Here is a 48,727-nt window from a genome sequence, read left to right as displayed (position 1 = left end):
CTCACCAACCAATTAGTAATGAGGCTGGCAGATTTTTCCGGTTTTAATGAAGCGGGACTCAATTCATACTGTCAATCAGCAACGCCCAATTTTGGGTATGGCGATAGCTAGCCCCTTAGGGGGCCTGCGCTAACGCTGCTGCGCTGCTTTGCAGATCGCCTGACAAAGTGATTGATTACTCTTCTTGCGCACTAAACAAGATTTTTGTCAAGATATTGACCCGACGATTGTGCCAATCGCTGCTGGAGGATGAATTCTGCAAGTGCCAAATCTACAGGCGTCGTGACTTTCAAATTCGTTTCTTCTCCTTCCACAATCTGCACAGGTAAATGGCATTGTTCAAATAAAGCAGCATCGTCTGTCACTTCCCAACCTTGACGACGTCCTTCAGCGTGACACTGCTGTAGTTGCTTAACTTCAAATCCTTGAGGGGTTTGAGCTGCCCAAAGTTGACGTCTATCTGGTGTACTCGTAATCAGATGTGTCTGTTGATTCACAACTTTAATCGTGTCTTTGACGGGAATCGCAGCAATTAAACCTTGACAATGGAGAATTGCTTGAGCACATCTGTCAAACAAATTTGGTGTTGCCAAACATCTAGCTCCATCATGAATCAACACATGTTTGGCGATGGCAGGTAAGGACTGCAAGCCATTGTATACCGAATCTTGACGCGTTGCTCCTCCTTGAATGAAATGCACTGACTTACTCAGCGATAAGTTCGATACGATTTCTTGTAAATCACCCTGATCTTGTGGTTGAATAATTATGCCTATCCAATCAATAGACTCAGAAGCTTCAGCTGCTAAAAGTGTCCAAGCAATTAAAGGTTTATTTAACAGGGTAAGCAGTAGTTTATTTCTACTACTCCCCATTCGGCGACCCGTTCCTGCAGCTGGAATTAGTAAGTACACAGTTATCTAGTATAAATACAAATTTTAATTAATAAAACACTACCATTCGCTAGGTCTTTTTGCAAAGTTGGAATGCTCAATATTGGCAAAGCGATAGCTAGCCCCTTAGGGGGCCTGCGCTAACGCTGCTGCGCTCTCCACAGAACGCTCTTTTTGTAAATAGGTACATCAAGCTGGATTTCTGTTAGTCGTAAGAAAAAGAAGGTAAAGGATCAAAATTATTTGACCTTTTACCTTTGTAGACTTATCTGTGCAAGACGTTTTTGATTCTTATTAAGATTTTTAAAAACAGTATGACTGAGTGATCGTGCCTTGGAAACCTCAAAGATTTTTATCTAGTATTTGCATGATTGTTAGTAGAACTAAGCTATGACAGTACCTTGGAGGGTACCTTTTTAGATACAAAACAAAAATCCCGATTTCTGAAAGAAAGCGAGATTTTTTTTACCCTTCCATTGTGACAGACTACTGAACTGAAGTTTTTGGTTTTTTTGTAAGAATTCAGGAGCCAGAATTCTGAGGTTTTTTTTGAGGTGCTTGCTGACTTTCTGTTGGTATAAGCTGCTGCCACAAAGTTGTTGGCGTTGCTTGACGGAAAGCTCCACAATAGTGCATTGTCATTACTGCTTTGAAAGCCCAGTGGTTAGGTGAAACATCGCTCTTAGGCACAGACAAGGTTTCTGACTGGTTCTGAATACAGGCATTGGGAACTTGATTTGGTTGAACTGGGCTATTATTATAAGTATTCTGCGCTTTTGAAGGAGTTGCAAAGCCAGCAACTAATAGTACTACAGCAGTCGCTAGGATTTTGAGGTTGATGCTGCATTTATCCGTTCTAGGCACCAGAAAACACTGTTATTATAACCAACAGCATAACTAATCCAGCAATCCACAACATTAAAGCTCCCCAACCCACTGAATCTTGTTGTAATTTGTGCCACAAATTTGTGACAGAATTATTACGCACTGCCATTTTATCCCCTCCGATTTTTGGTAAGCTGATACCAGACACCACTCATAGAACTTGAACTCAGTTATGTTAAATTTCTTATTAGAAAATAAGAGAATGAATTTCTTACTTCCAAAGATTAAATCACTGAGATTTCAGTCTAAAAATGGGGCACATGCGAATTTACACCTGTATGTGCATTCTTTTGCTTAAAAAAATCACAAAAATATATTTTTCACCTATAAATCGTATTCTCCCACACATGAGCATTTCTATTCTCAAATTTTGTAAGTTTGAGAAAAATCTTAATATTTGCTCTTATTTCAGCTTGAAATTTAGAACCTCTCATTTAACTGTTAATCATGCAAATATTCAAGACGCTATTACGAGTTCGGCACTATGAAATGGACGCTTTGGGACACGTTAACAATGCAGTCTACCAAAACTATCTAGAACAGGCGGCTATTGAACACTCTGAACATCTGGGCTTAACTTTCGATGTCTACCGAGAACTGGGTGGTGTATTTGTCATGAGACGCGTAGAAATTGAGTACTTGCACCCAGCTGTCGCAAGCGACACCTTAGAAATCATGACTTGGTTAAGAGAAATGCGTGGTACTCGTGCTTATCGACAGTACGAAATTCGTAAACAAAACCAAGAAGATTTATTAGTTACTGCTGAAGCTCTATGGGTATGGGTAGATCCTAAAACGATGCGTCCTCGAGGTATTCCTAAGATGTTGCTAGAGAAATTCTTGCAAATATAACCATCAATGGTTGTGAGATAGTTGACTATTAGATGCAATAGCAATTGCTTGTGACGTTTGCAAAGTCGGATGATTTCTTATTCATATTTTTTCTGTCTTTGCGCTTCGTACAACATCAAAGCAGCGGTAATTGCGACGTTTAAAGATTCTACCCCTGGACTTAAGGGAATTTTGACTTGTAAATCTGCTATCCCTGTCAATTCTGGTGACAAACCACCACCTTCATTCCCCAATAAAATTAAACTGGGTTTGCGCCAGTCTACATCCCAATAAGTCAAAGTCGCATTAGGTAAAGTTGCAACAACTTGCATGTGTGCTTGTTGACTTTGCTGAATTGTTGCTTTTAAATCGGGACTCACCGCCATTGCTAAGTGAAACCACTGTCCAGCCGAAGCACGTAACACTTTTGGGTTGTCTAAATCCACACTATCTTCACTCAGCCACAACCCAGAAGCCCCAGCAGCTGCAGCAGTCCGAATTATTGTACCCAAGTTACCTGGATCTTGTACAGTTTCTAACGCGAGCACGATACCACTAAAGAGGACTTCCCCGAGGCGATCGCAAGGCAGCGCAGCAGCGAAGCGATCGCCTCTTTTTGCTGTCGCAACTACGCCATCTGGTTGCACTGTGGTGGCGATCGCCTTTAAAACGTCCTCACTAACAATTTCTGCTCGTTGACAAAGATGACAAACTTTTTCCCATAGTAAAGGATGGGTGTCTTGCCATTCTGGAGTGCTACACACTGTTTCCAGTGGGTAACTCGCCGCACAAGCTTCTTCTAAAAGGTGTGTCCCTTCCAGTAAAAACAACTGCTGCTTATGCCTTTCTTTTGAGGAGTGCAGTTTGCGAATTTGCTTGACGAGGGGATTTTGTAAACTTGTTAGCATTGAAGTTCTGAGTTCTAAGTCATGAATGGTTACTGAATATACTGAATATTCACAAATTAAGTGTTTAGTCTTGCAAGAAACAAGGTAGCTGCTGAGGGGAGAAAGCACAAGCAAAGAGAATTTGTCTTGTTTCTTGCATTCATAGTTGCTGGCTGCAGCTGCTTGTAGGGCGTTTTCAATAAACACACGGGGATCACGGAAAAAAGGTGTTTCTTTGATTCATAACGGGTGGTGCGCTGCCAGTCGGACGCTACTAATAAACATTTTTTCACTCGTTACTCATTACTTGCTACTTCTATGCGGAACCCGGGACTTGAACCCGGAAGCCTTTCGGCACTAGAACCTGAATCTAGCGCGTCTGCCAATTCCGCCAGTTCCGCAAATTTTTATTTTTTATTGACCGTCTATTAATTTGCCTTAATTCTTTGGATTTGTCAAGTCTTGATTTGTGATATGAGTGATCTCCTGTTAGGGAAAACATAAATTAAATTTATCTATTTAAGATTTAGTACAAATAATAATGTAGACAATGAAAAACTATCGTGTAGAATCGAAACCAACCTCAAACGTGTAGAAAACAGTTTTTTTGGAGGGTAGGCTTATTATTCCTTCTAGCGGCTTACCAGATGCTAAATCTTCCCCCATAGCAGACTCCTCAGTCTTGCAAATATGGGGTGGGCATCGCTTGCAAGGTCATGTAAAAATTAGCGGGGCAAAAAATTCAGCATTGGTTATCATGGCTGGAGCCTTGCTCTGTTCAGGCGAATGTCGCATCCGTAACGTGCCGTTATTGGCAGACGTCACACGGTTGGGCCAGATATTATCTGCTTTAGGCGTTCGCTTGACGCAAACAGGAGAGATATTGGATATTGATGCCAGAGAAATCAAAACATCAAAGGCTCCTTACGAATTGGTGACACAGTTGAGAGCAAGTTTCTTTGCTATTGGTCCGATGCTGGCGCGATTGGGAGTCGCACAGATGCCTTTACCGGGAGGCTGTGCCATTGGCGCAAGACCAGTCGATTTGCATGTCCGAGGACTGCAAGCAATGGGAGCCGAAGTGCAAATTGAGCATGGCATTTGTAATGCTTATGTTCCTGGTAACAATCGTCGATTAAAAGGAGCAAAGATATATTTGGATACTCCCAGCGTGGGAGCAACAGAAACTTTGATGATGGCGGCAACTCTTGCGGATGGCGAAACTATTATTGAAAATGCTGCACGCGAGCCGGAAGTCGTTGATTTGGCAAACTTCTGTATTGCAATGGGAGCGAAGATAGAGGGGGCAGGAACTAGTACAATTACGATTGTTGGTGTTCCACAGTTACACTCTACTGAGTATAGCATTATTCCTGATCGCATAGAAGCAGGGACATTTTTAATAGCAGCAGCAATTACTCGTTCAGAACTGACCCTTTCGCCTGTAGTACCAGAGCATTTGACACCAATCATTGCCAAACTGCAAGAAATTGGAGTAGATATTATTGAGGAAGCTCCTAACTGCTTACGTACTCTGAGCGCAGAAACGCTTAGAGCAGCTGATATTGAAACTTTGCCCCATCCAGGCTTTCCTACAGATATGCAAGCGCCATTTATGGCTTTGCTGACACTAGCTGAAGGGGATAGTCTCATTAATGAATCTGTATTTGAGAATCGTTTGCGCCACGCCTCAGAGTTAAATCGCCTGGGGGCAGATATTCGTGTTAAAGGTAACGTTGCCTTTATTCGGGGAGTGCCTATATTATCAGGCGCACCCGTACTAGGTACGGATTTGCGAGCATCAGCAGCATTAGTTTTGGCAGGACTTGCGGCAGATGGAACAACCATAATTCAGGGATTGCAACACTTAGATCGAGGCTACGATAGACTTGATTCAAAGTTGCAGCAATTAGGAGCTAGAATCCAGCGGGTGTCAGTCGCAAAGACAAATACAGAAGTTGCTCCCCAAAACGCTGATTCTCAAGCCTCAATCTCTATGTAGTCAGATATACCAAAGACCACCAGAGCAATAGGACAAGGAAGAATTTCTTTCTTGTTCTTTATGCTACGGCTATCAGGCTGCACGTGAGAGGGTGAGAACCCCTACCATGCGCGGGAGGGGCGGGGGTCTTACACGAAAAAAATTGGCAGCCCACTTCGCTGCGCTCGAAGTCAAAAGTATCAAGCCAAAAATCAAAAGTAAAGAACTATTCCTAATTTTGACTTCTTACCTTATGGTTTTGATTTCCCCGATAGCGGAGCGTGGCTAACGCCATAGGGGTGGGCTGCCAATTTTTTAGGGGACGCCAGATAAGAGCGGCGGGAAACCCGTCCGCAGTACTGGCCAGGGCAATGCGTCGGATGAAACCCGATTCAAAGGGATTTATCCCTTTGTTTCTGTTGTTGGAACTTTTGTATGAATAATCGTGTCATAATAGATATAGCGCGTTAAAACGCGAAACCATTGTAGGAGTGCCTTCCGCTTGCATGACCACCAGAACCGATAACGACACTGGCTTCTGGGGAAAAGGCAAAATAAACTGATTTTTTAGATCCATCCGAGGGGGGACGCCTCTTAGATGTAAAATTAAAATGCTTGCGGAGACGGTGAGACCAGCGCTGCGGGAGGGGAGCCACTGCTCGACTAGGGTTTCCCGGCAGTCCCGCATGTGCCACTTCTGTGCGGGGGTTCCCCCCGTTGAAGAATGTGGCGTCAGGCGACTGGCGTTAGCCCTCCGGGCGTGCGCTTTGCGCATACTCGGAGGGTCTGGCGGGGAGTAAGTCATAAGTCGGCTGCTCTAGTTAAGAGTCTAAGAAACAGGAACAAAGGTCTAACAGCACGGCTTGAGCCTGCTGTGGAACAACTTTTAAGAATCCCTTGGCTAAAGCCGAAGGGAGTACGTTAAACTGTTTGTGTGGGGCTATTCATAAAGATCAGCCCTAAATTTAAAAATTTTTTATTTCCCCAGCTTGCTTTCGCCATGTTACCGCAAAACACTCAACTTATTGGTCTCAAAGCAGATTCATTTCGTCATCCACTAGATTTAGAAGCAACCAAAGCACTTAAGCAGATACCTGGTTTGGATATGATGGTGCGGAATCTTTTGGGACCATTGGCGGAGCAGGTTTTTTATGTAGAAAATATCGCTTCTAGTGTTCTTGTCGGTGAAAAACAACTACCCCATCTCCATCAGTCGTTGTTAGAAGCTTGCAAAATACTGGATATGGAACCCCCACAGCTTTATGTAAGGCAGCATCCAGCTCCCAATGCCTACACTTTTGCGATGCGGGGAAAACAGCCTTTTGTTGTACTGCATACTTCCTTGATTGATATGCTCCAACAAGAAGAAATTCAGGCTGTGATTGCTCATGAATTGGGACACCTCAAGTGTGACCACAGTGTTTACTTAACTCCAGTAAATATATTGATATTAGCTGCAGCAGTCGTGCCTACTGTTGGAGCATTTCTTGCCCAAGCAATCCAGGCGCAACTTTTGGAATGGGTACGCTGTGCTGAATTTACATGCGATCGCGCAGCATTGTTAGCAACCCAAAACCCCAAAGTCGTAATGTCAGTCTTGATGAAACTTGCCGGTGGTTCACCCACCATAGCACCGCAACTGAATCTTGATGCTTTTATCGCCCAAGCTCGTGCTTATGATGATATTAGCAAGACTGAACTAGGTGAAATGGTCAAAGTTGCTCGCACAGCTGGGTTAACTCACCCAGTACCAGTTCTACGTGCAAGAGAAATTGATCGTTGGGCAACTAGCCAAGAATATCAAAAGTTGTTGCAAAATCATAAAATAGAGTATAATAGTGAAGTTGCACCCAAGGGCGGGTGGCGAAACTGGTAGACGCACCACACTCAAAATGTGGCGACCTTGCGGTCATAGGAGTTCGATTCTCCTCCTGCCCACTCAAAACAATTTTAGTCGTGAGTACTCGATACCGAGTGAAAATGGTTCATCACTCAGGGTTGAGCACTCAAAGATCTTCAGATAAAATTCTTAACTTCAAGATTGGAGCAGCTTTCGGTAAAATCAGACAGCACGAAATTGCAAAGGGAGAGGAAAAGCTGTGAGTGCAACCTACACCGGCGGCTGTCAATGCGGACAAATCCGTTATGAAATCCGTGCTGAACCATTGACTTTTTATCTGTGTCATTGTAAGGAATGTCAGAAACAGTCTTCCAGCGCTTTTGGAATGTCCCTTACCGTACCACGAGATGCTGTTGTCATTATCCAAGGACAAACGAAGGCTTGGACGCGTAAAGCCGAGAGTGGGCGTGAAGTCAGTTGCTTATTTTGTGGTGAGTGCGGAACACGATTGTTTCATGAACGGGCTTATCATCGAGAAACCATCAATGTCAAAGCTGGAACGCTAGATGACACAAGTTGGTTACGCCCTGTGGGTAACCTTTGGACAAGTAGCGCTCAACCGTGGGTGATGATTTCAGAGCAGATGCTCAATTACGAAGCACAACCACCAGATGTGAGTCTTTTGTGGGAGAAATGGGCAGAACAACATTCACGATAATCTCGGATCTAAAGCATCTCTTAAACCATCACCTATATAGTTGATACTGAGCACTGTGAGAAATATCGCCGTACCAGGGAAAAGAACCATATAAGGAGAAAATTCTAGAAAATTTTGTCCATCATAAAGCATTCTACCCCAAGTTGGTACGTCTGGTGGAAAACCAAGACCAAAAAAACTGAGGGTGGATTCGGTAATAATCGCATTACTGATTGATAGAGTAGCAGCAACTAACACGGGACTGATAACATTTGGCAGAATGTGAAGCCAAATCAGTCGCTGGGAACTCGCACCAAGCGCACGCGCAGCTGTGACAAATTCCATTTCTCGTACTGTCAAAAAACCAGAGCGGACTAATCTCGCTACACTCATCCAATTGAGTCCACCAATGATGAGGACAACTAACACAAATATACCTAATTCTTGACCTGCGATCGCCTTAATCGCATCACGAAATAAAAATATCACTAGTAGCAACAGTGGTAATTGCGGTAAAGCTAAACACAAGTCGGTTAAACGCATCAATATCATATCGAGGAAACCGCCATAAAAACCAGAAATTGCGCCAATCAACGTACCCAGGAAGATAGCAACCAGCATCGAAAAAATTCCCACTGCCATTGATATCCGTCCGCCGTACAAGACTCTGGCTAATATATCTTGACCTAAATCGTTGGTACCAAACGGATGTTCCAAACTAGGCGGATGGGAAGATAGGGCAAAGTCAATTTTGTTGATAGGAGTAGTGTATATTAATGGACCAAACAGAACACTTAAGACTATTATCAGTAGTACCACACTACCAAACACTGCCTGACGGTTGCGACGAAACTTGCGCCATGTTTCTTGTGCAAGCGTTCTTTGCCCAAAAGTCATATTTTCGGCTGCAGGAGAAACCGAAAATTTCGGTTCTTCTGGAGTTTGGTTTGGCGATCGCCTTAACATAACTTATTCATTTTCCTACTATTTCGTGTATTTGACTCGAGGATCTAATAAAGCATAGAGAATATCAGCAACGAGATTAAAAATAACAATCAAAATTGCATAGATAAAGGTAATTGACATCACGACTGGTGTATCATTGCGATAGATAGACTCAATTAATAAAGCCCCAATACCAGGAACGCGAAAAACTTGTTCTGTCACCAAAGCTCCTGTGAAAATATTAGGGATATCTAACGCTACTAATGTAACCACCGGAATTAATGCATTCCGCAAAACGTGACGATTGATCACGACAAATGTAGGCAATCCTTTAGCATAAGCAGTACGCACATAGTCTTGATGGAGTTTTTCTAAAACTTCTGAACGGACAAAGCGCATGAGTAAAGCTGTCTGCCAGAGTGTAAGTACACAAACAGGCATAATAGACTGTTTAATTTGCCCTATAAAACTTTCCCAATCAGTAACTTGCAGAGTGCTATTATAAATAAAAGGTAGCCATTTTAACTGTACGCTAAAGATAATAATAAAGAGTAACCCAGTAAAGAATGTCGGTAAAGAGAATCCCAAAAATACTATAGTTGTTAATATTGTGTCCAGAATTGAATTGCGTTTGAGAGCGGAAATCACTCCTAGAGGAACAGCTAGCAGCGCACCGAGAACATAAGCAGAACCAACAACCCATAAAGTTGTTGGTAGACGTTGAAGAATTAACGCATTCACCGGGCTGCGACTTGTAAAAGAATAGCCCATGTCTCCCTTGATAAAGGACATAAACCACTTGATGTAGCGGATGTGTATTGGTTGATCTAAACCAAATGACCTTTTGATATTCTCTCGAACTTCTGCTGTAATAGAGGGATTGAGGGCAAACTCACCCATCGGATCACCTGGTGCTAACGCTAGGATAGTGAACACAACAATACTGATAGCAATGAGTGTGGGAATAAAGGACAGTAAACGATGGATGAAGTATTTGGTCATACTACCGCAGTTTATTTTATAAAATTCTCTCTTATCTGAGTGCGGTTTGATTTTGTCTCCATCTTTTCTACAAAGAAACTTTTCGACAGGAAGCATCTTTAACTTCTAGCAAAGGTGCAAGAGCAGTACGTTGTCTCATATCTTGCACCTCTGAGGACAATCCACTAATACACGAATAAGTGGTGTAAGAAAGTGACAGCAGAAGCGAAAGTTTCTTTAGACTCTTTATAGTAATTAATAAAACACTATTTTTTAGGCTATTACGTAATTATAAACGGTACAGGTGCTTTTAATTTTTTGCTCTCAGGATAACTCTGACTAAAAATTGCAGGCAAGTTGTCATGTTCAGGTCTTTAGAGGTATTAACCTGCATAGCAATGGCAACTTTGTATTTAGGAAAATACTTAAGTATGGTTTGGTAGCCGGGAGTCCAGCCGGAGTGCCCATAAGCTTTCCCAAACTCAGTCTCACTGATAGTGACACCAAGTCCATAATCAACCTTCTCGGCTGCGTTGCGCGGGATTGCGGTCAACAGGTTGTCAAGATAAGCTCCCGCCATCGCTTTGCCCTCATAGAGCAATTTTGCCCACTGAACGATGTCCTTTGGGTTAGTGACCAGACCACCATCAGTCCATTCATTGGCAGGGTGAAAGACTAATACACCATTTCTCATGTTTTTCTCTGGTAAACCTAGAAGGTTATCTGGACTGAGATAGCCCGGTGATAGGTTAGGAAGATCACGGTGATTAGCGGGTTCTGTAAGGTTGAGAGACAGTGGATTGAGGAAACGTTTTTGTAGTTCCTCGTAATACGTCTTGTTGCTTACCTGCTCAATCAGCATACCAACGAGAATATAACCAGTATTGCTGTAAGCAAAGCCTTGACCGACAGGGAATAAAGGTTCCTGATCTAACACGAACTCTAATAACTGTCGGGGTGAGAAGTAAAAGTCAGGATTGGGAGGATCTGCGCTTAATGCTGCTCGCAGTGTGGTGTTGAAGCGCTTGTTGTGATTATGGTTAGGTAAACCACTGCTATGGTTGAGGAGCATACGGAGTGAGATATTATCCCCATTGGGAAGACGGCTGAACCAATCCTCTTGTGCCAACCATCTCGCAATCGGGATGTCCAAGCTTAGCTTGCCCTCTTGTACCAAACCAAGTGCGACAGCAGATGTGAATGTCTTACCCACACTGCCTGAGAGCATTCGTATATCGGATGTCATTGCAATTTGATTTTCTTGGTCAGCATAGCCAGTCGCAAATTCGATGCATTGTCCGTCAGCAAGTATAAAGGCGGCTGTAGCGCCGGGGAAGTTTGTCTGTTGCTGAAGGATATCCAATGACGTTTGGAAGCGTTCAATATCATCAAAAGCATCTCTCATTGCTTTAACTATCCTTAAGTTTTGACAATCAAAAGTGAGGAATTATCGTACGAGTCAACTATAAAAGTACTTAAATTTGCAGGGGTAGCGCAAAACATGAGAGAAAGGGCGTGAAATTTATTGTATATCGTCAAAAAAAAGAACAATGCTTGCTCACGCCCAGGAACTAGTACGTTACGTGTGTCTCTTGAGGAATTGACGAGCAAGAATTTTGAGTTAAATTTTGTTAAGATTGGACTCAATACAATTACTTCTGCCTTCTCATTCCATTCCCTACCTTGGAGACACCTCATGCTGCGACTTGAACATATCAGTAAAATTTATCCCACAGGCGAAGTTCTCAAGGATGTCAACTGGGAAGTCAAAGCTGGCGATCGCATTGGTTTAGTCGGTGTGAATGGTGCCGGAAAATCTACCCAGCTTAAAATTATAGCAGGAGAAACTGAACCCACATCTGGTGAAATCATTCGTCCTGCCAGCTTACACATAGCTTACCTGAATCAAGAATTTGAAGTCGAACCAACTCGTACTGTCAGAGAAGAATTTTGGACAGTTTTTAAGGAAGCTAACGCTGTGCAGTTATCTCTAGCACAGGTACAGCGAGAAATGGAAAGCGCAACTCCAGAAAAACTGGACAAACTGATTGATAAGTTGGATCGCTTACAACGGCAGTTTGAAGCTTTAGATGGCTATATCTTAGACACACGTATTGGAAAAATTCTACCAGAAATGGGGTTTGGGCTAGAAGATGGCGATCGCCTTGTCAGTGCTTTTAGTGGCGGTTGGCAAATGCGAATGGGTTTGGGCAAAATTCTTTTGCAAGAACCTGACTTATTACTATTAGACGAGCCAACAAACCACTTAGACTTAGAAACAATTGAGTGGTTGGAAAATTATCTCAAGGGACTCAATACTCCAATGGTGATAGTCTCTCATGACCGGGAGTTCCTTGATCGTCTCTGCACGCAAATTGTGGAAACAGAACGCGGTGTCTCCAGCACCTACCTTGGCAATTACTCAGCCTACTTGCAACAAAAGGCTGAAAATCAATCAGCCCAAGTTGCGGCTTACGAACGCCAGCAAAAAGAATTAGATAAACAACAAGCTTTTGTTGATAGGTTCCGCGCTAGCGCAACTCGCAGTACCCAAGCAAAAAGCCGGGAAAAACAACTAGACAAAATTGAACGCATCGAAGCACCTGTAGATGGTTTAAGAACACTACAATTCCGTTTTCCCACTGCACCCCGTAGCGGACGTGAAGTAGTACAAATTAAAGAATTAACTCACGTTTATGATGATAAGATATTGTTCCTGGGTGCGAATCTTTTGATTGAAAGAGGCGATCGCATTGCCTTTATTGCTCCTAATGGTGCAGGCAAATCCACTTTGTTACGCCTCATTATGGGCGCTGAGAAACCCACAGAAGGTTCAGTAGAATTGGGCGAACACAATGTCATACCAGGATATTTTGAGCAAAACCAAGCTGAAGCTTTGGATTTGAAAAAAACTGTTATGGACACTATCCATGACGAAGTTCCTGATTGGAAAAATGAAGAGGTTCGCACTCTTTTAGGAAGGTTTTTATTCAGTGGTGATACTGTATTTAAACAAGTTGGAGCATTGAGCGGAGGTGAAAAAGCACGTCTTGCCTTAGCAAAAATGCTCTTGCAACCAGTGAATTTATTAATACTGGATGAGCCGACTAATCATTTAGACATTCCGGCAAAAGAAATGTTAGAAGGAGCCATCCAAAATTATGATGGCACCGTACTTGTTGTTTCTCATGATCGTTATTTCATTTCTAAGGTAGCAAACAAAATTGTGGAAATCCGTGAAGGAGAATTCCGCGTTTATTTGGGTGATTACAACTATTACTTGGATAAAATAGCAGAGGAAAAAGAACAAGCAAGATTAGCAGAGATTGCTGCCGAAAAAGCAGCAAAAAAAGCAGCAAAAGTCGCCAAATCTGCCGCGAAAAAGAAATAATAGGCGGATGTAGATAGTGGTGGTCGGTATTCTGAAAAGAAGTCCCAAAAAATAAATAAAGTTTAAGAAATGTCTAAAAACTAACAGTTATGCAAAAAAAGTAGGCGATCAGCAAAAATTCACTTGCGACTGCAATTAGCAATGCTATGATTCGGGTATTACAAAAAGTAAAAGGCAGTTTTACTATGACCAAAGCACCTGTTGCTCCCGTGGTGCTAGTCATTTTAGACGGATGGGGCTACTGCGAGGAGAGTCATGGAAATGCTATTGCTATTGCTAACACTCCGGTGATGGATAGCTTATGGGCGGCTTATCCCCACACCCTTATCCGAACATCAGGGAAAGCGGTGGGGTTACCAGAAGGTCAAATGGGCAACTCGGAAGTTGGTCATTTGAACCTAGGCGCTGGTAGAGTTGTACCCCAAGAATTGGTACGCATCTCAGACGCAGTAGAAGATGGTTCCATTCTTAGAAATCCAGCACTGGTTAAAGTTTGCCAACAAGTGTTTAATCGAAATGGCAAGCTGCATTTAGTCGGGCTAACCTCTGAGGGCGGAGTGCATTCGCACATCAGTCATCTATTCGGACTACTTGACTTAGCGAAGATTCAGGGAATATCCCAAGTTTGCATACACGCCATCACTGATGGGCGTGATACCACTCCAACTGAAGGTGTCAAAGCATTAGGACTTCTTCAGGACTATATTGATCGTATAGGAGTGGGGCGCATAGTCACAATTAGTGGTCGCTACTACGCGATGGATCGCGATCGCCGTTGGGATCGGGTCAAACGCGCTTACGATGTCATGACGCAGGATGGGGCTGGAAATGGTCGAAAAGCTGTGGAAGTCCTGCAAGCATCGTATGCAGAAGGTGTGACGGACGAATTCGTTATCCCCGTGAGAATTGCACCTGGAGCGGTAGAATCAGGAGATGGAGTCATATTTTTTAACTTCCGCCCCGACAGAGCAAGACAACTGACTCAAGCTTTTGTCAAGCCAGAATTTAACGGTTTTGAAAGACAGCAAGTCACGCCGCTTGAGTTTGTAACCTTTACACAGTACGAACCAGAATTATCAGTTGGGGTTGCTTTTGAACCTCAAAATTTGAGCAATATTCTTGGGGAAGTTATTTCCAAGCATGGTTTAAAGCAGTTTCGCACTGCAGAAACAGAAAAATACGCTCACGTCACCTACTTTTTCAATGGCGGTTTGGAAGAACCTTTTGCAGGGGAAGACCGAGAACTGATTAATTCTCCAATGGTGGCGACTTATGATAGCGCTCCAGCAATGTCAGCACAAGCTGTCACAGACGTGGCGATCGCAGCCATTGAAAAGCGCGTATACTCCCTTGTTGTCATTAACTATGCTAACCCAGACATGGTAGGACACACAGGTAACATCGAAGCAACTGTCAAAGCCGTTGAAACAGTTGACCAGTGTTTGGGTCGCCTACTCTCCAGTATTGGTAAAGTTGGCGGTACAGCAATGATAACAGCTGACCACGGTAACGCTGAGTATATGCTCGATAGTAATGGGAACCCCTGGACAGCACATACAACCAACTTAGTTCCCCTGATTTTAGTTGAAGGCGAAAAAGCCAAGATTCCAGGACATGGAACAGATGTCAGCATGCGAAGTGATGGTAAGCTATCCGATATCGCACCCACGATTTTGGATATTTTACAAGTACCTCAGCCATCGGAAATGACAGGGCGATCGCTCTTGCAAAACGCTGAGTATGAAGTGCAACCTTCTCGCACTCCTGTAAAACTGGGTTTGTGAAAAAGTTAAGAATGATGAATCTTACAAAGAAGGACAACTGACAATTCATCATTCTTAATTTACTATTAAGAATATATAATTTATAATTTGAGATTGTTCTGTCTTCAAACTCGTCATCAACTATAATTAGCGACTATGACCATTACTAACGTTGTAGAACTCATTTGGGTAATTTCCGCAGTTGGTCTGATTATCTTAGTTTTGCTGCATAGTCCCAAAGGTGATGGCATAGGAGCCATTGGTGGACAAGCCCAATTGTTCAGTAGCACAAAGAGTGCAGAAAACACGTTAAATCGAGTGACTTGGGCGCTGACAGCCATTTTTTTGGGTTTAACTGTCGTTTTAAGTGCTGGTTGGCTCCCTAAATGAGATGGGGAGATGGGGAGACCCTCTCCGGGGGAATTCAAAGTATGCCTACGGCACGCTGCGCTAACAAAATTCGCTCGTTCAAAAAAAGAATTCTTAATTTTGAATTTTGAGATTGCTTCGCTTCACTCGCAACGCTACGCGATGCGTGAATTCTCGCGAAGCGAGTATTGGGGAGATAAAATAAGTGGCAAGTTTACACATAGCACCCGTCATTGCATTTTTAGGACAACTACCATAAGAACTCTAGTTTTACAGCGCTTCATAGTATCGTTAGCATTAGCTATTGGTACAGGGCTGCTTATTATTTTGACCAGTTTCCAATCCAGCGCTATCTTTGTGACTTCTTCCTCATCTCCCCTCAAACCTCATCCCTTACCACCAACACTCACCAAATGGCAAGATAACACGAACAGTGGTGACTATTTTTCTCAAGTGAATCCAACCCAAGTTGGTTATTTAGTGTGGTCGCAGTTTCCCGTTCGGGTTTATGTAGAACGACCGGAAGCTATCAATAGTAAACAGGCGGAACAATGGGTGAATACTGTTTTACAAGCAGTTCAGGAGTGGAGTGTTTATTTGCCTTTGGCGATCGCTCAACAACCAAAAGAGGCAGATATTACTATTGTGCGGAAAACTCCACCACTGCAAACTTCTCCTAATAGTAAAAGACCTCGTGCGCGTTCTGCTCAAACGACTTACGAATTGTACGTTAGCAAAAATAATCTTTTATCTCACCGCTTCACGATGCTGTTGAGTCCCAGCCAAACAGGACAATATCTGCTTGCTGCAACTCGCCACGAACTCGGTCATGCATTAGGAATATGGGGACATAGTCCGCTACCAACTGACGCTTTATACTTTTCTCAAGTCCGCAACTCGCCGTCAATTTCTCCTAGAGATGTGAATACCCTAAAGCGGGTTTATGAACAACCAACGAGTTTGGGATGGCCTCAAAGCTGAGTTAAACATCTCCTATAAGATTGAAGCTTAAGCATCCAGAAGGGGGATTTTTGAAGATTTATCAGGTGATTTAATGAGTTATCAAAGATAACTAACTAAATCCTTGCCTGAGATAGATGCTAAGTGGGTTTTTGAAGAGCTATACCAAGCTATATAAAGAATTCATTTTAGTGATTCTTTTTTCAAAATGAAAAGTCTATTGCTGCATTGTTGTTAACTTTTGAAACAATCTAAATACCGCTGTAGATGATGATTATGGATTGATGCGTAAGTGTTTAAAAACACTTTGTATTATCTATGAGTTGTCTTAATGAAGTATTTGTTTATGGGAACACTATTCTCAAAAAGAATGGCTATCTTATTGCCTCTTAAAGTCTTAAAGTCTGGTTTAACCGCCATTGACTTCATTTAGAAATCGCGCTTGCGATATGATTGTACTTTTTTTCTTGTGGGAGTGAGAGACTTATGCATAATTTTAAACGCTTGTCAATAGCAAGTACCACATTGATAGCGTTAGGAATGATAACTGCTACAGTTAGTCCCATATTAATTTCTGCTCCAGTTTCATCTCAAGTAACGACTCCACCAACGACAACTACAGGGACTAACTTTCCTGATGTTGGGGCAGATTACTGGGCACAACCATTTATTCAAGCTTTAGCTGCAAGAAACGTAATTACCGGCTTTCCTGATGGTACTTACAGACCGAATCAACCTGTGACTCGTGCTGAATTTGCAGCCATGCTTCAAAAAGCTTTCAACCAAAACAGAGTTCGGCAGTTAAGTCCTGGTGGATTTAAAGATGTTCCTTCTGGCTTCTGGGCGGCTTCTGCAATTACTCAAGCGTATGAAAGCGGATTTCTCTCAGGATATCCAGAGAATTTGTTTCTGCCAAATCAGCAAATTCCCAAGGTGCAGGCGATCGTCGCTTTGACAAGTGGTTTGGGTTTGACTGCTAGCGGTGATGCAACTAATACTCTTGGTACCTACTATACAGATGCCAGTGCTATCCCAAGCTATGCGGTGAATAATGTCGCAACTGCAACACAAGCTAATCTTGTGGTTAACTATCCAAATGTAAATGTGCTCAATCCTCTTGTACCTCTGACTCGTGCAGAAGCTGCAGCACATTTATATCAAGCTTTAGTTAGATTAGGACAGCTGCCACCTCTTCCTAAGAATGTCGCAGCGGCTAATTATATTGTAGGTGGAACCACTGCTAGTACTCCAACCAACACAGATATCGTATCTCTTGCTGCCTCTAGTGATTCTTTTACAACTTTAACTTCTTTATTGAAGACAGCAGGTCTTGCTGATATTTTACAACAACCAGGTCCATATACTGTTTTTGCTCCAACCAATGAGGCATTTGCTGCTTTGCCTCAAGACACCTTACAACGATTACAGCAGCCAGAAAACAGAGAAGTACTGATTAAAATTTTGAGATACCATGTGGTATCTGGTGCTCTTAGTGCTGATAAACTTACGGCTGGTAATCTCAAAACCGTTGAGGGCTTACCCTTAAATGTTAAAGTCAATGGTGGTAGTAATCAAATTGCAGTCAACAATGCGAGTGTGATTCAGCCGAATATCGAAGCGAGCAACGGTGTGATTCATGCGATTAACCAAGTTCTTATACCATCTGATATAAGTCTCAAAACACCACAGCAGAATGGTGGAGATAGTATTACGCCAGGTAGAGCCACTCGTGGTGTTTCCAGCTATATTGGGGTTGGTGGCAACATAGGGTTAGGGGGAGATTCAGCTCTCGCTGAAGGGAACTTTGCAGCTTTTAGTAAAATTGGATTGACACGAAACATATCAGTGCGACCTTCAGCAGTGATTGGGGATGATCCGATCGTTTTAGTTCCCATTTCCTTCGACTTGTCCCAACGAGGAACAGGACAAGGGTTTAACATAGCCCCTTATATAGGTGCTGGTGTCGCTATTGAAACTAGCGATGATGCTGATGTTGGTTTCCTGCTCTCAGGCGGTGTAGATGTGCCTTTAGGTAGAAGATTTACATTAACGGGTTCTGTAAACGCAGCTTTCCTAGATGACACTGATGTCGGACTGATGCTAGGTATTGGTTATAATTTCTAACCAATTTGCTATCTGCTACAAGCTTCAAGGTGATAGGTTACAGGTTTTCCCTGTATCCTGTCACTTATCCCCTATGAGTCAACAATCCCACGTCTTTTCGTTCAACGTCCGCTTGCGATAGTTTAACAGGCGTGGGAGTTCAAGCTCCCCAACTGAGCGGTACACGTCGTCGCTGTTCCAAAACTTGGGTGTAAAGTTCTTCAAGTCGAGTAATATTACCACTTAAAGTATACTGTTCTAAGACTCGCTTTCTGGCTTTGTGTCCCAGTAAAGTTGTTAATTCAGGATGGTCTTGGAACAGTGGCAAGAGGGTCCTTAATTGAGAGCGTGTCGTTTTTGTGTTCAGAACAACACCAGCTCCTTTCTCCAGAACTTCTCCATCTGCGCCGACATCTGTTGCCATACAAGCAAGCCCGCAAGCCATTGCTTCTAATAGAGATAAAGACAATCCTTCTACTATAGATGGTAAAATAAAGACATCTGCCCCCCGTAAAATTTCGATTCGCCGTTGTTCATCGGCAACAAATCCCAACCAAATAATGTTGTACTCCAAACTGTAAAATGGTTCTAAAGAAGGCTTTAAGGGACCATTGCCAACAATAATCAATTTGCTATCTGGTCTCATCTGTGCCTGTTTCCAAGCACGCAGGAGAGATTCAACATTTTTCTCGGGAGCAATCCGACCTTGGTAGACAAACAAACGTTCGGCTTGAAATTCCTCTTTGACTTCGGAATGACCAGGAGAATATTTCTCAACGTCTACACCGTTCGGAATGACAGCGATATTTTGTTCTGGTACACCCATACGAGCTAGTAATTCTCGTTGAATTTGAGAAAACACAATCACGCGGTCATAGTTACCCAAAAAGGGGGCGTAGAGTTGATAAGCCAAAAGTTGCGTTCCGGATACCAGTTTTGCACCCTTCCCAGCAAACGGCGTGTGGAAAGTCGCGACTAAAGGCAATTTCAGTTGCTCACAAATTTCTGGTAAAACAAAGTCAAGGGGAGATAAAGTCAGAGAAGCGTGGACGATATCAGGTCTGATGCGTCGTAGCGATTGAGTTAAAACTCTGGTCGCTTTGAAAGTTGGAATTGTGTAAACCTGGGACTTGTAAATGAAGGGTAGAGTGACTTCTTGGCAATTGGGCCAGTTCTCCAGGTCTGATTCTTCTTGGGCAAAGTGGAGAAAGCTAACTTGATGTCCTCGGTCTAGCAAGGCATTTGTAATTTCTCTACTGTAAGTGACGTTACCACAAAAGGGTGTTTTTTTTCCAATCCAGGCTATACGCATTCTTTGTTAGCTATCACAGAAAGCGAATTTATTATATTAGCTTTTGTCTTTTTTATTAGTCCTTTGTCTCGCTTGACTTGCTGGTTCTTGAGTTTGCCCAAAACAGAAACAACTGTTGCGTCAGTGAAAACTTCTGTACATTTTCACAAACATTACACTTTGGCTTTACTGACTTCATTTTTCAGTTGTTCATTTATATTCTTTTACCAAAGACTATGTAGGCGTTACGTATAACGTCTAGCTTTAGTCCAGATTAATTTCCAGCAAGTGTGTGAGAATTTAGCACTGAGGTAAGTCTACCATAAAAACAGAAGTTTACAGTACATAATCGGAGGTAGAAAGCTGAATATTAACTCTTTTTATCTAATAGCTACCTAGAAGAGGTATACCAGATCAAGATACCACCTGAAAAGACAATCGCAGCTAATGCCAAAAACAGTAAATGTAATCCAACAAAAGTTTCCGCAATGCCCGCTAGTGCTAAGGGTAAGGACAGAGCAATATTAATCACGTTGTTTTGTAGACCAAAGACTTTGCCACGCATTTCTGGCGAAGTTTCTGTTTGGATAGCTGTTTGCATGGGAATACCCACCAACGCCCCAAAGACACCCAACAGTGTGATTAAAAGCAGGACAATCCATAGCTGTTTAGTAAAAATTGACAGACCGATAAGAGAGACTGTCATACCTAAACATCCACATAGACTTAACAGTGTATGGGAGAAGCGCTGACCAAATAGACCTAAAAGAGTTGCCCCAAGAGCAATACCAACACCTCCTGCTGCTAGTAAAAAGCCAAATTGAGAAGCTTTTAAGCCAGGAATTAATTCTGCCATGCGAACTGCTAAAACGGTTAATGCCGCAAATGTAGAAAACAAAATGATGAGTTGGATAAGCGCATTGCGAAGGCGATAATTTTCTTTGAGATAACGAAAACCATCTTGCAAATCAGCAAAAATGTGAGGAGATTGTTTTTCTAGTGGCTGAGGTTTTTCATGAGTGACAAGCAGCAACAAAATGAGTCCGGCGATCGCATAAGATCCACCCACAACAATTTCTTTTCCTAGTCCATAACTACCACCTAATTGCGACCATAGTTGATCTGCTACGGCTAGTAATGGTTCTCCAACAGCAAACCCAACTATGACTGACGCCATCATTGTTGTCGTGTACAGTGAGTTTGCCGAAAGTAAATGCTGTTCTTGGACTATCAAAGGAATGGTCGCTTGTTCGGCTGGTGCAAAAAACTGTGTTAGCGTCGAAACCAAGAAAGTCACTCCTACAAGGATACCAAAACCCACTGGCAAGACTCCCATCACTGGTTGCCAATCATGAGTGAACCACAGTATTGGTGGAATTACTAAAACCAGTATGCCGCGCCAAAGATTTGTTGCGACGAGCACCACCTTTTTCGACCACCGATCTACAAAAACACCAGCAATGGAACCGAAAAGGATTGCGGGAATGGTAAAAGCCATCATTAGCGTTGAAACCCAACCACTAATGGTCTGCTCGCTCGTTTGAAACTGAGTATTAATAATAGCTATCATCAAAACCAGATACACTTTATCTGCCAATTGACAGAAGATTTGACCACCCCAAAGAGCCAAAAAGTTAGGATTTTTCAGTATCGGCACAAACCCTTGCTCTTGTTTTTCATCTGATGACGCTGCTTCTCCACTTGAACCAGAAGTCCCGATTACATCTGTTGTTTTTGCTACAGTGGCTGTCGCCGCTTGCACGTTCTGTTCAGAGAAATGACTCTTGCCATTTGCTGAACTGGTCAATTTATTTTCCAATTTGTGTTTGTGGTTCGTGACATCAGGGTTTGAGATTTCCGATGTGCTATTTTTCTGATTTTCAAAAATGTCTTTTGCCTGCTCATGAAAGTTAACATGACTGGGTAGAGACCTTGAAATATTGGGGTGATTAGCGATTTTAGGCATTGATGCCTTATTCTGTTTCTTAGTGTAACTTTGTGACAACGGCAGGATTTTTCTATCCAAATCAGACGGTTGCATCATGGTTGACAGCAAAATAAGAATCTATTAGAGCAGCGGAGCGAATAGGGCAACCAAAGTGATACTGAGTATAGTGACGCAAAATTTGCTCAACGGATAACCAGCTATCATTTGTGGCTACATCTTGAATGAACTGTGGTTGCGACAGATCCTGGAGTATAGCAAGTTCTGTCGCATTCAAGCGGCTCGATATGACTGGTATTTCTTGCCGATGAATAACGGTTTGGTAGTTGACAGGTCTCTCTTTTACAGTAGCAGGGGAGTGGTGAGGATGAGGAGAATTTTGCTCCCGCATCTGTTTCGTCTCCTTTTTCAGGCGTTCCCAAGCACCTAAGCAAATTGTTCCACCTGTTGGTATGCTAAATCCTACTTGCCAAGTTGGGTCTGTAAAATCTGGTCTGAGAGAGCGTCCAGTCAAGCAACAGATTTGTACTTGGGGAGTTAGTCCAGCCAAAGCTAAAAGGTGAAATACCCCATGAGCCAGATGTGCTACAACATCAAATGCTTCTCTTTTCGGTAAAGCTTCCAAACGATACAGATGTTCGTTTAGTAACTCATATAATTCTTCTTGGGGTTGCTCACTTAATGCCTGATGTAGTATTATCTCTGCTAAATACTGGCTAGCAGCCAGCTTTACTAAATCTTTAGCAAGACCGGGATAAGACTTTATAGTTTGTGCTTGAGTGATTTTATCGAGCGATCGCCCTTTGGCAATCAGCAACTCATTGACCACAAACACTCCACTCCGACCACCAAGACTGGAGTTGTGTTTGCGTGAACCTGGGGCGACTACTCGAATCAGACCAAACTCTCGTGTCAAAATTGTCACTAGTCTGTCTGTTTCTCCCAGCGCCTGAGCTTTAAGATTAATTCCAGTTGCTTTATACGTTTTAGTCATTAGTCATTAGTTATGATCATGAGTCATTCGCTTTAGACAAAGAACAAATGACTACTCACTTTTTCCCAGTGTATTGCGCTGACGAAGCAAATCGATACTCCGAGAAGTCCCCAATCTAGTGGCACCCGCTAAAATCAAGTCTAGAGCTTGGTCGATGCTACGAATACCTCCTGAGGCTTTAATTCCAACCCTGTCTCGTGCGACTTCTTTCAAAAGTCGTACGTCCTCTAATGTGACACCGCCATTCCAACCAGTACTTGTTTTGAGAAATTCTACTCCAGCATCCATACAGATTTCTGCTGCGAGTCTTTTTTCCGCATCTGTCAGCAAGTTAGTTTCTAAAATAACCTTTACCGTTTTTCCAGTCTCTTCACATATTTCGGCAATTTCCTGGTGTACATTGTCGGTTTTGCCTGCTTTTAACCAGCCCAAATTTATAACCACATCTAACTCTGTGGCACCATTTTCCACTGCTTCTTGAGCTTCATACAACTTTGTTGCCGAAGTTGCTGCCCCAGTTGGAAAGCCAATCACCGTACAAACTTTAGGCTTTTTACCGTGGAGAAGTTCTGCTGCTTGCTTCACATGAGTCGGGTAAACACAAACCGCCGCAAAATGAAATCTGTCCGCTTCTTCACACCATTGTTCAACCTCCTTTGAGGTCGCTGTTGGTATGAGCAGGGCATGATCTATAAATGGCGCAATATCAATGTCTGTATAATCTGCTGCCATCATCTTTATTATCAATGATTTATTATTAACCTTTATAAAAAAATTTAAAACTATTTGGATAAATTAAATCATAAATTTTTAAGTTTTTTATCTGAACTTTATCAGCAGAAATTACGCCCACACAGACAAAACCCGCCTGAACAGCTTTAGGAAAGTTGAATCTGCATCGGCGGACTTTGTTTATACAGCTGTGATTTCAACTCATCAAAGCTAAGCGGTGATCTCAGATTCGATAAGTTGTGACTGCTGTGCTTGTGGCGTCAAACGCTTCACGCTTTGCTTAACAAAACTTTGTAATAAACCCATTTGCTGGTTCTGCTGAAATACGCTTTGCAAAGTTTGTCGTAACTTGTCCAGATTTAAAGCTGTTCCAGAATGAGTAGCAACTTCCTGTTGTTGGAAATACTCGACTAGGCTTAAACCTGCTATACGAGTCAGATAAGCTGCACTAACTCCCTGCACCAAGCCACCAGCAACAAAGGTGATCGCGTTACTTTTGAGCACTGTACTTATTGCTTTAGAAGACAATTCTACCAAACCCAGTTTCAGCATTAAACCTCCCATTGTTCCAGCAACAGTTTGCGCCTGTTCTAAGGAAAATGTTTGCTGATAGAGACTACCCAAATCCATAACCATTTGGGCATTAATTGCCGCTGTTGCTAGGATATCAAGCGCTGGTACTGGGTTAGCAAATGCAGCTGCAGCAGCTATCCACTGATATTGTTCAATGACTGGGACAGCGCGATCGCCTCTGGTTCGATTCAGCAAGTTTTTCGCTTCAGCTTTCAGCAACAAGGCTTTTCTCATTGTCGTTGCCCACACCAACTGCTGTCCTTGCTGTGTCACCATTTCACTCAACTGCTGCGTCAACTGTTGAATATCTGGTGCTGGTACCTCCAGCCACTCTTGTACACAACCATCTTCTTGATGTTTCCGTACTTTCATCGGACTGGGAGACGCCGCTGTCGCCACGACAATTGAGGACATCCGATGTTTCAGCGACTGCAACACACTCACGCGTTCATCTGGCAAATAGTGGTCTTGTTTATTAAAAACCAGAATTGTGCTTTGATTAACTGCTTTTAGTTGTTGTAAGCTCTGAAATTCAGAATCTGTTAAATCACCATTTGTCAGGAACAAGACAATATCAGATTTGTTTGCTTGTGTCAAAATATCTGCATCTGACTTTTCGCCTGCTTCTTGGAACAAAGGTGGTGTTTCTTGGAATTGTAGAGAATTCTGGCACCAGGTAGATTTTAAAACTTCAATCAAAGTCGTTTTACCTACCGATTTGCCACCAGTGACAGCAGCGATCATCTCTTGTCTATCTAACTCAGCCGTCAGATAGGCAACTTGTTCTCGCAATGTTCCTACAGTTTGAGGATTTTCTGTTTCTTGTGCGAGTTGGTTAACTACGGCTTCAGCTTTAGCAATCGTACCTTCCACTGTTGCACGGTCTACAGGCAAACTGTTTTCTGGTTTAGAACTATCTTGAGTGCGATTTAACTTTAATAACCACAAACCGCCGCCAAGGGCGAACAGACTCAATAAACCAAATTCACCAATCTGCACCATTGAATCGTGCAAATTTTGTAACATCCACAAAGAAAAGGACAGTCCCAATCCTCCCACTAAAATCGGTCGCCGCAACTTCACAACTATGATTCTCCGAGCTACGCTGGTTTCTCCTTCAGGATATATCAAAACCTTGCTTCTTCGAATCCGATTGGTGGATGCACAAAATTTTCTTTACATACGGTTGTTTCTAAGATTAACTCCCAAGCATCACGATATTGTGCAGAATGAAGTTTACGCTGCCGCTTCTTCTCATATATGAAGTATATTATCTAACATTTTGCACAGTGACTTGATTGCAATTTTTGTACGGTGGGCACTGGCTACCGTTTACTCAACTCTTTATTAAAAATCAAACTTTGGATTCACTAAAAAGTTTGCTAGACAAGCTTTCGAGATTAATTTGCTGCCAATGAGCGCTTCGTGCTTATCCAGCCCTAGATGGCATTCTTTCGGAATTGCCATTTTTCTTTTTGTAGATTTATTCAGGAATTAGGTCCATAAATACCAAAACTGGAGTCAGGTCATGAGGCAAAAAATCTTAATTTTGGCAGCAAATCCTAAAGATACAACACCGCTGCGTTTGGATGAGGAGGTGCGTGAAATTGATGCTGGATTGCAGCGATCCAAACACCGCGATCAGTTTGTCTTACAGCAGAAGTGGGCAGTACGAGCAAGGGACATTCAGCAGGCAATGCTGGCTATTGAGCCGCAGATTGTTCATTTTTCTGGGCATGGGACGGGGGATGAAGGTTTGGTATTTGAAGATGAAACAGGTTCGGTAAAGATAGTCGATGGAGAAGCCTTAGCAGGGCTGTTTGAACTGTTTGCGGATCAAGTTGAGTGTGTTGTTCTTAACGGCTGTTACTCTCAAGTACAGGCAGAGGCGATAGCTTCGCTGCAGCATAGCGGCAGATCGCTCAACACGTTAACTATGTGATTGGCATGAAAAAAGCGATTGGAGATAGAGCTGCAATTGAATTTGCTGTGGGTTTTTACGATGCTTTAGGAGCCGGGAAGTCTGTTGAATTTGCTCACAAATTTGGATGCGCTGCAATTCGGTTAGCAGGTATTCCAGAGCAACTAACCCCAACTCTCAACAAGAAGCCAAATATTGAGGAGATAGTTTCTAAGATAAGTAGTTCAAAAGAACAGGCTCCAGTGCTGGACGAATCTGACAGAGAAATACTTACGAAACTCTTAATCCTTAGTGGACGTGCTGAGTATTCTGCACGAATCTCACTGTGTATCAAGATTGGTATTGAATCAAATCAACTTGGATTTCTAAGAGAATCTACTGTCACTGACTTTGCATTACAGCTAATTGACTATTTAGATAAAATAGACGATAAACAAGCTCTTTGTAAAATTTGCTCTGAACTAGAAGTTGTCTTTAAGAGAAGTAGCTACTTAACTAAATTAGAAAATGTTAAAGCCAAACTAAGTTGTAACTAGTATGCGGAGTAAAAAGTATGTCCACTCAATTCTTTTTAGACGAAAATGATATGGGAACATTAGCAAAGCTAATGCTTCGTAGCCAACAAGTAAGAACACGAGAAGCACTATGTCTAAGAATTGGGATAGACCATAGGCGACTTGGGTTCATAAAAGATAGTGCAGATGATGACTTTGCTATACAGCTCATCAACTACTTAAATGAAATCAGCGATAAGGAAGCTCTTTGTAAACTTTGTTGTAACGAACTATTTCCAGTTTTTCATCATGGAACATATGCGCCTATTTTAAGCGATATTGCAGCCAAACTCCATTGTAATCAGGAGTTAAGTCAGAATTCCTCCAATAAGAAACAGTCAACTATTCCATTGCCTATTCCTGCTCCTGGAGTCAGCGTTAATCCCTTTAATCAACTTGTTAAAAACAAATTCATTACAGGTGGTACAATTGTTCTAATTGGGTTAGCAGGGTTTTACTTGAGTAACCAGAACAGTAACTCGTCTTCTGCCCAACCTACGCTTTCTGCTCAACCGCAGATAAGTAGTCATAACTCTAACTTAAATTGTGCAAATATTAGCTTTAAGTCATCTCAAAAACCAAGTTCAGCGAAAGTTCAAATTCTTAATCCATCTCATGAAGAATGCGTTGAACAATTACCACTTATTCAAGGTAAAGTAACTGTTCCAGAAGCTAACCAAGTATGGATTGTAGTTAAACCTTTAACGGATAATCAACCTTATTATGTTCAAGCACCTGCCCGTGTAACTAACGGGGAATTTCAAACACAAATTCATGTGGGATACGAAAAGACGGTACCAGGTACTCAATTCGAAATTCGCGCCTTTGTTGAACCCATTGAAGAACTTAAAGAAGGACAAAAACTTGACGGTTGGCCAAAAGCAAGATGGTCTTCTGATGTTATTTCAGTTAAGAGGAAGTAGCCGAAGTCGTCGCTCGTTTAATCATTCCTTAAGGTGGCATTTCATTTATCAAAAACAAATCTCTACAACATTTTACAATTGTAGAGATTTGGTTCTTGTATTTGGTGGCGGGAAGTGGATTTGAACCACTGACCTTCGGGTTATGAGCCCGACGAGCTACCAGGCTGCTCTATCCCGCGTCGCCTCGTCACTTTCCCAAGTATAACAACAAAGTCAGAAATTTGGCAACTATAAAATCGATAATTCTCCAATAACTTCTAAACGCTTGTATTTACCAAGGTTCATAAACTTCTCTGACAGAGCTTCGGCAACGTTGGGACTAATCCAGCCCAACTGCTTGAGTAAGTGAATGGCGACGGCATGTTTTGCTCGCTTTGCTCCATCCATCACTTTAATTGCCAATCCCATGCCCTCACCCAATCTGGCAATACACTGTACTCCTTCAGCACCAGCTTTACTGACGAGTTCTCCAGGGGCTAAATGCATCAGTTCCGTATCAAACTCTCCAACTCCAGCCACCATCGCTGGGTGATGAGTCATAGCACGGACAATACGCTCGATGTCCAAACTGCTACGAGAAGCAAGCTGAGCATACAATGACGCCATTTGACCGAGTTGCATCAAATACGTGGGTGCGCCACAGTCATCATGAGCGCTGATGAATTCTTCTGCTGGCATTCGCAGTAATTCTGAGACTTTGGTTAAAATCAGCTGCTGTACTGGGTGTTTGCGCTGTAAGTAGTTATTTAACGACCAATTGCATTGCTGACAAACAGCTAGCATCCCTGCGTGTTTACCAGAGCAATTGTATTCTAAACGACTGTGCTTACCTTCTGGAATTGGACATTGGAGTGCGGAAGGATCGACATCAGCCCGCCAGAGTATGTTAAATGCTTGTCTGACTTGCTCTATTGTTCCTTTATGGGAACTTGTGATAATCGCCAGGTCTTTATCGCTCAAGTTATAGCGTTCCAAAGTCCCTGTGCTGGTTACAGCAAGTGCTTGAAACGGTTTGAGCGCAGAACGAACGAATGTAGCAGTTTCGGCATTTCCAGCAACGGAAAGTACTCGTCCTCGTTCGTCACATACGGCAGCTTGGACGATATGCTTTGATTCTATAATGCCTTCACGCAGTAACCTCGCTTCTAATGCGGCGGCTTGTGTTCGTTTTCCCATTGTCATGGGTTAAAATTTACCACCTTTTTAAGTTATGAGTTATGAGTTTTCAGTTATGAGTTAGGAGTAATAACTGATGAACTCTTAACTCCTAACTTCTAACTATTTACACTAGGTGCCAAACTATCGTACCAGCAACGAACAACACAGCCAAGCCAACAAAGGTAATTTGCAGCCGACTAATAATTGGTTTTATCGAGTAAGCAACAATCAGGCGATCGCGTGTCAGGACTTGTTGTGGTTTCATCCAAGTTTGACCGTCATACCATCCTGACTCTTCGTAGAAGATGATTGGACTCATCAGGCGATCGCGAATATAAGACCAACCCAAATATAATCGTACTAATACTAGTACAACTCCCACACTTGCTCCTGCTAAACTACACAGAATAAATTGTGCAGTTTGCTTGTGGGGGGGAAAGCTTGCGGCTGCGACTGGTCCTGCTATCAACCACCATATTCCCCAAATCCAGGCGATTTTTGTGATATACTCACGCCAATTTAGGGTACAGTCACGAAACAGCCAGGAGGATTTTAATTCTTCGTACTCATTGAGTGGTTGCTGTTCTGCGGGAACTGGGCAGTTTGAGACTGAAGACTCTATCATATTGGTTTACCCTCACCATCTACGGAAGTTGAAAACTCGATACATTCCGCATGTCCCCAGAACGCTTCTAGATTATAAAACTCCCTCTCATGAGGCAACATGATGTGAACAATAACTTCACCATAATCTTGTACCACCCAAGTTGCTTCAGATTTTCCCTCTATCCGCAGGGGACGCCTTTGCGACTCTTGTTTGACTTTTTCTTCTATTGCGTCGGCGATCGCTCTCACCTGTACCCTTGAATACCCTGTCACTACTACAAAATAATCTGCCAGATAAGACACATCTCCTACCCTTAGCAGTAGGATATCACCTGCTTTGCGGTCTGATGCCGCTTCGGCGGCTTTTAACGCTATCTTTCCACTCACATCGTTGGTATCAACCAGTGAGCTTCCGAACAGATTGTTTGTCACTGCGACTGATTGTCTTGGGAAGTTGGCTTGGAAATAGTCAGACATTAAACCTCAGCTGCTCTATTTTTTTTGTAACTATTTTTTACAATGACTGACGAACAACGTTGAGTTGCAACTGTGAGAACTAGTTTTTTTGAATACTAACAAAAAAACCGGTGTCTATACGCTTTATTGTAGAATCGGCTGTTTGGCTTTCCACCTTTGTAGGAACCAGTTGCGCGTGAATATAACTCGCGGATGAACCAAACAAGAACTATCGAGCAAGAATTTTAGAGTATAGTCACAGGTCAAAGCAACAGCCTGATTAATATTTTGACAGCTCATTTGTCTCAATGCTTGCAACTGGGGGGTATCGCCTCGTCCTGGCTCTATGCTATCTGCTAGAAACACGATACTACATAGCAGACTCATACCTGGTCTACCTAAAGTGTGGTTGGCAATAGCTTGTAATATTTCTTCATCTTCTACGCCAAATGTCTCTCTGGCGACGATCGCACTGACGTCTGCGTGCAATAAATGGGGATTTGCGGTCATGACTTCGTCTACTTCCAAGCCCTCTTGGTGTGCCATTTGCAAAAGTTTCTGCGGCTTAAAACATTTTGCTAAATCGTGCATTAACCCTGCCATTGCAGCTTTTTCTCGAGTCACTTTGTAATGAGTCGCCAGATCTATTGCCATTTGCTCAACCCTGAGAATATGCTTAATTCTGGAAACTGGAACATTCTCGCTCAACCAGGCTAAGACTTTTTCACGCATCATGGCTGTACTCTTACAATGAGGGCTTGTAGCAGGAATCAGTTAGGGGTGATGAGTATATAACTTTATTCTAACGAAGTTTCACTTCAGATTCCTTTGCCCCAACAAGAAGGTATTTTTCAGAAAAGATATTGACCAATGGCTTAATGGCTGAACGTTCAGCCGTCACTGAGTAGAACAGAGACTCGTATTTCGTTAATGCTTGTTCAAAAGCATACTGCTCAACTGCAAATTGGCGAGCACTCGATTCCAAAGCTTTCACTTTTTCTGGGTGATTGTACAAATCAAAAATTGCCTGTGCTAAAGCTTTGGGTTTTTCTGGAGGGACAACAATTCCAGCGCCACTTTGTTTAATAGCTCTGGCTGCTGTACCATTACTGGGGACAGATCCGACTAATGCTCGACCACTGCCAAGTAAGAGTTGGATTTTCGATGGCATATTGAAAGATATGACATTTTTCTTTTGCACGACCAAACCGACATCAGCCGCTGCCAACATTTCTGGCAAACTTTCACGGGGTTGAAAAGGAACTAGTAAAACATTATCTGCCCCGCATTCGTTGCAAGCTATTTGCAATCGCTCCAAACCTTTTGCTTCGCCTACAATCACAAAAGTTATATTTGGAATATGTCGTAACAAAGAAGCAGCTTTGACAACGGTTTCTAAACCTTGAGTGAGGGCAATGTTGCCAGAGTATAGCACCACAAATTTGCCATCTAAGTTATAAGCTGCTCTAAAAGCGTTATTTTCTTTTGGCAGAGGTCGGATAAAATTGACATCGACCCAATTAGGGATTTGTACAATTTTGCTAGGTGCAACACCTTTTTTGTGCAAATGTTCTACAAATCCATCAGCAATCACACTAATTTTCGTTGCACTGTGGTAAGCGAATTTTTCTAACGCTGTAAACGCTTTAATAAGCCATTTGTTTTTCAATAAACCAAGGTGTACTGCAGCTGCTGGCAGTATATCTTGAAGATTTAAAACGACAGGGCAGTTGTGCAGCCAACCTAAAAGGGCGCTTGGTAAGCAAACAGGTAAAGATGGTGAGGTTGAGAGAATGACATCTGGACGCCAACCTCGCACAGCTGGAAGAAAACTAGTCACCACGAAACTCGCATCTAGCAGTAATCGATCTATTAAGTTGGGTTGTGGACGAATCCAAACATAACTGCGCTGGATTTGAACCCCATTCTTGTACTCAGTCACATACCACTTCCCTCGATAACTCTCGTATATCCGACGCTCAGGATAGTTGGGCATAGCAGTCACTACGCGTACTTGATGTCCACGCTTGACCAATCCCTCTGCTAATTCTGTCATGAGGGGAGCAATGCCAATTGGTTCTGGGTAATAGTTGTAAGAGTAAATCAAAATACGCATGGCAAATTAGTTTGAGTCGGAACAACCCCGGTGTCTTTGTCTATGACAACATTTGTTGCCAATCTGATTCCGCAATTGTGTAAGTTTATATATGCATTTTCTCCTCAAATACTGTGTATATTACTTATCTTTATTGAAGATTGAGTAAAGTCTGATGCAACTTTTGATAAGTTAAGTTAGTCTTTATATAATTAGATCAATTGCTATATGTCATTTTCACAACCTGAAAATGACATAAGTAATAATCCTGTTATTTTGTGTTAAATTAAAAGCTTAGTAAATTTTTATTTGCGTATATTGTTCATAAATTCTGTTAATGGATTCATGACAATAAAAATCCTGGCAATCATGCCAGGAAATGTAATATTGTTTACTTAAAATTTGTCGTGCATAAGTACAGCAGGTTGACGACACTCTGACTGATTGGCACGCTTGCAAGTAAATTTAAACAGCGCCACTGTTTTTCTTAAACAAGATAGCAACTGTTCTAAAAATTAACTTCAAATCGTACATTAAGTTCCAGTTTTTTTGATACTGTAAATCTAGGCGAATAACGTCCTCAAATTTCCGGATAGTAGACCGTCCATTGACCTGCCATTCTCCGGTCATTCCTGGTTTCACATCCAAACGTTGCCACTCTGGAACTTCATAGCGCTCTACTTCATCTGGTGTTGGAGGTCTAGTGCCGACTAAACTCATCTCTCCTTTTAAAACATTCCAAAATTGGGGTAGTTCATCTAGGCTGGTTCGACGCAAAAAGTTTCCAACCTTGGTAATTCGTGGATCATTGTCTATTTTGAAAAATGCCCCTTGAACTTGGTTCTGCTTTTCTAGTTCAGCTCTTCTCGCTTCTGCATCAATGTACATTGAGCGGAATTTCCAAATCCGAAAGCGTCTCCCCATCCAACCACAACGAGTTTGACTGAAGAAAATAGGACCAGGACTATCGAGTCTAATAGCAGCAGCAATAGGGATAAGTAAAATTCCTGTAATAGCTAAACCGACTAATGACCCAATTATGTCTATGAACCGTTTCATCCAAGAACGAACAGAAGGATGTGTTGTTGGTAGTTCTTCTAATTGACTCTTTGATGGTGTTTCTCCTTGAGACTCAATAGAAAAAATTTTATCCAGTCCAGTCAGGTTAAGGACTGAGTTCACCTGAGGGGTCACATTGCGTAGTATAAATTCGATATTTTTTTCCTGAGCAATTTTCAAATTACTGACCAAGGCACCTAAACCACTACTATCCATAAAAGTCGTTTGGTGAAAGTCAATGATAATTTGTTTAGTGTCGGGATTTGCCTGAGTGATTTCTTGGCAGGTTTGCTTAAAGGCTACAGCCTCAAGCACGCTCAATCGCGCGGGTACCTGCACAATCGCCGTGTCATTTGAGAACGTCACCGGAAAATTTACCTCTTTGGGTTGGCTAGTCATTAAACCCTGCACTTTCGTTGTCATGTCAATGTCATTTTCCAAACACTATTTAGTCCCATCGAATCGATAGTTACTTCGGTTGACTTTGGATATCGTCACCTGACGATTCACAATAGAACAAGAAGCTAACTAAAGTTTGAAGTGTCAAGGATAAAGTATGTCAAGAAAGAATAAAGGGTAAGAAATTAAAGTATTTCATACTTTATTCTTTACTTCCTACTTTAGATTTCTCACTTTTGCCGTATCTTCATACTTTATACTTCATACTTCATACTTCTTTAGTGAAAAATATTCTTGCTTTTGTGCCAAAGTAGCACATACTTATTGCGATCATCACATGACGATTCAGACTACTGTTAAGACTACTGTTACACCTAGCGCACGCCTGATAGAGGTCTTTTCTGCCATACAGGGGTTGGGCTAATAAAGCGCGAAAAACTGCGGTGCCTCCGTAAGATGCCCCATGAAAAGTTATTCTTTTTGTATACCAGTTGACAATTGGGGCGATTTTTCCGCTTCAACTCGGAGGCTTAGAACCCGTTACTTGTAATGAGGCACCGCAGTTTTTCCGGGTTTGATGAAACGGGAAGGACTGAATGTGGGAACACGTCAGATTTTCATTCGCTTTGCTTTTTGTGACTTACGCTGTCACTTTTGTGATAGTACACACACTTGGAATGCACCTGCTACTTGTAGGATAGAGCAAACTCCTGGATTACGTGACTTTGAAATTTACTCAAATTCTCACTGCCCATGTTACTAAAATGGGTTGAGCGGCAAAATCTGCCTTGCCTACACGATACCATTGGCTTAACGGGCGGCGAACCACTTCTACACACCCCTTTTTTGGTAGAACTTTTACCCCAAGTACGGTCAGTCACAAGTTTACCTGTATACTTGGAAACTGGTGGACATCGCCCAGAACAACTAGATACCATACTACCCTATATAGACTCTATGGGGATGGATTTTAAACTACCCAGTACAAGTGGGGAAAGTCGTTAGCGAGAACAGGTAGAATTTCTCCGGATGTGTTGGACATCACAAGTAGAAGTTTTTATCAAAATAATTGTTGCTCAAACAACAAATCCCACCGAGTTAGAACCTTCTGCTCAATTGGTTGCATCTGTCAATCCATCTATTCCAGTATTTTTACAACCTGTAACACCGTTGGAAGATTCTGGTGCGTTCAAACAACCGCCGATGCTTGCTCCTTCTCCCAACCAAGTCTTAAATTGGCAAGCGATGATCAAGCGTTTTGTCAAATCTGTACGAGTTGTTCCTCAAACCCATAAAATTTTGAACCAACTTTAACCTTTGACAGTCAAAAAGTGAGTGCCTTAGTAGTTAGTTGTCAATTGTCCTATTCGCCACTAACTACCAATAACTTTATGAAGATATTATCAAGCAAAAATTCGATCGTATAAAATTTTGATGTCAAAAACATAACGCTGCTAGAGAGTTAACTTGTTCTTAATACGAAAGTCAGATGCTGAAAACAAGTTATTCGTCATTTTTTGCATCTTACACATGATTCCTGCAAAACAGTTGTTTTCACTTGTTAGCTGCTCGTTAATCATCTCCTCTGTAAGTATTACAGGATACACAGCCTCAGCATATGGTATTTCTTTTACTAATACCCTCTCTATTCCTGGTGAAAGCACAGATTTATATCCTTCAAGCGGCAACAGCGCCAATGTCAATCGTTTGGGATTTTTCTCAGAGATCTACTATGATCGCTTTAATAATGTATACTACGGATTGAGCGATCGCGGTCCTGGTGGCGGTACGATATCATACAACACACGAGTACAAAAATTTTCTTTAGATGTTGATCCCAAGACAGGAGCAATTTCCAACTTTAAAGTACTAAAGACGATTACATTCACAAAAGATGGTCAAAATTTTAATGGATTAAACCCCAGGTTACTGAATGGCGATGCCAGGAATCTTGGTTTAAGTTTCGATCCAGAGGGGTTTGCTGTTGGTCCTAATGGTCATTTCTACGTTTCTGATGAGTATGGTCCCTCTATTTATGAATTCAAACCAGATGGATCATTTTTACGAGCGTTTACCATACCAGAAAATTTAATTCCCAAAGAAGCAAACGGCAATGTTAACTATGTTGATGGTCGTCCAACGATTACCACTGGACGCCAAGATAATCGAGGATTTGAAGGATTGACTCTTAGCCCAGATGGAACCAAACTCTATGGTATGCTACAAGGCCCCCTTGTGAATGAAGGTTCACCAGACGGACGGCGTAGTGGTAATTTGAGGATAGTAGAATTTGAGACAAAAACTGGCAAAAGTACGGCTCAATATATCTATCAGCTAGAAAGCTTAGCAGAAATTAATGAGCGTATTCCGGGAGAAGATAATGATTTTGGGGCAAATTCCCAAGGGCGTAACATTGGTATCAGTTCTATTACTGCTCTCAATGAGCAAGAATTCTTAGTTTTAGAAAGAGATAATCGCGGGTTTGGAGTGGACGCAATCAACGGATTAGTGGATGCTCCCACCGAGACACCACCACCTGTAGGTAGTAAGCGAGTCTACAAGATTAATATATCAGGCGCAACTGATGTCAGCGGGATTAGTTTGGCAGACACCAACACATTACCCGCAGGTGTTAACCCAGTGAGTAAATCTTTATTTTTGGATATTGCTGCAGTTTTGAGTCCTGAGAATCCAGGTGATTGGACAAAGATAGGAGAAAAGATGGAAGGTCTTGTGATTGGTCCTCGACTGAAGGACGGCTCCTATGCACTGCTGATTGGTACTGACAATGATTATAGTGTGACTCAAGATGATTCCAGCACTCAGTTTGATATTTGTACAAATAGCGATGGTAGCAGCTATAGCAAGAGAGTGATTGACAGTGGATGCCCAGATGGTCAAAGGTTAATTCCTGGGTTCCTTTACTCTTTTAAGGTGAGTCCGACTGAACTCGGTAAATTTGTCCCATTAAAGAAGTCCCATTAAAGAATCCCAGAACCAACGTCAACTGCTGGGCTGATGTTGCTGAATCAGACAGTTTATTGCCAAAACGGCGATGTCATCCGTAAAATCAGTAGACAGTAAACAATTATCAGACATTGTTCATTGACAACTGATACTGCGCTTCCTTGGTAACTGATAACTGATAACTGTTAAATTCCGCCCTCATCAAGATTCTTAGATTTCGCTTTTGCCTTATTGGCACTACGCTTAAGAGCAGAAAGCCGTGCTTCGTATTTAGAGCGCTGGCGCTTGCTGGGTGTCATGTCAATAAGGGTTTTCAAGGCGCTACCTAAACTCTTGTAGGCATTTGGGAGAGTATAACCGAAACGAGTTGCGAGGGCGATCGCCTTATCATCAGCATCAACTAATTCTTTTAATTGTTTTTCGCCATTATTCCTTTGATAAAGTCGCCAGCCGGAAACTCCGCACAGAGCAAGAGCCAGTACTAGCAACAATCCATCTTGTACCCACAACTCACCGACAGCACCGCCTAAACCAATTGCCAGAGCCGCCATTTCCCAGCCATCTTTGGGAATTGTGTCATTTTGGACGCGGGCTACTTCGTGCCAAAATAGTAAATTACGCTGATCCATCGCCAGTGAATCCCATTTTGCCAAGTCGATTTGAATTTCGACTTGGTCTTTGCCAATTTCTTCGCTGCGAATTATAGGTGGATTCACCTCAGTTGTACCTTCAACCGTGACCCAGCTCTGCAATTCTGGTGGTAGTAAGCCCTTTAACCGCCGTAGTTCACTCATTTCTGCTTTAGCAGAGGAGGTTACATAGGATGTCATAATATCCAGCCCTAGAAACTTCAGTATATAGAGGGTATCACTTTGGAGTATAGCGATTTCACTGGCGATTCGGCTCATTCGCCAGGAAAACTTCCTCTTGTTTTACGAGCTTCCATCGCTTTTTCTAAAAGTTCTAACAATCCAGGAGCCTGTTCCTGAATGCTGAGTAAAATTCTCTCACCAAGTTCTACATTCCCTGGGTCATGACCCGTTTCCATAACCGCGATGAGACGCGGTATCGCCACAGAATCAACAAGCTGAATCAACCCGTGTAAACAACGGTTAAATTGCTTTTCTGTGAGAATCGAATCTTCCAAGGGAAACTCAATTATCGCACGGATTTCTCCATCTGATGGATCATACTCCCATTGCAACATTTTGGTTTCCCAGGAAATAGAAAGCATCGTCTGAAGAATCGCAGCTTTATGAGGATGATCTGTTACCCCTGATAGCACCTGGGGCGCAAATAGCCGGAAAAATTTTCCCTCCTCGTCGAGCTGGACAACAATCAAGAAGTCTTCGACGTTATCACTTTCTACACCTGTGACAAGACGATCTTCTTCTTCGTCAATACGGTAATCCCAACCCAAGTTGTCTAAGTAATAAGCAATCTGTTGCAGATCTACTGCCATAAAAGCCTCATATGTTCACAGAGCGGCTGTTATCAGACCTAGTTTAACCTGCCAGGGGTAGGAGTATAGAATGCCATTGCTACCTTCTTTTCTCTTGTCTTCTGTTCTCCACGTACAAATACTTTGTCTAAAATATTACTTACAGCACATTTCAAGTAAATGAAGTACACTACTGAAGTCTAAAAGGCAGATAGAAAGCTCTTTTTACTTCTGACCGGAGGCGGAGCTTTCCTTGCTCCGCTCCTGACTCCTGACTCAGGAATTGCTGCTGTATTATACACAATCAAATGACTTTTTATAAAGAATGGTGCAGAATCTCTATTTTAACAGTTCTACGTCTGGTAGCAGATTTAATTTCAGTGAATTTTCCCTAAAATAAGAGCGATTTAACTATGTTTAAATATGACAAATATCTCTGACTATTGCACAACAAAAGCAGCCATCATTCAACAAGTCAACTCAATTGAGGAAACTCTACCAATCAGAAATGATGCTTGTCGTTCAAAAATTTTTCTTCATCCATATCAAACATCAAAAGTCTGCCTTTTTTTTCATGGATTTACTGCTGGTCCTTATCAGTATGAACCAATAGGCAAAAAACTATTTGACGCTGGTTACAATGTTTTAGTACCCTTACAACCTGGTCATGGAGTCGCTGGAAATTGGAATGGAGATAATCCACCTCCTTTAGCAACCGAACGCGAAACTTATCAAGAATTTGCACTTTCGTGGTTGAAGGTTGCACAAAGTTTAGGAGAGCAAGTGATAGTTGGTGGGTTATCCACAGGTGGAAATTTAGCAGCTTGGTTAGCTTTAGAACATCCTCAATCAATCGAGAAAGCTTTATTATTTGCTCCTTATATAAGCGGGAATAATGCCATCGTAAATTTTATTGTAGAAGTTCTTCCAATCTATTACGAATGGCTTAATAAAGAGCATCCAGCCAATTTTGGCTATGAGGGATTTCGTATTCCTGCACTTCGCATTTTTTTAGATATGGGTCAAGAAATTATTGATAGAGTCAAAAATAATTTAACAGTACCTATGTTTACTATTTCTAGTGAGAGCGACCAAGCCATTAACCACAGTGAATTGCAAGATTTTTCTAAAGTTACAATTGACCAGCAGGCAAAATCTTGGTATCACAGTTTTGATAAAATCTTTGAAATTCCCCACACAATGATGACAAAAGCTGAGGGAAATCAATATCAAGACCTGCTGACTACTGTGGCTAAAGCTTATATTGAAAGTGATATTACTTGGGCTGAATTTCTGGAAATTGGTTATCAAACACTGCAGGGGAAAACTTTCAATTTTGCTGCTCAAGAGCTAAACTTAACAGAAAGAGTTTCCCCAGATTTATCGGTCATGTTGGCAGTGATGGATAAGAAAATAATTATTGATTATTTCAAAGATAAAAACTCAGCTTGTTGTTGAAAATCAGTCTTTGAAAACTCTCATTTATTGGAGAGAAGGTCGAATTGATTTTAAAATACCATTTTCCACTTGATTAATTGCTACCATGATGCCATTTTCGGGATTTTCTAGAAGAGAAAGTTTCACTTGTTTCAAATAGTCGTGAATCGCCTCGCGTAATCTTGGTTTTTCAACTGCAACAGTATGATGATAATCCCAAACATCCCAAATTATTATACCTACACCGACAATCGGATCTAATAACTGTGCTCCAATTTTTCCAGCCACTACACCACCAGTCTTAGCTGCCATTTTCGCACTTGTTTTTCCGGCAAAGGATACAGCAATTTTACTTCCTAGTTTTGTAGCTGCTGGAATCATTGCTTTTGCAAATAAGTAAGTACCTCCACCAGTCAAAACCTTCAACGATAAATGAGAAATATTTCCTTCCATATCATTGATAGTCACTGCAATATCACCAAGATAACGCTCCCAATCTCCCTGGGGAATCTTGTAACTGCTTTGAATGTTAGAAAGATTTTTACCTAATTCTGCCAGATATAAATTTACACTATCTCTTGTGATTTTCTCAAATTCTAACTGTGCAATTTTAGGTCTGAGGACACGCTTAGCAAATTCTGTTTGAAAATCTTCAGTCAATTTTTCGGCTACTGCTTCTCCTGGAGATGGTTTCTTTTCGTTTGTCCAATGAAGAACTGCTGAATATAACCATGTAAAAGGAGTTTTTAACTCCATCTTCTTCTGATTGAAGTAATTAAAATACCAATCGAGAAAATTGTCATCAACACGGCTCATTAATTCTTCAACCCATTTATCTAATTGTTCTGAAGCAAAAGTCTCTGATTGAGAGTGTGCATTTTTAAGAGCAGTAACGAGTGCTTGGTCGATATCTTTGGGTATTTGTGGAATGACGACACTGACTTCTTTTGTAGGATTCTGCTCTGAATCTCTTAATTTTCCAGGAGACGAATCTGTTATTAAAGCTTTGCCTAGTAAGGGGATAAGAACAATGATAATGACAACAGCCCATATAAAAGGAGTTATTGACTTAATCAACTCGCTCCAGGCTGTAATGCGCTCCGTTCTTTGTTTAAAAGGTACTTTTTCTTCAACTTCCTGGGGATTTTGTTCAATATCAGCGGATGTTGTTGGTTCTTTAATAGAAGTAGACTCTAAATCCTGCTGTTGTTCATGTTTCATAGTATTTGACTAATATACTATCTTCTTATCTAACTTAAACTAGCTTTTATCGTATGCAAACTCTATTAGGTGCAAAATTTCTGTGATCAAAACCTTGATCTTAAGAAGTAACATGATAATTTGGCTGCCAATCATGGCGAGTCACTGTACGAAAGCGAATTGGCAAAATTTGGATAGAAGCAGTGCGTCGGGGAACTAAATAAATTGCAAAAGTCTGCTTTGATGCCTCTGCCAACTCTAAAACTTCACGCAAGTTTTCACTGTGAGCAATCAAGCCATTAGCATTATAAGCAACATATTGATTTCGATATAAATCCAATAACATCTGGCGGTTGTGGTTTAGCCACTTCAGCATCTCGCGGCTTTCATTTTGAGATGGTGCTTGACTCATATATATTGCAATTTATAAATTAAGTAATAAATTAAGTAATAAAAAATTCAAGTGTTTTTAAACAGCTTTTCTGTTTACCTCTTATTGTAAGCATGATGGGCAGGACAAGGGTGCAAAACAATTTTTGGTTTCAATACTACCGACTCCTTGGGTAAGAGGATAGGGTACTTGGAAGTTTTAAGTATAAATACTTATGTTCTTTTCATCCTACGTCAACCACCATTACACAATTCTTTAAGAGTGCGTAAGTTTAGACCACTTACAATTATATAGAGTCAGAAAAAAGGTTATGAAGTTATTTCCTTCTGTTTACTACACTATAACTAATTAAACGAAAACGTTATGTTTTACACCGTAGAAGATAGTGATACACTACCGAAGATTGCTGAAAAATTTTATGGCGATCGCACTTATTGGCAAACCATTTACGATGCTAATCCAGATGTCATTGTACTTGTACCTGGAGCAGAACTTTTCATTCCCCTTGACTCATATTCCGAGTTCCAAAGCAAATGTGAAATCATTGTTGTTTACGATCACAATCAAAGCCATGTCCTTTGATAATTACCTAATGGTAGGGGCACAGCACTGCTGTGCCCCTACGGAAAACCTGTGTTCTAGCCAATAGAAAACTGCTGCCAAACCGGCGCGATCGCTCTTTTCTTTCTCTTTTCTCTTTCTTTTCCTCCTCTGCGTCGCGCCAGGTGCTTCAAGTCGGGAAACCCGCCCAACGCACTGGCTTCTCTGCGTCTCTGCGGTTCAATAAAAAAAGGTGCGCCGCGACAAACACCAACGCACCCAATAAAATGTATTACACACAGGTGAAATTAAATCTTCGCTTCTTCCTTCACCAACTTATCCCAACCCAAATCTTTCAAACTATTATTTCGACGCAGCGGACGAGTCACCAACTCCAGAATGTCACGCGCATTAGTAAAGCCGTGAATCTGAGCAAAAGTAAACTCCACAGACCACTTAGTATTAATCCCTCGTGCTTCCAACGGGTTAGCATGAGCCATACCAGTAATCACCAAATCCGGCTTCAAATCGTAAATCCGTTGCACTTGATTGTAATTGTCTGGCTTCTCCACAATCTTAGGCAGAGGTACGCCCATTTCCTTACAAGTCTTCTCCAACAACTTCAATTCAGCATCTTGATAACGCTTATCCATGTAGGGGATACCGATTTCAGGAACGCTCATACCACAGCGTACCAAGAAACGTGCTAGAGAAACTTCCAGCAAGTTATCACCCATGAAAAACACAGACTTACCACGAATAAGTTTTATGTAGTCTTCCAAACTTTCCCAAATTTGTGCTTCCCGTTCATCCAAACCTTTAGGTGTAATACCAAACACCGAGCAGATTTTCTCAATCCAAGCGCGGGTTCCATCTGGACCAATCGGGAAGGGGGCACCAATCAGCTTACACTTGCGGCGACGCATTAAGGTAGTTGCAGTTCGGCTGAGAAAGGGGTTGACACCAGCGACATAATACCCTTCTTCAAGGACAGGTAGTTCGGTGAAGCGCTTGGCGGGAAGCCAACCAGAAACCTTGATACCTTGCTTCTTCAATTCCAGGGTTAACTGAGTCACCACTGGATCAGGAAGGGAACCAAACAACACCAGAGGAGGGTGATCCACATACTCAGATTCTTCGTTGGCAACTTCTTCTTTCTTCTTACCAAAATTGAGCAGTTTAGAAATAGCGTTGCGCTCGTTTTTCTCAGCTTCTACCACAGGCGCTTTATCAGGACAACGTGCAGCCATTGCAGCTAACACGGTATCTTCCCCTTGAGTAAAGGCGTAGTCTAAACCGTTAGCACGAGCAACAACAATAGGAATACCAATTTCAGATTCTAGCTTGGGTGCCAAGCCTTCCAAATCCATTTTGATGATTTCCGTGGTGCAGGTGCCAATCCACACAATGACACTGGGATTGCGATCGCGCTTAATCTGCGAACACAGCCGCTTCAACTCCTCATAATCATTGAGTTGTGCGGAAATATCTCCTTCTTCCAACTCTGCCATTGCGTATCGGGGTTCCGCAAAAATCATCACCCCCATTGCGTTTTGCAAGAAATAGCCACAAGTCTTTGTACCAATCACCAAAAAGAAGCTATCTTCAATTTTTTGGTAAAGCCAAGCAACACAGCTAATTGGGCAAAAAGTGTGGTAATTACCAGTTTCGCATTCAAAATTTAAAGCTTCTGGTTGAGCAAGAGTCATTTTGGTTTTTTCTCCCCTTCATTTTTTAAAACTAAAAGCGCAGCAAAGCATAAGATTTTCTCCAAGCTGCCATCATGCGTGACACATGGTTCCACCAGCCAGTCGCTTGTAGATTCAACAGAATAAGTTAACTTTTGGGGAACAGACGATCAATCTCTGATTCATCAAAAGAACCGGATGATTTTTCTTCCCCTAAAAACGTTTCGTTATCCGCTTCTCTTTTTTGGGTTGTGGTTTCGGCACCCCAAGCATTCGACAACACATCAGCAAATTCACCCTCATCTGAGGCGCTTGCTACAGAAGTTTTGCTGTCTACTTCCTTCAAATCATCAGAAGAAAAGTTGCCGAACTCATCAACTGAGTTATGTCCTTGGTTAAACTCGTTATTTGAATTTTTCTCGTTGGATGAGGAATCACCAACCTGATTTTGGGTTGCTTGGAATTCCTTTGCTTTAGTCACATTATCCTTGGTTGGATGGAGTGCTCTTAAAGTTTCCTTATTCGTACCTTCGACATCCAACTTGTTAGCTATTCTCTGTTGCCCAAAACCACTTATTTGAGGATTTGTCAGTGTTTCATCACTTGAGTTTTCAGAGATAACATCTGACTCTTCCCCATGTTTTTCCATACGTAATTTGGGAAGGGCACGGTTACCAAGAGCGATATCTGGATCGAAATTTAACTCAAGCACCTCAACCAAAGTATCGGCGTCAGGATTCAATTTGGAAAAGGGTAGCATTAACTGCGCCAGCTTTGGTTCTAACGCGTTAATGACTCCCAGGATGAGGTAAGAAGGTGGTCGCCTACCACCATCTGGAGTGTAAACAGACTCCACCTCCATTTGCAAAGAAATCCAGTCACGATTTACCTGGAAAAATTGCAACCACTTTTGCCTTAGAGACTCTGTAAAACTATCAAAAAAAGCCATGTTGTCCCCCATCCTGGAACTAAGATGATTTATACAATCATCAAGTCTAATTCCTCTTCTGAATTAGCAACCTGTGGTTTGTTCGGATTTAGATAGAAATCGGATAACAAAGCGAACAAATCGCGGTCTTGTGCATCATTTGGCACTACACCTTCCGGACGAGCCAAAATTTGGTCAGCGATGTTGAGATAGTAATCGCAAACGTAGTTTAAAGAGGGGTCATATTCTGCCATTTCAAACAAAGTTTTACCCTTGACGCGGGAAACACGAATATCTTCAATCAAAGGCAAAACTTCTAAAACTGGCATAGGCACTGTTTCTATGTACTTTTCAATCAAATCACGCTTCGAGGTGCGGTTACCAATTAACCCAGCAAGACGCAATGGGTGAGTCCGGGCTTTTTCCCGTACTGAAGCGGCGATACGATTAGCAGCGAACAAAGCATCAAAGCCGTTATCAGTCACAATCAGACAGTAATCAGCATAGTTGAGGGGTGCTGCAAAACCACCGCAAACAACGTCACCAAGAACATCAAACAAAATCACATCGTACTCATCAAAGGCGTTGAGTTCCTTCAAGAGTTTCACGGTTTCGCCGACGACGTAACCGCCGCATCCAGCACCTGCAGGGGGACCACCTGCTTCGACACAATCCACACCACCGTAACCTTTATAGATGACATCTTCAGGCCAGACATCTTCGTAGTGGTAATCCTTTTCTTGGAGAGTGTCGATAATTGTTGGAATCAAGAACCCGGTCAGGGTGAAGGTGCTATCGTGTTTGGGATCGCAACCAATTTGCAACACTTTCTTACCGCGCTTGGCTAAAGCGACGGAGATATTACAGCTTGTTGTGGATTTCCCGATACCGCCTTTTCCGTAAACTGCTAGTTTCACTGTTGTTTGCCTCTTATAGCTTCTTGTTAAACTCGTGGCTCAAACACTTACCTTCACCTAGCCTGAGGGGGCGATATGTGAGGTCTCGTGACTGTCATTATTGTGCAAGTTACACAGAAAATAAAGGGGGTTGTCAAGTCTATTAGGGTTATATCAAGTGAATTATGGCTTAATCAGAAGAATTTGACTGTTGATTATTTTCAATTGCTTTTGAATCGCTCAAACAAAAATATCTTATTTCTTAATAATCAGTCTTTATAAAAAAAGTTACAAAACACAAAAAGCTTAAAATCTTTCTGTATCTATAGTTTTCATTAAAAAGACGTATGTGAAATTATGAAACCGTATGCCTCTGACCAGAGATATCAGTGAAGTAGGGTGAACTGTGTTTACTTCTGGCTCACCCACTGATTAACTAGTATTCGACCACATAAGTTTTGACAGGTGATCACCAAACCAGGTTTCGCAAAAGTTACCCAGTTTCCGGCCCTCACGACCCGTCAAAATTAATGTGGCTGACTACTAGCTCATAAAGTGATAGGTCAATTGAAAGAATGTAAAAATTTATTACATTTCTTACATATGACATCTTGGTTAAATTTTTTCTCAAATATGAAAATTTACTGAGCTTTATGCTATAGAAACAAGTCTATTCAAGAAACCTCTTCTTGGGGTGAATTCATCTCCTGCAAGGTTTGCCAGCCAGCTTCCCACTGAGAACGGTCTTGTAACAATTTTGCGTTAATCCAGAAACGGACATTGGGGTCACAAGCTGCTACCATCTCGGCATAGACCCATTTACCTTGATTTTTGCGATTGATAACTCGAAAATGTCGCCAGCCATCGACTTTTTGCTGCGCTGTCCATTTAGAACCGAGTAGGTAGGGAAATTTTTGCTTTTTAGTCATTTGTCAAAAGTCAATATAATGATTGGTTATTTCTTCCCCATTTCATTATGTCCGCAGCTAGGCAGAAATTGATATAAGCACAGAAAGGCGATCGCCTTAAACGAAATCACCCAGATGAATCACAAACTCAAAATATTGGGGGTTTAACTTTCATGATCATGCAAGCACAAGAGCAGCGCAACTACTCATCTGAGGAATATTTAGAACTTGAGGTTAATTCAGAAGAACGTCATGAATATATTGATGGAGAAATCATCCCTGTGACAGGTGGTACACCCAATCATAACCAAATTGCACTCAACCTAAGCGGTGCATTGAATTTTGCCCTAAAGCGTCAGCCTTATCGAGTCTTTGTCACCGATCAACGGCTTTGGATTCCCCAAAAGCGAATTCACACTTATCCTGATGTCATGGTTATTGCGGGACAACTTGAATTTGCTGAAGGACGGAGAGACACCCTCACAAATCCGTTGATGATTGCTGAGGTTCTCTCAAAATCTACCAGAAGTTATGATAAGGATGAAAAATTTGCTGCTTACCGAACTATCTCCAGCTTTCAGGAATATGTTCTGATTGATCAGTACACGATGCATGTTGAGAAATACTTTAAAACTGATAACAATCAATGGCTGTTTAGTGAGTACGAAAATGCTGATGTGATGCTGTCACTTGGTTCGGTTCCTTTTCAAATTTCGCTAGCTGATATTTACGATAAGGTTGATTTTGAGGCAGAAGTTGATTGACAGTTACCAGTTATCAGTTATCAGTTAAGTAATATCATCTACGGATAAATATTTCTAAAAAACGAAGAACCTCACCCCGCCCTCCGGGCACCCCTCTCCTTACCAAGGAGAGGGGCAGGGTCTTTTTATTGTAAGTAATTAGGCGAATTTGTATAAGGCGCGTCTGCAAAACTCATCCGGAATGTAGTGAAAACACAGTGAAGCTTGTTATGTAATCTACTCATTCAAGTTATGCCTTTGACTTTCACCTTCGCCCTCAGTCAACAGCAAACTTTTGAATTACGCTGTGATTATGGCTCACGTTCTCTGGATCAAGCAAAGTTGGGTGTACTCATTGACCTGTGTGAGCAAAATTACTACTCCGATGAGAGCGATCGCCCGTCCTTACTTCTCCAGATAGGACGCCAACTTTACCAATGGCTGGATGGTAAGCAAGGATGGCTGAGAAGGGCGCTGGATGAGGCTGAAGAACAAACGATATATCTGGATTTAATTAAAACCAGTGAGGCGCAGGGGTTGAACCCGGAAACAGAAAGGGTGGCGCTGGGACTCGCTCATTTGCCGTGGGAATTGCTACATGATGGCACAGAGTTTTTACTAGAACGGCAGGATATAGCAGTATTGCCTGTGCGTTCAGTGCAGCAGCGTAGTACGAATGTGGCTAGCGTGCAAAATCGTCCTTTGCGGTTGCTGTTCATGGCGACTTCGCCGGAAGATATTAAGCCAGTTCTTGATTATGAGCGGGAAGAAACAAATATTCTGCAAGCAACTAAAGACCAACCGCTAGCTTTGATTGTAGAGGAAAGCGGTTCGGTTCAGGAATTAACTAATTTAGTGAAATCTTATCCAGAAGACTATTTTGATGTCTTTCACTTGACAGGGCACGGGATAATTTATACTCAAGAAGATTTCGGCGGGTTGCTGCCAAAAGGCAGAAAAATTAAGGATTATACCCCGTGTTTCATCACCGAGGATGAAGTGGGTAATGTACAATTGACTACCGTGGAGGATTTGGCGAAAGCCTTTCGGGGACGCTTCCCACGAGTAATTTTTCTTTCTGGCTGTCACACTGGGCAAGTCGCCAACCGGGGAACAGTCCCATCAATGGCGCAGGCTTTGGTGAAGATGGGGGCGGGTGTTGTTTTAGGTTGGGCGCGTCCGGTGTATGATCGGACGGGTATTATTGCTGCACAAGCATTTTATGAAGCTTTGGCAACGGGGGCGACGGTAGAAGAAGCAGTCAAAGCAGCGCAACAGGAAATGATTGCAAAAGAACGTCCCGACTGGCATCTGTTGCGGATTTATCGAGATACGCGCCAAATTGAGCAACTAGTGACACCGCTGAGAACTAAAAAGCGGGAGAAGCTGAAATTTACACAGCCGGAAAGCGAATTTCTGGATGAAAACAATATTGTGAAAGTCGCGAGTCGCTGGGAATTTGTTGGACGCAGACGCCCGCTACAACGGTTTTTACGGGCATTGAGAGAAACCAGCGACAACATCGGCGTATTTATTGCTGGGATGGGTGGACTGGGTAAGAGTTCCTTGGCGGCGCGGTTGTGTACGCGAGTCCAGACACAGCGTCCGAATTTTGAGCGGGTGGTGTTAATTGGACCTTTGGATGAGGTAGGGTTACTCAATAAACTTTCTAGTAAATTTGAGCGGTTTGCAGATGTGCCCGCATTGCTGAATGAACCAAAAGTTTCTCTCAAAGGGCGACTGCAAAACTTTTTTGAGAGAATTGAAGCAGAAGAAATTGATCGTCCGTTGTTGTTGGTGCTGGATGACTTTGAGCAAAACATCCCGAAAGCGAATATTGAAGATGGTTCGCTGCGGATGACGGCGGAAGCTTACCGGATTTTAGAAGCGATTTGTGCAGCGCTGGAAGAAAATGCAGCTGAAAGTCGGTTAATTGTTACCTGTCGCTACCTGAAAGAAGATACCTTACCACCGCACCAACTGCATTTAGAATCTTTGGCGGCGATGAATTCGGCGGATGTTGATAAAATCTGCCGGGAATTAGATAAACAAGTCAAGCAACAGGTAGACGAACAGCGGATAATTAAAATAGCCGACGGCAATCCACACTTGTTGAAATGGCTGTTAGATGTAGTTAAGCAACCGGGTTTAGAATCAGATGAGTTGTTGACGCGGTTGGAGAATACGCAGCAGGAGTTTCGAGAAAAGATTTTGGCGCAAACGCTGTTGAGTGGGTTGGAAGAGGATGAGCGAAAATTTCTGGCGCGGTTGAGTGTGTTTCACCTGCCTGTGACGGAGGATGTTGTCAACGCTGCAACCTCACCCCCAGCCCCTCTCGTTAGCGCAACCTCACCCC

The 48,727-nt window shown here is 42.1% G+C and carries 43 protein-coding genes, 3 tRNA genes and 1 pseudogene; 19 read left to right on the top strand and 28 right to left on the bottom strand.

The window, feature by feature from the left end; genetic code table 11:
- Positions 1-191 precede the first annotated feature (191 nt).
- From ispD to DP117_RS19845, 3 genes are all read right to left on the bottom strand, one after another.
- A complete protein-coding gene (gene ispD / locus DP117_RS19855) occupies positions 192-914 on the bottom strand; it encodes a 2-C-methyl-D-erythritol 4-phosphate cytidylyltransferase (RefSeq protein WP_169219984.1) in 723 nt (240 codons plus the stop codon).
- Positions 915-1,415: 501 nt separating this feature from the next.
- The gene (locus DP117_RS19850; protein WP_248277730.1) at positions 1,416-1,757 is read right to left on the bottom strand and encodes an S-layer protein; all 342 of its coding nucleotides are present in this window, start codon (positions 1,755-1,757) and stop codon (positions 1,416-1,418) included.
- Entirely contained in the window at positions 1,750-1,887 is a 138-nt protein-coding gene (locus tag DP117_RS19845) for a hypothetical protein (protein WP_169219983.1), read from the bottom strand. The genes DP117_RS19850 and DP117_RS19845 overlap by 8 nt, the downstream gene beginning before the upstream one ends.
- A gap of 338 nt (positions 1,888-2,225) precedes the next feature.
- Here DP117_RS19845 and DP117_RS19840 point away from each other — a divergent pair, with 338 nt between their 5' ends.
- Positions 2,226-2,630: a thioesterase family protein gene (locus tag DP117_RS19840; protein WP_169219982.1), complete on the top strand. Its 405-nt coding sequence runs from the start codon at positions 2,226-2,228 to the stop codon at positions 2,628-2,630.
- A 77-nt stretch (positions 2,631-2,707) separates the two neighbouring features.
- Here DP117_RS19840 and DP117_RS19835 read toward each other — a convergent pair whose 3' ends face one another.
- Entirely contained in the window at positions 2,708-3,517 is an 810-nt protein-coding gene (locus tag DP117_RS19835; protein WP_169219981.1) for an RNA methyltransferase, read from the bottom strand.
- A gap of 298 nt (positions 3,518-3,815) precedes the next feature.
- Positions 3,816-3,897: transfer RNA gene (locus DP117_RS19830), tRNA-Leu, on the bottom strand.
- A gap of 206 nt (positions 3,898-4,103) precedes the next feature.
- Between DP117_RS19830 and murA the strand changes: the two genes are divergently transcribed.
- The 4 genes from murA (at position 4,104) to DP117_RS19810 (ending at position 8,035) form a co-directional block, all read left to right on the top strand.
- Positions 4,104-5,498: a UDP-N-acetylglucosamine 1-carboxyvinyltransferase gene (gene murA / locus DP117_RS19825; protein WP_169219980.1), complete on the top strand. Its 1,395-nt coding sequence runs from the start codon at positions 4,104-4,106 to the stop codon at positions 5,496-5,498.
- 979 nt (positions 5,499-6,477) lie between these two features.
- Positions 6,478-7,353: a M48 family metallopeptidase gene (locus DP117_RS19820; protein WP_169219979.1), complete on the top strand. Its 876-nt coding sequence runs from the start codon at positions 6,478-6,480 to the stop codon at positions 7,351-7,353.
- Positions 7,332-7,415: transfer RNA gene (locus DP117_RS19815), tRNA-Leu, on the top strand. The genes DP117_RS19820 and DP117_RS19815 overlap by 22 nt, the downstream gene beginning before the upstream one ends.
- 161 nt (positions 7,416-7,576) lie before the next feature.
- Positions 7,577-8,035 (top strand): GFA family protein, encoded by a 459-nt coding sequence (locus DP117_RS19810; RefSeq protein WP_169219978.1) that lies wholly within the window; start codon positions 7,577-7,579, stop codon positions 8,033-8,035.
- Here the strand turns inward: DP117_RS19810 and DP117_RS19805 are convergent.
- From DP117_RS19805 to DP117_RS19795, 3 genes are all read right to left on the bottom strand, one after another.
- Positions 8,027-8,980 (bottom strand): ABC transporter permease, encoded by a 954-nt coding sequence (locus DP117_RS19805; RefSeq protein WP_169219977.1) that lies wholly within the window; start codon positions 8,978-8,980, stop codon positions 8,027-8,029. The genes DP117_RS19810 and DP117_RS19805 overlap by 9 nt on opposite strands.
- An 18-nt stretch (positions 8,981-8,998) precedes the next feature.
- Positions 8,999-9,961 (bottom strand): ABC transporter permease, encoded by a 963-nt coding sequence (locus tag DP117_RS19800; protein WP_169219976.1) that lies wholly within the window; start codon positions 9,959-9,961, stop codon positions 8,999-9,001.
- 289 nt (positions 9,962-10,250) lie between these two features.
- A complete protein-coding gene (locus tag DP117_RS19795; RefSeq protein ID WP_169219975.1) occupies positions 10,251-11,345 on the bottom strand; it encodes a serine hydrolase domain-containing protein in 1,095 nt (364 codons plus the stop codon).
- 291 nt (positions 11,346-11,636) lie between these two features.
- Between DP117_RS19795 and DP117_RS19790 the strand changes: the two genes are divergently transcribed.
- From DP117_RS19790 to DP117_RS19770, 5 genes are all read left to right on the top strand, one after another.
- A complete protein-coding gene (locus tag DP117_RS19790; protein WP_169219974.1) occupies positions 11,637-13,331 on the top strand; it encodes an ABC-F family ATP-binding cassette domain-containing protein in 1,695 nt (564 codons plus the stop codon).
- A 185-nt stretch (positions 13,332-13,516) separates the two neighbouring features.
- Entirely contained in the window at positions 13,517-15,115 is a 1,599-nt protein-coding gene (gpmI, locus tag DP117_RS19785; RefSeq protein WP_169219973.1) for a 2,3-bisphosphoglycerate-independent phosphoglycerate mutase, read from the top strand.
- Between the two features lie 135 nt (positions 15,116-15,250).
- On the top strand, positions 15,251-15,484 hold the full coding sequence (gene secG, locus DP117_RS19780) for a preprotein translocase subunit SecG (protein ID WP_169219972.1): 234 nt from the start codon (positions 15,251-15,253) through the stop codon (positions 15,482-15,484).
- A 99-nt stretch (positions 15,485-15,583) separates the two neighbouring features.
- The gene (locus tag DP117_RS19775) at positions 15,584-16,444 is read left to right on the top strand and encodes a peptidase (protein ID WP_248277729.1); all 861 of its coding nucleotides are present in this window, start codon (positions 15,584-15,586) and stop codon (positions 16,442-16,444) included.
- A gap of 465 nt (positions 16,445-16,909) precedes the next feature.
- Positions 16,910-18,547 carry a fasciclin domain-containing protein gene (locus DP117_RS19770; protein WP_169219971.1) on the top strand — a complete coding sequence of 546 codons (1,638 nt, stop codon included), beginning with the start codon at positions 16,910-16,912 and terminating at the stop codon, positions 18,545-18,547.
- 139 nt (positions 18,548-18,686) lie between these two features.
- On the opposite strand, the gene DP117_RS19765 is transcribed toward DP117_RS19770, so the two are convergent.
- The 5 genes from DP117_RS19765 to DP117_RS19745 form a co-directional block, all read right to left on the bottom strand.
- Positions 18,687-19,838 (bottom strand): glycosyltransferase family 4 protein, encoded by a 1,152-nt coding sequence (locus DP117_RS19765; RefSeq protein WP_169219970.1) that lies wholly within the window; start codon positions 19,836-19,838, stop codon positions 18,687-18,689.
- A gap of 370 nt (positions 19,839-20,208) precedes the next feature.
- A complete protein-coding gene (locus tag DP117_RS19760) occupies positions 20,209-21,861 on the bottom strand; it encodes an MFS transporter (protein WP_248277728.1) in 1,653 nt (550 codons plus the stop codon).
- Positions 21,845-22,756: a DNA repair protein RecO gene (gene recO, locus DP117_RS19755; protein ID WP_169219969.1), complete on the bottom strand. Its 912-nt coding sequence runs from the start codon at positions 22,754-22,756 to the stop codon at positions 21,845-21,847. The genes DP117_RS19760 and recO overlap by 17 nt, the downstream gene beginning before the upstream one ends.
- 51 nt (positions 22,757-22,807) lie before the next feature.
- Positions 22,808-23,488, bottom strand: coding sequence for a deoxyribose-phosphate aldolase (gene deoC / locus DP117_RS19750; protein ID WP_169220014.1), 681 nt, complete (start codon positions 23,486-23,488; stop codon positions 22,808-22,810).
- A 210-nt stretch (positions 23,489-23,698) separates the two neighbouring features.
- Positions 23,699-25,150, bottom strand: coding sequence for a DUF697 domain-containing protein (locus DP117_RS19745; protein ID WP_169220013.1), 1,452 nt, complete (start codon positions 25,148-25,150; stop codon positions 23,699-23,701).
- A gap of 439 nt (positions 25,151-25,589) precedes the next feature.
- On the opposite strand from DP117_RS19745, the gene DP117_RS37290 reads away from it, so the two are divergent.
- The 3 genes from DP117_RS37290 to DP117_RS19735 are packed head-to-tail and all read left to right on the top strand — an operon-like array spanning position 25,590 to position 27,459.
- Positions 25,590-26,003, top strand: coding sequence for a CHAT domain-containing protein (locus tag DP117_RS37290; RefSeq protein ID WP_339381330.1), 414 nt, complete (start codon positions 25,590-25,592; stop codon positions 26,001-26,003).
- A 5-nt stretch (positions 26,004-26,008) separates the two neighbouring features.
- Positions 26,009-26,518: a hypothetical protein gene (locus DP117_RS37285; RefSeq protein ID WP_339381329.1), complete on the top strand. Its 510-nt coding sequence runs from the start codon at positions 26,009-26,011 to the stop codon at positions 26,516-26,518.
- A 17-nt stretch (positions 26,519-26,535) separates the two neighbouring features.
- Positions 26,536-27,459 (top strand): hypothetical protein, encoded by a 924-nt coding sequence (locus DP117_RS19735; RefSeq protein ID WP_169219968.1) that lies wholly within the window; start codon positions 26,536-26,538, stop codon positions 27,457-27,459.
- 102 nt (positions 27,460-27,561) lie between these two features.
- Here the strand turns inward: DP117_RS19735 and DP117_RS19730 are convergent.
- From DP117_RS19730 to DP117_RS19700, 7 genes are all read right to left on the bottom strand, one after another.
- Positions 27,562-27,638 (bottom strand) — tRNA-Met (locus DP117_RS19730).
- A gap of 49 nt (positions 27,639-27,687) precedes the next feature.
- A complete protein-coding gene (locus DP117_RS19725; protein WP_169219967.1) occupies positions 27,688-28,641 on the bottom strand; it encodes an asparaginase in 954 nt (317 codons plus the stop codon).
- A gap of 100 nt (positions 28,642-28,741) precedes the next feature.
- The gene (locus DP117_RS19720; protein ID WP_169219966.1) at positions 28,742-29,242 is read right to left on the bottom strand and encodes a CGLD27 family protein; all 501 of its coding nucleotides are present in this window, start codon (positions 29,240-29,242) and stop codon (positions 28,742-28,744) included.
- Positions 29,239-29,700: a ribosome silencing factor gene (gene rsfS / locus DP117_RS19715; protein ID WP_169219965.1), complete on the bottom strand. Its 462-nt coding sequence runs from the start codon at positions 29,698-29,700 to the stop codon at positions 29,239-29,241. Before rsfS ends, DP117_RS19720 begins: the two co-directional genes overlap by 4 nt.
- Before the next feature lie 123 nt (positions 29,701-29,823).
- Positions 29,824-30,411, bottom strand: a complete 588-nt coding sequence (yqeK, locus tag DP117_RS19710) for a bis(5'-nucleosyl)-tetraphosphatase (symmetrical) YqeK (protein WP_169220012.1) — start codon at positions 30,409-30,411, stop codon at positions 29,824-29,826.
- Between the two features lie 70 nt (positions 30,412-30,481).
- A complete protein-coding gene (locus DP117_RS19705) occupies positions 30,482-31,795 on the bottom strand; it encodes a WcaI family glycosyltransferase (protein WP_169219964.1) in 1,314 nt (437 codons plus the stop codon).
- 444 nt (positions 31,796-32,239) lie between these two features.
- Positions 32,240-33,256 (bottom strand): exopolysaccharide biosynthesis polyprenyl glycosylphosphotransferase, encoded by a 1,017-nt coding sequence (locus DP117_RS19700; protein ID WP_211176210.1) that lies wholly within the window; start codon positions 33,254-33,256, stop codon positions 32,240-32,242.
- 562 nt (positions 33,257-33,818) lie between these two features.
- Here DP117_RS19700 and DP117_RS19695 point away from each other — a divergent pair.
- Both DP117_RS19695 and DP117_RS19690 read left to right on the top strand, forming a co-directional pair.
- Positions 33,819-34,546 (top strand): annotated as a pseudogene (locus DP117_RS19695) (7-carboxy-7-deazaguanine synthase QueE); the annotation flags it as partial.
- 216 nt (positions 34,547-34,762) lie between these two features.
- A complete protein-coding gene (locus tag DP117_RS19690) occupies positions 34,763-36,217 on the top strand; it encodes an esterase-like activity of phytase family protein (RefSeq protein ID WP_169219963.1) in 1,455 nt (484 codons plus the stop codon).
- 167 nt (positions 36,218-36,384) lie between these two features.
- On the opposite strand, the gene DP117_RS19685 is transcribed toward DP117_RS19690, so the two are convergent.
- Positions 36,385-37,029 carry a DUF3318 domain-containing protein gene (locus DP117_RS19685; protein WP_169219962.1) on the bottom strand — a complete coding sequence of 215 codons (645 nt, stop codon included), beginning with the start codon at positions 37,027-37,029 and terminating at the stop codon, positions 36,385-36,387.
- A gap of 74 nt (positions 37,030-37,103) precedes the next feature.
- Complete coding sequence (locus DP117_RS19680; RefSeq protein WP_169219961.1) at positions 37,104-37,661, bottom strand: hypothetical protein; 558 nt, start codon at positions 37,659-37,661, stop codon at positions 37,104-37,106.
- Between the two features lie 402 nt (positions 37,662-38,063).
- Here DP117_RS19680 and DP117_RS19675 point away from each other — a divergent pair, with 402 nt between their 5' ends.
- On the top strand, positions 38,064-39,098 hold the full coding sequence (locus DP117_RS19675) for an alpha/beta fold hydrolase (RefSeq protein WP_211176209.1): 1,035 nt from the start codon (positions 38,064-38,066) through the stop codon (positions 39,096-39,098).
- A 24-nt stretch (positions 39,099-39,122) separates the two neighbouring features.
- Here the strand turns inward: DP117_RS19675 and DP117_RS19670 are convergent, their stop codons facing one another.
- Together DP117_RS19670 and DP117_RS19665 are read right to left on the bottom strand one after the other, a co-directional pair.
- Complete coding sequence (locus DP117_RS19670; protein WP_169219960.1) at positions 39,123-40,298, bottom strand: hypothetical protein; 1,176 nt, start codon at positions 40,296-40,298, stop codon at positions 39,123-39,125.
- A gap of 100 nt (positions 40,299-40,398) precedes the next feature.
- Entirely contained in the window at positions 40,399-40,689 is a 291-nt protein-coding gene (locus DP117_RS19665; protein WP_169219959.1) for a DUF5678 domain-containing protein, read from the bottom strand.
- A gap of 342 nt (positions 40,690-41,031) precedes the next feature.
- Here DP117_RS19665 and DP117_RS19660 point away from each other — a divergent pair, with 342 nt between their 5' ends.
- Entirely contained in the window at positions 41,032-41,250 is a 219-nt protein-coding gene (locus DP117_RS19660; RefSeq protein WP_169219958.1) for a LysM peptidoglycan-binding domain-containing protein, read from the top strand.
- A 266-nt stretch (positions 41,251-41,516) separates the two neighbouring features.
- Here DP117_RS19660 and DP117_RS19655 read toward each other — a convergent pair whose 3' ends face one another.
- The 4 genes from DP117_RS19655 to DP117_RS19640 all read right to left on the bottom strand — a co-directional run bounded on the left by DP117_RS19655 (position 41,517) and on the right by DP117_RS19640 (position 45,649).
- Positions 41,517-42,917 carry a ferredoxin:protochlorophyllide reductase (ATP-dependent) subunit N gene (locus DP117_RS19655; protein WP_169219957.1) on the bottom strand — a complete coding sequence of 467 codons (1,401 nt, stop codon included), beginning with the start codon at positions 42,915-42,917 and terminating at the stop codon, positions 41,517-41,519.
- A 127-nt stretch (positions 42,918-43,044) separates the two neighbouring features.
- On the bottom strand, positions 43,045-43,845 hold the full coding sequence (locus DP117_RS19650; protein WP_169219956.1) for a DUF5331 domain-containing protein: 801 nt from the start codon (positions 43,843-43,845) through the stop codon (positions 43,045-43,047).
- Between the two features lie 29 nt (positions 43,846-43,874).
- Positions 43,875-44,741, bottom strand: coding sequence for a ferredoxin:protochlorophyllide reductase (ATP-dependent) iron-sulfur ATP-binding protein (gene bchL, locus DP117_RS19645; protein ID WP_169219955.1), 867 nt, complete (start codon positions 44,739-44,741; stop codon positions 43,875-43,877).
- Between the two features lie 653 nt (positions 44,742-45,394).
- Entirely contained in the window at positions 45,395-45,649 is a 255-nt protein-coding gene (locus tag DP117_RS19640; RefSeq protein ID WP_048870520.1) for a TIGR02450 family Trp-rich protein, read from the bottom strand.
- Between the two features lie 152 nt (positions 45,650-45,801).
- On the opposite strand from DP117_RS19640, the gene DP117_RS19635 reads away from it, so the two are divergent.
- Together DP117_RS19635 and DP117_RS19630 are read left to right on the top strand one after the other, a co-directional pair.
- Positions 45,802-46,392 (top strand): Uma2 family endonuclease, encoded by a 591-nt coding sequence (locus DP117_RS19635; protein WP_248277727.1) that lies wholly within the window; start codon positions 45,802-45,804, stop codon positions 46,390-46,392.
- 231 nt (positions 46,393-46,623) lie between these two features.
- A partial coding sequence (locus DP117_RS19630; protein WP_169219954.1) for a CHAT domain-containing protein occupies positions 46,624-48,727 on the top strand: 2,104 nt, incomplete at its 3' end.

Origin of the sequence: Brasilonema sp. UFV-L1 (assembly GCF_012912105.1) — a bacterium.
GTDB lineage: Bacteria > Cyanobacteriota > Cyanobacteriia > Cyanobacteriales > Nostocaceae > Brasilonema.
Note: the sequence above shows the minus strand (reverse complement) of the source record. Positions and strands in the feature narration are given on the sequence as shown.

What these genes read in the sequence shown, in the direction of transcription:
- DP117_RS19840 (WP_169219982.1), top strand. Translation starts at nt 2,226, where the DNA reads ATGCAAATATTCAAGACGCTATTACGAGTTCGGCACTATGAAATGGAC.
- DP117_RS19805 (WP_169219977.1), bottom strand. Translation starts at nt 8,980, where the DNA reads ATGTTAAGGCGATCGCCAAACCAAACTCCAGAAGAACCGAAATTTTCG.
- DP117_RS19665 (WP_169219959.1), bottom strand. Translation starts at nt 40,689, where the DNA reads ATGAGTCAAGCACCATCTCAAAATGAAAGCCGCGAGATGCTGAAGTGG.
- DP117_RS19765 (WP_169219970.1), bottom strand. Translation starts at nt 19,838, where the DNA reads ATGCGTATAGCCTGGATTGGAAAAAAAACACCCTTTTGTGGTAACGTC.
- secG (WP_169219972.1), top strand. Translation starts at nt 15,251, where the DNA reads ATGACCATTACTAACGTTGTAGAACTCATTTGGGTAATTTCCGCAGTT.
- DP117_RS37290 (WP_339381330.1), top strand. Translation starts at nt 25,590, where the DNA reads ATGAGGCAAAAAATCTTAATTTTGGCAGCAAATCCTAAAGATACAACA.
- DP117_RS19770 (WP_169219971.1), top strand. Translation starts at nt 16,910, where the DNA reads ATGCATAATTTTAAACGCTTGTCAATAGCAAGTACCACATTGATAGCG.
- DP117_RS19675 (WP_211176209.1), top strand. Translation starts at nt 38,064, where the DNA reads ATGACAAATATCTCTGACTATTGCACAACAAAAGCAGCCATCATTCAA.
- DP117_RS37285 (WP_339381329.1), top strand. Translation starts at nt 26,009, where the DNA reads ATGAAAAAAGCGATTGGAGATAGAGCTGCAATTGAATTTGCTGTGGGT.
- rsfS (WP_169219965.1), bottom strand. Translation starts at nt 29,700, where the DNA reads ATGTCTGACTATTTCCAAGCCAACTTCCCAAGACAATCAGTCGCAGTG.
- DP117_RS19635 (WP_248277727.1), top strand. Translation starts at nt 45,802, where the DNA reads ATGATCATGCAAGCACAAGAGCAGCGCAACTACTCATCTGAGGAATAT.
- gpmI (WP_169219973.1), top strand. Translation starts at nt 13,517, where the DNA reads ATGACCAAAGCACCTGTTGCTCCCGTGGTGCTAGTCATTTTAGACGGA.
- recO (WP_169219969.1), bottom strand. Translation starts at nt 22,756, where the DNA reads ATGACTAAAACGTATAAAGCAACTGGAATTAATCTTAAAGCTCAGGCG.
- DP117_RS19820 (WP_169219979.1), top strand. Translation starts at nt 6,478, where the DNA reads ATGTTACCGCAAAACACTCAACTTATTGGTCTCAAAGCAGATTCATTT.
- DP117_RS19700 (WP_211176210.1), bottom strand. Translation starts at nt 33,256, where the DNA reads ATGACAACGAAAGTGCAGGGTTTAATGACTAGCCAACCCAAAGAGGTA.
- DP117_RS19795 (WP_169219975.1), bottom strand. Translation starts at nt 11,345, where the DNA reads ATGAGAGATGCTTTTGATGATATTGAACGCTTCCAAACGTCATTGGAT.
- DP117_RS19790 (WP_169219974.1), top strand. Translation starts at nt 11,637, where the DNA reads ATGCTGCGACTTGAACATATCAGTAAAATTTATCCCACAGGCGAAGTT.
- DP117_RS19660 (WP_169219958.1), top strand. Translation starts at nt 41,032, where the DNA reads ATGTTTTACACCGTAGAAGATAGTGATACACTACCGAAGATTGCTGAA.
- DP117_RS19670 (WP_169219960.1), bottom strand. Translation starts at nt 40,298, where the DNA reads ATGAAACATGAACAACAGCAGGATTTAGAGTCTACTTCTATTAAAGAA.
- DP117_RS19685 (WP_169219962.1), bottom strand. Translation starts at nt 37,029, where the DNA reads ATGACATCCTATGTAACCTCCTCTGCTAAAGCAGAAATGAGTGAACTA.
- DP117_RS19720 (WP_169219966.1), bottom strand. Translation starts at nt 29,242, where the DNA reads ATGATAGAGTCTTCAGTCTCAAACTGCCCAGTTCCCGCAGAACAGCAA.
- DP117_RS19800 (WP_169219976.1), bottom strand. Translation starts at nt 9,961, where the DNA reads ATGACCAAATACTTCATCCATCGTTTACTGTCCTTTATTCCCACACTC.
- deoC (WP_169220014.1), bottom strand. Translation starts at nt 23,488, where the DNA reads ATGGCAGCAGATTATACAGACATTGATATTGCGCCATTTATAGATCAT.
- yqeK (WP_169220012.1), bottom strand. Translation starts at nt 30,411, where the DNA reads ATGCGTGAAAAAGTCTTAGCCTGGTTGAGCGAGAATGTTCCAGTTTCC.
- DP117_RS19845 (WP_169219983.1), bottom strand. Translation starts at nt 1,887, where the DNA reads ATGGCAGTGCGTAATAATTCTGTCACAAATTTGTGGCACAAATTACAA.
- DP117_RS19725 (WP_169219967.1), bottom strand. Translation starts at nt 28,641, where the DNA reads ATGACAATGGGAAAACGAACACAAGCCGCCGCATTAGAAGCGAGGTTA.
- DP117_RS19680 (WP_169219961.1), bottom strand. Translation starts at nt 37,661, where the DNA reads ATGGCAGTAGATCTGCAACAGATTGCTTATTACTTAGACAACTTGGGT.
- DP117_RS19735 (WP_169219968.1), top strand. Translation starts at nt 26,536, where the DNA reads ATGTCCACTCAATTCTTTTTAGACGAAAATGATATGGGAACATTAGCA.
- DP117_RS19650 (WP_169219956.1), bottom strand. Translation starts at nt 43,845, where the DNA reads ATGGCTTTTTTTGATAGTTTTACAGAGTCTCTAAGGCAAAAGTGGTTG.
- DP117_RS19760 (WP_248277728.1), bottom strand. Translation starts at nt 21,861, where the DNA reads ATGATGCAACCGTCTGATTTGGATAGAAAAATCCTGCCGTTGTCACAA.
- DP117_RS19655 (WP_169219957.1), bottom strand. Translation starts at nt 42,917, where the DNA reads ATGACTCTTGCTCAACCAGAAGCTTTAAATTTTGAATGCGAAACTGGT.
- DP117_RS19835 (WP_169219981.1), bottom strand. Translation starts at nt 3,517, where the DNA reads ATGCTAACAAGTTTACAAAATCCCCTCGTCAAGCAAATTCGCAAACTG.
- DP117_RS19690 (WP_169219963.1), top strand. Translation starts at nt 34,763, where the DNA reads ATGATTCCTGCAAAACAGTTGTTTTCACTTGTTAGCTGCTCGTTAATC.
- DP117_RS19640 (WP_048870520.1), bottom strand. Translation starts at nt 45,649, where the DNA reads ATGACTAAAAAGCAAAAATTTCCCTACCTACTCGGTTCTAAATGGACA.
- DP117_RS19705 (WP_169219964.1), bottom strand. Translation starts at nt 31,795, where the DNA reads ATGCGTATTTTGATTTACTCTTACAACTATTACCCAGAACCAATTGGC.